The following is a 56,777-nucleotide window of genomic DNA, read 5'->3' as shown; positions in this document are numbered from 1 at the left end:
GAATTGGTATCTACTCTTCCAAGGCTTGAAGAAACTGTTCGGAAATAATCCGGCCTTGCGTCAAACATCTGCTGTGCCGAGTGACCGTCTCAAACCGGTTATCAGATTTCTTGGACTTTGGGATACCGTCGCGGCCTACGGCCTACCAATCGACGAAATGACGCGGGGTGTCAGCCAATGGATATGGCCGCTCGAACTTCCAAACCATACGCCTCACCCAGATGTCGTTCGAGCTTGTCACGCCCTGTCCTTGGATGACGAACGCACAACCTTTCACCCGGTTCTCTGGAACGAGAGGAACGAGCCGCCGCTTCCAACTGAAGCTCCGCATTATACGTCGCGCGAGAGGATCAGTCAGGTCTGGTTTTGTGGCGTGCATGCCAACGTCGGCGGCGGATATCCGGACGATTCGCTGGCCCACATCCCCCTTTACTGGATCATGGAAGAGGCGCGCGCTTGTGATTTGGCTTTTAAGACATCGGACCCCGCGGCCGTTGCCGAGATCAAGCAGGCGCAAGATAAAGACGGGCGTCTCTATAACTCCCGAAGTGGCACTGGCAGCTATTACAGATATGGCCCGCGCAGGGTGTCACGTCTCTGCCGCCAGTCCTTTTCCTGGACCACGGGAGACGAGGTATACGTCGATAGGCCGAAGGTTCACGAGACGGTCTTGCGACGAATTAAAAACAACGCGCACGTGTATGCGCCAATTGGAATCCCGCACGAGTACGACGTAGTCTCTCCACAGATCGACAGCAGCGGCAAAGTTTGCTTCCGGATTGACCATCTGCCGTCAACAGCAAATGCCACATCGCCTACGGTGCTTGAAACTTCCGACCAAGCCAAGGGCCGGGTCTACGGCGAGCGTCGTTGGATTTGGCCTCTCGTTTACACGAGAGCAGCGCTATATTTTCTTACGCTGGTCGCAACAATAGTGCTCCTAGCATTTCCCCTCACCGGCAGAAGCGATCCACTGGGAGAGCGGGTAAATGCGGTCAAATGGCTATCCGAAGTCATTCGAACAGTTGCCGGATTTTTGCCATCCTGGGCGTCTCACTGGCTGAATTCCTATGCGCAGTACCCTCTAACATTTCTTGCCTTGGGCGGTCTCGTTATCCTCCTAATCCTCGCGGGAAACCGCGTCGCTTCCGCGATCAACGATCGAATGACTTCTCTTTGGCGCAATTCGTTTACTGGAAAACTCTTTGTACCGACAACCCCACTAAGCTCAACGCCGGACGGCTACGAGTTGGTTCTCGTGGGATTGCGAACGGCATGGCGCTACTACATGGGGCCCGCCCTTTCGGCTATTCTTATTATCTATCTGGCGTTCACCGTCGGCAACCGGTTTGCATTTACGGCGTTAGACCAGGCGGGATTGGTCTGTAAGCCTACCGAGAAATTGAATCTCGTCCCGGAGGCTGGTGCCCTTATTTCCTTTGAACCGTCTGATCTTTGCTTTGCAAGTGGATACAAGATCGGCAGGCTTGAGAGGTATCTCGTTTGGACGAACCCGGATCCCGTTGTCCTTGCGAAAGAACATAAGGACTTCTCAACCAGTCGGCTAACGTGTCCGATTCCGACGGTAGAGCCTCTGAGGAATGGCGATGTTACAACCGATGCACGAGGCTATTCGACGTTTCGCAACCCCCCAGGCACCCCCCGGATCCCCGCAGGCACCCAACTGACTTGGGGCGAAACGATCTGGCATATTCTCAAGTCACCACTTCGACGTTACTATTTTCAACCCTGGTTTCAGCCGATAGCGCGATACGGCTCGCTAGGGAACGAGGTCGACTTCCTTGAGCCAGATCCAGATAGAAGCGTTAAGCGGATATCCGAGTACGTCACCCCGAAAGTGACCGGCGAATTATTCTTCTACCTGAATGATGCTGTTCTGGCTTTGCCGCGAAGATTCCAATGGTTTTACAATGACAATAAGGGGTGCATCGCATTCTTTATTAAGCAATCGAAGTAGTGTTCTTGAATCACGACACGACCTGGCAGGGCTCGCCCGCGATGATAGACGCATCTTACATCGGACTGCTGGTTTCGGGCGCGGCCACAGTCAGTTTCTATGCATGGAATTCCGGATTTAGAGCGGCTGTCGACCAAGCGGCGGCCCCCATAAAGGTGCCTGAGCGCAGTTTTGGCTATAGCGCCAATGATCTCGTGAGCTTCAGGGAAGTGGCATCCCGTCACCCCACCAAATTTGGAAGATCGGCACTCGACCTCTATCGCGACTCGGTTTTGTGCATCGACATCGGATTTGCCATTTCGCTGTCACTCTTCAGCTTCCTATGCTGGTACATCGCCGCGCAGAGAATTGACATACCCGTGCTTCAGTCTGTTGCTCTAATCGGCCAGATGGCCGCTTTCATTTATGGACTTTCAGACGTCGCGGAGGACGTGACGCTGAGACTTTTGCTCGCGCCTCATCGCCAAATTCGTGTCTCCGATGCAACGAGAGCTAGCACACTTACCTTACTCAAGATGCTTTCCCTCTGTGCTTCGCTGGTGGGCTTTCTTGTGTTTATTGTTCTTGTGCTCCTCTTCAGGAAGCGGTGATCGCATTTCTATCGTCACAGTTCGACCGACTTGCCGAGATCATGAATACAATCTGGTCTTCATTTATCGCCGCCTCGTACACCGGATCGCCCTTCAAACCCGAAGCGGGGCTTTCGCTCATTTCAAAGGTGCGGCATATAACGATCAACGATGATGTGGGTGAGCTGCTCCCCTCTCCTGGTCAAAAGTTCGAGATCCTTCGTTGACATTGGAGAAAAGTCCGTCGGGTAGCGATACACATCATCGCGAGCCACAAGGTCAGCGGGTCGATGGGGCAGACGATGGTCTTGCTGGCCCAAGTAGACCATCCCAAACCCGCTCAATTCTCCACTCTCCACGTGGCGGTGGAGACGGGCGTAAACGTGATCTTGGGACTTGCGATGTACGGCTTCAAAGGATTTAGCAACGCGGCCGCCCCACCAGAACGGTCGGTCGCTCCCTGTAAGCTGCCCCGGCCCCGCGTTGAGACTGATGATGTGAGTTACTGGATAGGTATCAGTAATCTCACCATCTCTCCCCGGCTCCAGAACGGCCACTCCGAGATTGTCAATTACGCCGCCGTCTGTCAGGGCGACAGTATGCGTTTGGGTGCCGCCTCCTTTCGCAAACTGGAAGGTTTCCACCAATGGCGGCAATAAGATTGGGAACGCGGCTGATGCCGCAACAGCTTTCGCAACGGTAGGAGCCATTCCGGCAATCTGTCCGTAACGCCAGCCCCCCGACCTTTGCGAGCCGAACCGAAACGCCGTCCCTGTTCTGAGGTCACATGCGTTTATAACAACATGTAATCCGTTTCGGGACACATCGCGCACTGTCTTGGAGCCGAAGAGCTTCGACAGGGACCGTTCAAATGCTGTGGTCAGGCTTCCCAAAATCGGTAGTGATTGGGAAAATGCTGCGAGCTTCCGTTCGGCGCGACGTGTCGGAAGGCGAGTGAGGATTCGAAGCAACGCCAACAAAGACGCGAAGCCCCATAGTACGGCCGTCGGAATACCGGTTACGACTAAAGTGAGGATGATCTTGCCCAACTCAAGGCTAAATACGGCTTCTTTGATGATCGACCGTTGAATTCCCTTTTTAAGCAGTGCGACGAGCTTCTTATCGAACGTGACGAAATCATCCGAACTGTACGCGTAGCATGCACCGACTAGACTTCCGCCTGAGACAGTGGAGAGAACCTTCACCTTCTCGAGTAGTCCTCGATCATGGAGAGCGCGCAAGCACCCCAAATGAAACGCCATTGCGCGAGCACCCCCACCGGAGAGGGCGAGCCCGATGAACGGCTGCTCTGGCAGCCGATTACTGGTAATCGGCCCGCTCAAAGACAGTCCCCGAAATAATGGGGCGAGATGAATCGGCCCCGATGATTACCATTAGAAATCGCTTTGCTTGGAATTCATCGCCGGAGAGGAGCTTTGCCATCGCGCCGTAGTCGGTGTCGCTAGGAAGCGGCATTCCCCCTGGATGCGTGTGCCACATCCCCACGAAGGCAACAGACTTCCTAGTTCTCTTTGTCTTCTCAGCGTTCATTTCGGAAACCCCCGCTGTGCCGCAAACAAACGCGGTAGCGGACTGAATACTGTCCGGGGGCGGCCCGCTGATTTCATCAATCCAAATGATCTTCAGAAATTCATCGGTATGGCCAAACAGAATTCCGCCTGTCTCAACGCGCCGCCCATTGACCCGTTCTGATCGGCGCATCCACGCGCGCATTCCCGAAAGCGCGGCTTGGCTGACACGGATCTGATAGCCATTTCGACCATCCGTCAGAGTGACGTCGTTTGGCCACTCAAACTCAAACTCGCGGACAGCACCTGTACGCCGCCCTGTCTGATCGAAGGATCGGGCACGCGAGACGGCGGACAATGGATTTGCGAGCCATCGGCTCGCGACATTTGTCATCTGCGCCGTCAGTGCCATGACATCAGCGGCAGAGCCGCGAAAGGTGGGGCTGGAACACCCAGGTTCGGGCTGAAATAGACGCGTCCGGTCGGGACTCACCGGCCAAAACTCATCAAGGACATGCCTTCCCTGCGCTAAATTGGACAAGGCGATTTTACTGCGACGATCAATGTCGAGCGTGATGCCGGGGGCAGCCTGCACGGCCATCGTCATCAATGCTTGGTCAGCCTTGTGTCCCAGTGCCATGGAGATAATTGGCGGATGGGTTTTTGGCCACGTTCTGAATTGCCTCTCCAGCGCAGTCGCGACCATCGTTGAAGCGGTGGCGTTGATGATCACATCTGCAGTCAGGACGTCCGCACGTCGTTCGGGGATTTCCAGTATCCTGACGACATCCGCGCCTGACCGAAGGGCCTCAACAGCGGGGTTCGCAAAACGGACGTTTTCGGCGGTTGCCTCCGCTTTGTTGGCGCCAATCTGATATCGGTCAAATACCTGCCTGACCAAGATGCCCGGCTTGACTGAGTCCTTGTCATATAGTTGCAGCTTGCCGACACCTGCCCGGGCAAGTAGCATGGCAACAGCGCTACCGATCGCTCCGCAACCGAAAATGACGACGTGGCGGCCTGCCCACCATGCTGATGCGCTTTCAGCGTCTCGTCTCGTAACAATCTCGGGTCGGTCCTCAAGGACGCTGCACCATTCGATTTTGGCCTTTTCGGCCCAAACATAGAAATCGGCTATATCAATCGGATTATCGTCCGTCGAAGCCATGATAGCCTCGCGCATTTCATCCACACGCTTCGCGTCGATCCGCCAGCAAGCTAGGTGCTGCAGGCGTTCGCCACCTGCAATGCCTCGCATGGCAGCACCTAGAATGAAGATGAGCGGCTTGCCGCTATCACTTCTGAGCACGCCGAGTTGTATCATCAGGCGAATGATCTCGACGGGTACGTCACGCGCTTTGAGCTCCTTCAGGAGCCCCGAGACTGTGTCCGGATATTCGTGCGGCATCCCCGTCGGCAAAAGCACAACGGCAGCCAACCGGCCGTCAGGGATGGGGCCCGACTGATCTATCCACTGGCCGAGTTCGATGCGGTTGTCGTTCTCGCGCGTGATCTTGGCATACCCGGCCCAGAAGGGCGCTTCCGGCACAGGCGTATTCTGAGTGGGAACGACCTTCACGCTGCTAACTGCATAGGTGACGGGCGGGTGTAGCGGCATTCCGGCCGGATCTAGCTCACTCGCGGCGGCCGCTCGAAACCAGTCATCGACGCGCTGCATGAAGCCGAAGAGCCCATCTTCCGGCTGCCATTCACTGTCGGTTGCTTGATAGAGGCAAATATAGCTGCCCCATTGCACGTGCGAGAAGTCGCGATAGCGCGTATGCGCGAAGTTCAAGCGCGGCAGTTCAAGAGGAAAATTGACCGGGATCTTGAGGAGCAGACGTTCTCGCGCTTTAAGCGGAATTCCACCCTGTTTACGCGGGTATCCCGAGCAATCCACGGATAGCGAAACGGATGCCGCTTCGCCTTCAGCAGTCGGCTCGACCAGTGCGATGATCTCGAGCGATCCAGAGGAGGCTTGAACAATATCGGCTAATTGCTCGAGCGCCCAAGCCTGCCCCTCGGATTTCATTCGCGGCCGAAACCAACTTTGGCAGTTGGAGGTGCCGCACGTCCACGAGCTGCCGCCACGGCGGCTGCCAACGTTTCCCGCGCGCTATCAGACACCGCGTAATCGTCATCGTCGAGGAACACGCCGTTTTCATTCACAGTGAAGATAATCGGCCGCAAATTATCGGACGTGCTGTATTCGCCGGTGCACAAGAAGGCTGTGTTGACGATCTCTTCGTAGCGGTTTCTTGCCTTAACGTGCGGTGGATTGTCGCCAGAGGAGTTCGACGCCGGGAATTCCGGCGAGCTAGCGACGATGTAACCAATGTCGAGCTGGGGCGCCCGGAGTTCGTCCATCGCGTCCTGCTGAAGCACATCGTCTTCGTACATAACCTTCTTCGAGCAGTGATGCGGGGCAAGCAGCACGTTCCAATTCAACATGGCATCGTTGTCGTGATAGTGCGTCTGCTGGAAGGTTTGCATTAGGGTCGGGTAGGAGACGTCTCCCAGGAAGAGCCCGTACATCGGCTTTTCTTGGGAGCCAACAATCACGCGCATTGTTACGCTGGTCTCGTTGCGCGCATCAGCTTCGCCCTCCTTGAAAGGCCCATGAATGAAGACATGGAATCGATCGCTGGCATCCGTTCCATCGAGTTTGGTAATCTCGGATCCGGGACGGGTGTGAAACTCCTCAGGGAGATTATGGTACTTCTCGCCAGGTTCGAACAGCGAGCTATAGCCGATAACTCTTACGCGATTTCCGGCACCAGGATCGCTGCCGATCTTAATGGTTTGTGCCGAACGACGATGAGCTTCCTTGCGGAATACTTCCGCATCGTCGCACAGGATCTCTTCGTCTTCATACTCTCGGAATATGTGGGGGCTATGCCATAGCTCTCCGATCACAACCCTCTTCAGAAGATCTGCGAAGCCACGGCAGTGGTCCTGGTCCGGGTGTGTGAGCACGAAGCAAGACAGGTAAGGCTTTCCGTCGCGCTGGGGGAGCTTTGCCACCAGTTCGTCAACTAAAGGAATGTGCTCATTGTCGTCCTCGTCAGCCATGACCTTGTCATTCAGGTCCACCTGGATCACCTCGGACTCGCTGATTACAATGGTTGTGCTGTCTCCGCAGCCGACAGGCCAAAAAATGAAGGAAGGTCCCTTTACGTCTGCGAACATCACGCCCCCTTGGCCGGTCAGGCACTACAAATAGGTTTTCAAGCAATTCAGCCGCGCAAGGAGGGGCGCTTCCCTCATGGGAAGGCCAGCGGCACTATCTAGTAAAAGGATACAACGATTCGCAGATGCAAGCTACGCGAGTGACGCAAAAAGCGGCAGATATCCAGCGTCGAGTTTGGTGCGACCGACCCGACTCGAACCCGCAGCCTTGCCGCCCCACGGTTTTCCGTACACTTCGGCTTTCCGCCATTCAGCGTTCGTATTCTGAACATCGTCAAAAACTCAAAGGAGTGCGTCGTAGGCGCCCCGCTTTCCGCCCTTTCAAATCAGTCTTGCGCGGAAAGCGGCAAAGACCAGTGCGAAGTCCCGAGACCGGTTAACAAGACACCCGTAGGAGCATCAGCATAGCGCCGCCGAAGGCGGGATGCGGGACCGAGTGCCTCCGGCGAGGGACTCCGTTTTGTTTGTCTAACAAAAAAAGCCTGCCAAGCAGTCCAAAAGCGAACCGCTTCCGGTTCGTAAAGAGTAAGGGCCCCTCGGCCCTTCAAGAAACGAGCCTCCATCGCCGATTTCGGCCTTTTTATGTTGGTTAGACGAAGTCCTGCGCCTCAGGATCCACCGGCGCCTGGTAGACCTCACTAAGCTTCTTGCGAGGCTTGGGTTTGGGACGGAGAACGTTGATGGCAGAAGCATCAAGCCGGTTCTTGATGTGCGCAGCATAGAACTTCTCGATCATCTCAACGGATGTCCGGCAATTCTTCGCAATCTGATAAATATCAGCGCCTTCCATCAACCGCATGCAGATGTAGGTATGCCGTAGGCTGTATGCAGTTCGCTTGTTGCCATCGCGATCCAACTTCAACTCGCCCCGCCCCATCAGGGCATTGAACATCTTGATGTGGTTGCCCGGAAACACATGGTCAGTCGGCTTGGGCAACTGCAGCGGCTCGGTCGAAGGTGGCAACTTCGCCCTCACCCGCGCCCTGCCCTGCTTCACGTACTTCGGACGCGCCAGCAGCCGTTCATAGGGTCGCACCGCGCTCGGCATGCTCTTGCAATACCCCACGCCGCGCTTGCCGCGTACCTCGATCTCCAGGATGCGGTCACCGCTGTGCTCATCCTCAACAATGGTCACGTCGCGGTGCTGGAGGTTCTTGGCCTCGTCCGGCCTCAACCCGGTATTGGCCAAGAACAGCACGTAATCATGCAACTGCTCGGCGCACCAGCGGTGATGGATATGGCTCGCCTTCGCGTGCGCCCGCGTGGTTTCATAAAGCTGCTTGTATTCTTCGGGACTGAACCACGGCCGATGCACCACCTTCCCCGAGGTCTTATAAGGTGGGGAGAAGTCGGGCAGGTGGGCCAGCCATTCGTGCCGGATGGCGGTCTTCATCACCTGCCGCAGGGCCACGATCTCATCGTGGATGGTGCTGCGCGCGGGAGGCTTGGGGGGAGTCGCATCAGGATCGTCGGTGGGAGCCTTGCGCGCCTTTGAGGTGGCGATCCGGTGCACCCGATATTCCTGGACCTTGCCCGGCGTGATGGTCGATAGGCCCATGGCGCCGAAGAACGGCAACAGGTGCAGGCGCAGCTTGATCTCGTAGCCTCGCTAGCACGAGTGAAGGTCTTCCAGTTCGCCATTTTGCGGGCCTCTCCATTGGGGCTCGTGGTGCCGATCATCGCGGCGCGCGTGTCTCGGGCGAACGACGGCGGAAATTCATGCGACCAATCGATTGCCCGCGCGAACAGGCGTCTCAGTTGCCTCGATGAACTTCAAATAGGCTCGACGGCTAGGATGCTGACGACGATCGGGATCGCTGGGCCTTTGCGGTCGACAGAGCGGTTCCGGGCTTGCGGAGGTCATCCAGGTAATCCGCGTACCACTGCATCATCGGGACGCGTTCTTCCCAATATTCGGCGCCATTATAGGCACCACGAACCTCGTCTTCCTCTTGGTGCGCTAGCTGACGCTCGATAGCATCGCTATCCCAACGGCGCCTGCCATCCGAGCGGCGACTTTCGTTCAGCAGTGTCGACGCAGTCGACCGGAAGCCGTGCGCGGTCACTTGCGCTTTCGTGTACCCAAGCCGGCGAAGCGCAGCGTTTAGCGTCCCATCGGAAATCGGCCGATGCCACGAGCGGATCTGCGGAAACAAGTAGGGCGACGTGCCTGTGACTTCGCGAAGGTCATTGATGATCGTAATCGCCTGTCGAGACAGCGGCACCTTGTGCGGCCGCGGCATCTTCATTTTTTCCTTCGGAATATTCCAGACGGCGTCCCGCAGATCGAATTCCTTCCATTCCGCGTGCCGCAGTTCGCCCGGCCGAACGAAGGTAAGGGCGATCAACTGCAACGCTGCCCGTGTTGTGATCTGACCGTCCATGTCGTCGATCGCGCGGAGAAGCGCGCCGACGGCCTTCGGCTCGGTGATGGCGGCCCGGTGACTGACCTTTGGCGCTATGAGGGCCCCCGTTAAGTCAGCCGATGGGTCGCGCTCGGCGCGATTGGTGCTGATCGCATATTTGAAGACACGACCGCTAATGCTGCGGGCGCGTCGGGCCGTATCATATCGCCCTCGCCTCTCGATCTTTCGAAGCACATCAAGCAATTCAGATGCCTTGATCTCGGCGATCGGTCGATCGCCCAAATCGGCGTTGATGAAGCCGAGAAGCCATTTTTTCTTTTCTATTGTCTTTGGGTCGTCGCCCTCGGCTTCGAACTTCGTGATGAGTTCGTCCGCGACGATCCGGAAGGTATTGCTGCGCGCGATGCGCGCCGCGCTGCGATCCAACTTGCGCTGCGCTGACGGATCGATGCCCTTGGCCAGAAGCGCCTTGTTCGCGTCCCGGCCGGCGCGGGCATCGGCGAGACCGACCGCCGGATAGGCGCCCAGCGCGATCAGCTTCTGCTTTCCGTCGAACCGATACGCCTGTCGCCAAAGCCGCGACCCGTTCTTTTCAACAAGCAAATGCAGCCCGCCTCCGTCGCTGATTTTGTAGGGCTTAGTGGCGGATTTGGCGGCACGGCAGACGGCATCCGAAAGCGGCATCGATTTGGTCCCCGCGGTCAATCTACCAACACACGATCGACGGAGTACCAACAGCGATACCAACAAAAACACCGGCTGCCGGCGGACGGTCGCGAATGTCAGCGAACTAGAAAGCGCTCTAATTCAAGCACTTATAGCACATCAGCGGACAGAGGAGGAAGCTGGGGGACATACAAATGGTGCCCAGGGGCGGGATCGAACCACCGACACTGCGATTTTCAGTCGCATGCTCTACCAACTGAGCTACCTGGGCGCCGCCCCGGATCAGGTCCAGGGAGCGCCGGTTTATAGTCAGGCAAATCGGCCCTGTCCACCCGCCCGATGGCATTTCTGTGAACGAAGATTTTCCCGTCAAAACAATGGGAAATGACCGCTTCGGACCGGCTTGGACAGCGCGAATGCCCGTCAAGCCTATTCGGCGTCCTCGTCATCCGTCGGTTTGCCGGGAATCGCATAGGAGCCCGACAGCCAGCGGTTGAGATCGACGTCGCGGCAGCGCTCGGAACAGAACGGCTTGGAGGCCTCCAGCACGGGCTTGCCGCAGATCGGGCACGGCTTTTCGCCGGATTTGGACACCTTAGCTTGCATTCAACCAGCCGAAACGGATCGGGAAGCCCTCACCGCCGAGGAGCGTAACGGTCTCGTAGAGCGGCAGGCCGACAATATTGGTGTAGGAGCCGACCATCTTGACCACGAAGGAACCGGCGATGCCCTGCACAGCGTAGCCACCGGCTTTGCCGCGCCATTCGCCGGAGCCGATATAGGTCGAGATGTCTTCTTCGTTAAGGCGTTTGAAGCGCACCTTGGTCTCGATTAGCCGCTGCCGGAAGCTTTCCTTGGGGGTGACGATGCAGATCGCCGTATAGACGCGGTGGTTGCGGCCCGACAGCAGCCGCAGGCACTGCGAGGCCTCATCAACCAGTTCCGCCTTGGGCAGGATGCGGCGGCCGACGGCGACCACGGTATCGGCCGCAAGAATGAACGAGCCGCGGAGCTCGTCGTCGAGCTGGACTGACTTGAGCGCCGCTTCCGCCTTGGCGCGGGCCAGACGATTGGCGCAGGCGCGCGGCAACTCGCCCCGCTTCGGGGTCTCGTCGACATCGGCGGGACGCAGCGCATCGGGCTCGATCCCGGCCTGGTTGAGCAGGCTAAGACGGCGGGGCGAACCGGAGGCGAGAACGAATTTGGGACGGCCGAGCATGCGGGGTCTGTGATCCTGGAAATGCGCGCGGAACCTATCGGAAGCCCCCTGCTTCGACAACCGCACACGCAGTATTTAGCCGCTGGCAGCACTTCCTTTGGCGAAACGTTTGCGGATCCGCAGCAATAGCCCATCGCAGACCTCGCGATAGGCGGCCAGTTTCTGGTCGCGGTTACCTTCGGTTCCCGTCGGGTCCACCGTCGGCCAGTATTCGACCTCGGCGGCATCGGTGCGCGTCAGGTCCAGCGCCTTGTGATGCGCCTCCGGCGACAGCGTGATGATGAGATCGAAATTGAGCCCTTCCCAATCCTCGAGTTCCTCGAAGGTCATGGGCTTGTGCCTGGAGATGTCCTGGCCGAGTTCGGCCATCACGGCCACCGCGAAGGGATCGAGCTCGCCCTTCTTCACCCCGGCAGATTTCACATACAGCGCCTGCGGAAACATCTGCTGCAACAGGCTGGCGGCCATCGGCGAGCGCACGCTATTCTGGCCGCAGGCAAACAACACCGCCTGCGGCGTACGCGCGCGTGGCGGCGCGGCCATCAGCGACTAGCCTTTCCAGTGAAGGACGGAGATCAACGTAAACAGCCGCCGCGACGTTTCGAAATCGACGCGCACCTTGCCGGCCAATCGTTCCTGCAGCGTCCGCGAGCCTTCGTCATGGATGCCACGGCGGCCCATGTCGATGGCCTCGATCTTGTCAGGCGTAGCGGTGCGGATCGCCTGATAGTAGCTGTCGCAGATCATGAAGTAGTCCTTCACAATGCGGCGGAATGGCCCCAGCGACAGAAGGTGCGCGACGACTGGCGTGCCGTCCTCGCGGCGGATGTCGAACATCAGCCGGCTGCCGGTGATGCCGATATGCAGCGTAAACGGGCCGACGTGTGCGCCTTCCGGCGCGAACAGGTTCTGCTCGATCAGGTCGTAGATCGCGATCGCGCGCTCATGCTCGATATCCGGCCCGGAACGGCCGATCGATTCCTCATCGAGCGTCACCGCGACGATGCGGTTGTTGCTGTCATCCTCTGGTGGAGGGGCATTACTCATCGCAAATTGAGGCGCAATCCGACTGAACGTGCGTGAGCATCGAGGCCTTCGGCCTTGCCCAGCGTCATCGCAGCCGGTCCCAGCGCCCGCAGCTGATCCGGCCCGCACTTCAGGATCGATGTTCGCTTCATGAAGTCAAGTACGCCGAGACCCGACGAGAACCGCGCCGAGCGTGCGGTCGGCAGCACGTGGTTCGAGCCGCCGACATAATCGCCGATCGCTTCCGGCGTATGGCCGCCGAGGAAGATGGCGCCGGCATTGCGAATCTTGAGCGAGAACGCCTCAGGATCGGCCGTCATGATTTCGAGATGCTCGGCGGCGATGGCGTTGGCGAGCAGCACGGCGTCATCGAGCTTATCGACCAGAATGACCGCGCCGAAACTCTCCCACGACGCACGCGCGATCTCGGCGCGCGGCAGTGTGGTGAGCTGGGCCTCGACGGCAAGTATAACATCGTCCGCAAGGCGCTCGCTGTCGGTGATCAGGATCGACTGCGCATTGGCGTCGTGCTCCGCCTGCGCCAGCAGATCGGCGGCAATCCAGTCGGCATTGGCGGTGTCGTCGGCGACAACAAGCACTTCCGACGGACCTGCGATCATGTCGATGCCGACCTTGCCGAACACCTGGCGCTTGGCAGCGGCCACATAGGCATTGCCGGGACCGACGATTTTGGCCACCGGCGCGATGGTCGCGGTGCCATAGGCCAAAGCGGCCACGGCCTGCGCGCCACCGACGCGATAGATCTCGGACACGCCGCCGAGCTTCGCCGCGGCCAGCACCAGCGGGTTGAGCTTGCCGTCCGGCGACGGCACCACCATCACCACGCGCTCAACGCCGGCGACCCTGGCCGGCACGGCATTCATCAGCACCGACGATGGATAGGCGGCGGTGCCGCCGGGCACATAGAGACCGACAGCTTCAATGGCGCTCCAGCGCCAGCCAAGCTCGACGCCCAGCGCATCGGTGAAGCGGTCGTCCTTGGGCAATTGGCGCTTGTGGAACAGCTCGATGCGATCGCGGGCGAATGTCAGGGCCTCGACGGTCTCTGCGTCGCAGGCGGCCACGGCGGCATCGATCTCGGCAGGGGTCACGCGCAGAGCCGAGGCCTTGAGGTCGAGTCGATCGAACTTGCGGGTGGCCTCCAGCAGCGCTGCGTCGCCGCGAGCGGCGACGTCGTCGACAATGGCGCGCGTGGCAGCTTCGATGTCAGCCGCGACTTCGCGCTTCATGGTCAGGAAGGCATTGAAGCGCTGGGTGAAATCGGCGCTGGCGGTATCGATACGAATTGGCATTCTGGTGTTCCGGCGGGGCCTTGCCGGCCAAGGCCCCCTGCTCAATGGCGCGGCGGCAAAGGGCCGTCAACCCTGTGCTGCCATGGAAAGGATGAATAGCGGATCAGGCGTCCAGACCGGAGGCCTCGGTGCCGGCATCGCTGGTCAGATCGTCCGGGCCGAGATCGGCCAGTTCGACCTCGAGACACTCGACATCCAGCCGGAGTGCGCCCCCACCGGCGAAGATCAGGACGACGCTACCGCCAGGAGGCTCGGCGGCATGGAATTCGATGCCGAACAGTTCCAGCGCGATGTCGGGCGTTTCGAGATCGATATCGCGGGACTTGCAGGCCAGCACGCGGTCGAAGCGCAGCGCCGAGACCAGCCGGCGCGGCGTGACTTCCCCTGAAATCGTCTGATCCCAGTCGAGCCGGCTCATGCCGACCACGAGCCGCTTCTCGCTCTGCCGCCAGATAATGTCGCCGACATTGACAGCCGCATCCTGAACATGCGCGGAAATCACCGCGAGGTCGTCGGCATCCAGTGCAATCAGCTTGCGTTGACCCGTCACGGCGACCCCTTTGAGAGAATCCTATCCGCTGATGCGCTCGATGGTAGCGCCGCAGGCGGACAGCTTTTCCTCGAGCCGCTCGAAGCCGCGATCGAGATGATAGATGCGGTTGACCATGGTCTCGCCTTCCGCGACGAGGCCGGCGATCACCAGAGAGACCGAGGCGCGCAGATCGGTCGCCATCACGGGCGCGCCGCGCAGCTTGGCCGTACCGTCGATGGTCGCGGTTTCACCGTCGAGGTGAATTCGCGCGCCGAAGCGGGCCAGCTCCTGCACATGCATGAAACGGTTTTCGAAGATCGTTTCGGTGATATGCGAGGAGCCCGTGGCTGTCGTCATCAGCGCCATGAGTTGCGCCTGAAGATCTGTCGGGAAGCCGGGGAATGGCGCTGTCGACACGTTCACCGGCTTGATACCCACGCCGTTGCGCGAGATACGGATGCCGTCGTTGTTCGGCGTCACCGTCGCGCCGGCCTCGACCAGTACGTCGAGCGCCGACTGTAGCAATTCAGGCCGTGCGCCTGAAAGTTGCACATCGCCGCCGGTCATGGCCACGGCCATGGCATAGGTGCCAGTCTCGATACGATCCGGCAGCACGGTGTGGCGCGTGCCATTCAGTTTGGCCACGCCCTCGATCGTGATCGTCGGGGTGCCGGCGCCGGAGATGCGCGCGCCCATCTTGTTCAGGCAGTCGGCGACGTCGACGATTTCCGGCTCGCACGCCGCATTGTTGATGACGGTCGTGCCCTTGGCCAGCGTCGCAGCCATCAACGCTACATGGGTGCCGGACACGGTGACCTTGGCGAAATCGATCTCGGCGCCCTTGAGGCCGCCGGGGGCCTTGGCGATGACATAACCGCCGTCGATGGTGAGTTCTGCGCCGAGCTTCTCCAGCGCCATGATCAAGAGATCCACCGGGCGGGTGCCGATGGCGCAGCCGCCGGGTAGCGACACCTTGGCTTCGTGCATGCGCGCCAACAGCGGCGCGATCACCCAGAAGGACGCGCGCATCTTCGAGACCAGCTCGTAGGGCGCTGTCGTATCGATGATGTTGGCGGCGGAGATATGCAGGGTCTGACCCTGATATTCATGGTCGCCCGGGCGCTTGCCGGCCGACATGATGTCCACGCCGTGATTGCCGAGAATGCGCTGCAACTGCGCGACGTCGGCCAGACGCGGCACGTTGTCGAGAATCAGCGTCTCGTCGGTCAGCAGACCGGCGATCATCAATGGCAGCGCCGCGTTTTTGGCGCCCGAAATCGGGATCGTGCCATTGAGTTTGCTGCCGCCGACGATGCGAATGCGATCCATACCGATTCCCGCTGATTGCTGTGCCCCGACTATAGGGCGGATGGCCTCTTTAAAGCAAAAGCGTCGAAATTTGCGGTTTTTCGATGAGGCCGGCAGCAAATCTAAGAAAGGGCCGAATCGGCCCGTTTACGCTCCGACCTGATTGATATCCGGGGTTTCGAGGATTGGCTTGGAGTAGCCGTTACGAACCACCCGGATCATGGCGCGGCCGACTTTCTCCGTCGTGGTGACGTATTTTGGCGCGACCCGGACCAGCAGCGTCCATAACGGCGCGGTCGCGGTGTAGATCGCCTGGACCCACGCAGTCTTCGAACGAACACCATGCAGCGGTTGGATGCCGCCGGGGCGGAACATATAAGCGGCCTTGAACGGCAGCTTGAGCAAATCGTTCTCGGTCTTGCCCTTGACCCGCGCCCACATGACGCTGCCCTGCTCGGTGCTGTCGGTGCTCTGGCCGGTCACGTAGACGAAGGTCATGCCGGGATTGAGCCGGACCAGCGTGTTCGCGACCGCGAGGGTGATGTCATAGGTGACCCGGCGATAGTCCGGCTCGCTCATGCCCAGTGAAGAGATGCCGAGGCAGAACAGGCAGGCGTCATAACCCGTCAGGTCAGGCGCGATGGCCGACAGATCGAAAAAATCCGTATGCGTGATCTCACGCAACTTGGCATCACGTTGCCCGGTAGGACTGCGGCTGACCACGAGCACGGCTTCGACATCGGGATCGAGCAGGCATTCGCGCAGCGCGCCTTGCCCGACCATGCCGGTCGCACCGAACAGAATGACTTTCATGAGACTTCCTTTGGATGACTGACAGTCGATCGCGCGACGCAATCAGGCGGCAATTGCGACCTGATCAAACGACATGCCGGTGAGCGCAGCTGAGACCTCCCACAGCCGCGCGCCGACGGCGGCATCCTGAGCTCGCGGCATGATCTTCGCGGGAGCCGGCGGCCCCTTCATTTCGTAGACGCCGTTCGGGCCGTAATAGCCAGCTGGCTTCGCATCGGGTGAGGTGGCTGCAAACAATGTCGGCAAGGCACCGGCGGCGGCTGAATGGCTCAGCGGACGCAGCAACCGGCTTCCGAGCCCCATCAAGCCACCGCTGCCGGGGCCGTTCGGAATGAGATCGGTGAGCGCGAAACCGGGATGCGCGGCATTGCTCATCAGACCCCAGCCTGCGGCATCGCTGCGCCGCTGCAACTCGATCGCGAAGATCAGCATCGCGAGCTTCGACTGCTGATAGGCTTTCCACGGCTTGTAGAATGTCGCGCCCTGAAGATCGTCGAAATCGATGAGGCCCGAACGATGCGCAAGACTGCTGAGATTGACCACACGCGGCGCCTTGTTGCGGCGAAGCACCGGGAGCAGACGCGCCGTGAGCGCATAGTGACCGAGATAATTGGTACCGAGCTGCATCTCGAAGCCGTCGGCGGTGGTCTGGCGCGTCGGCAGCGCCATCACGCCGGCATTATTAATCAGCAGATCAAGCGACGCATACATCGCATCGAAACGGCGTGCGAAAGTAGCGACCGAGTCCAGGCTGGCAAGATCGAGGTGCTCATAGCTGATGATCGCGTCGGGATGTCGCTCGCAAATGCGCTCGATCGCAGCGCTCCCCTTGGTGTCGCTACGGCCGGTCAGCACCACTTCGGCGCCGGCTCCCGCAAGCGCCATTGCCGTCTCGAAGCCGAGGCCACCTGTCGCCCCGGTCACCACGGCCAGTTTGCCGGTCATGGGCGGAATATGGTCGATGCTCCAGTCCGTCATGCTTATATCTCCCCGGGATCGAGAATCGTTGCGCGGCGCGGCCGCCGGACATAAATGTGCACTCAGTGCAAACTTGCAATAGGTGCAGATCGAGGATTGTTGTGACCGCCAGGATGCCGGCTAAGCCGAGGAAAACAGAAGCGGAAACGGTTGCGGCACCTGCTGCGCCGCCGACCGGCCTGCGCGAAAGGAAGCGCCAGCAGACGCGAGAGCGGCTCACCAAGGTCGCGATGGAGCTGTTTCTTAAGCGCGGTTTCGAGGAAACGACGCTGGACGACATTGCGGCCGCCGCAGAGATCTCGCGCCGCAGCTTCTTCCATTATTTCGCGTCCAAGGAAGACCTCGTTCTGGCGTGGCAGGATGCCAGCACGGATTTCCTTGTGGCCGCGATCACCACAAGGCCCGCGGACGAGCCGATGCTGCTAGCCGCGGAAAATGCTTTGCTCTCGATGGCACAGCAGCTTGAGAGCTCCGAGGCGATCGCCATTGCGCGATTGAAGCACGGCAATCCCGCTCTGCGCGCGCGCGACCACGTGAAATACGAAAAGATGGAGCGCGCCATCGCTGCCGCGCTCGGCAACCGCGCCAAAGACAAATCCGGGCAATTGCAGGCGCGGCTGGTCGCCATGATCACGACAGGCGCGATGCGGATCGGCGGCGAGATCTGGCTGGCGCAGGACGCAGGCGAAAGACCCGAGGCGCTTGTGAAGCGCACCTTCGGCGAGATACGGGCGATCCTCCAGGAATCGCCCGCCCGAAAAGGCAAAGCCTAGCGGCTATCGGCGGGAGATCGCCGCCCGGCGATCAGGCGAAGCCGCCGGGCATCGGGCGAAACTTCCTGATCGCAAGGAAGGTCGTGACGACGAAGAACACCAGCACGATGCCCTGAACGATCGCAAAAGGCGGCTCACTCGGCGGCACGCTCGGTGCCAGCGCATGAAGCGGCGGGACCTTCAGGAAGCTCTGGATCACCAGGACGAACACGTTGAGATAAAGCGAGATCATCGCAGTCAGCACATAAATCCAGCGCCAGCGCCCCGCCAGCTTCTGGCCATAGAGCGCCAGGCAGGCGATCGCCAGCAGCACCAGCGAAATGATGCCGATGACATGCGACGGCAGCAATTTCTCGACCGGGAAGAAGAAGCCGGTCACGCTGGTCAGGATCGTCGTCAGCAGAAACAGACCGGTCCAGCCGGGCAGCGACTTTGACTTCAGCAGGCCGACCATTGCGATCAGGCCCGCGACGATGCCGATCAGGCTGACCACCACATGAAGCAACGTGAACGTTGCCAAGCTCATTCCCAAAACCATGATGCACCCCTGCTTTAGAACCCCTCAAATCTTAGGGTGCGACACGGGAACTTGCCAATGATTTTTGGCTGACACTCATCATATACATTTGCGTGCAAGGCGTCGTTTCGTTCAAGACATTTGCGTTCGATCGATAGAGCCGCGAAATCTACTTGTTGAGAAACTCAACCAGTTTCGGGATCACCTGATCGGGGGCTTCTTCCATGAGCCAATGACCTGCCCCTTTGACGATAACGCCGTCCACATTGCTGGCGACGAGGCGCCCTTGCTCGATCAGGAAAGACCCACCGGCCTTCTCACCGGAGAGAACCAGCATCGGCATCGGCAGTTTGGTCTTGGCAAGTTCGGCAAACTCGGCGGCATCTTTCTCAAAAGCGCGGAAGACCTCGAAACCGGCTGCCATGTGGCCGGGCTTCGCATAGGCCTTGGCGTAAAACACGCGGTCCTTTTCCGGCACCGACTTCTTCGGGTCCGCAGCGAAATCATTCCAGAAGTGCTCAAGGTAAATGCGCTCGCGGCCCGCGACCAGCGCGAGCGGGGTCTTGCCGTAGAAATGGAAGTGCCAGAGGTCGCGCAACAGCCAGACATGCGTCCAGTCGCCAACACCAGGCAAAAAGGCATCCATCAGCGCGATGCGATCGACTTCGCTCGGATATTGCGCTGCATAGGCATAGGCGACCATCAGACCGATGTCGTGGCCGACAATTTTCACCTTGGGATATTTCAGGCCGGCCACCAGCGCATGGATATCGCGTGCCATCGCCGCTTTGGTGTAGCCATCAGCCGGCGCGTCGGAATCGCCGAAGCCACGCAGATCCGGTGCGATCACCGTATGACTGGCCGCAAGTTTCGCGATCAGCGGGCGCCACATATGGCTGGTCTCGGCATAGCCATGCAGCAGCACGATCGGATCGCCCTTGCCCGCAATGAGATAATGCAGCTTGACGCCGTTGATGGTGGCGAAGCGGCTTTGCGGAGCTTGCGCTGAAGCGGATACGGGGAGAAACGGCGCTGCCAGGACGGCCAGCAGCACACCCAACAAAGCCCGGCGTCCGATCGTAAAAATGTGCATGAAGTCACCACTGAAACGTCGCCCGCGTCGGGACGATTGTCTCAGTAGTAGCGCGGAATCGGCCCGTTGTGCGGAGTCTTTCGATCCGACAAATCGAACATGACTTCATCGACATAGCACCAGCCCCAGCCTTCGGGCGGATCGTAGCCTTCGATAATCGGATGCTTCGTGGCGTGGAAATGCTTGGTCGCGTGCTTGTTCGGGGACTCGTCGCAGCAGCCGACGTGACCGCAGGTCCGGCAGATCCGCAAGTGCACCCACATACTGCCCGTTTTCAGGCATTCCTCGCAACCGAGTGCGCTGGGTGTCACATCGCGAATGCCGGAAATATGCGTGCAGCCTTTCGGCATGATGATCTCCCGTTATGAGCTCAAAGGGTTGGCGTGGCCGTATCGCCGAGAAAACCATGCAGCGCCGCCACCACCTGGGCGCCCTCGCCGATCGCGCCGCCGACACGCTTCACCGAACCCGAGCGCACATCACCGACCGCAAAGACACCGGACACCGACGTCTCCAGCGCCTGCACGCTGCGGCCATTGGCGGGAATGCCGGTGATGATGAAGCCATGACGATCGAGGGTGACGCCGCAATCCGCCAGCCATTCGGTGGCGGGATCGGCGCCGACGAACAGGAACAGATTGCGGATGTCAGCGCAGGACTCCTCGCCGGACAGCCGACTACGGGTACAGATCCGTTCGAGCCCCACTTCCTGCGTCCCCTCCAGCGCCACGACTTCAGTGTTGAAGACCAGCTCGATATTCGGTGTCGCCTCGATGCGCTCGATCAGATAGCGCGACATGCTGGCGCCGAGGCCGCCGCCGCGGATCACCATATGCACCTTGTTGGCATGGCTCGCGAGAAACACCGCCGCCTGACCTGCCGAATTGCCACCGCCGACCAGGTAGATTTCCTGCTCCCTGCAGAGCCGCGCCTCGATCGGCGACGCCCAGTACCAGACGCCGCGACCTTCGAAATCGGCGAGCCGCTCGATATCCGGCCGGCGATAGCGTGCGCCCGATGCCACCACGATGGCCTTGGCACGCATGACATCGCCTTCGTCAAGTTCAAGAGCGAACAGTCCGTCCTTGCGTGAACAGTCCAGCGACTTCACGGCCGCCGGGATCATGATATCGGCGCCGAACTTCTGCGCCTGATTGAAAGCACGCGCCGTGAGTGCCATCCCGGAGATGCCGGTGGGGAAGCCGAGATAGTTCTCGATCCGCGCGCTGGCGCCGGCCTGTCCTCCGAATGATTTGGCATCGCACACCGCGATCGACAGGCCTTCGGACGCGCCATACACCGCGGTGGACAGGCCCGCAGGTCCGCTGCCGACGATGGCAACGTCATAGGTCTTGCCCTTGGCGATATGGCTGATCATGCCCATCGCGCGAGCGAGTTCGGAGAATGACGGATTGCGCAGCACCGTGCCGTCGGCCACCACCACCAGCGGCAGCTCCTCCGGCGACGGCGTGTAGCGCGCGATCAGATCGGCGGCGTCCTTGTCCGTTGCGGGGTCGAGCAGATGATGCGGATAACCGTTGCGGGAGAGGAAGCCCTGCAGGCGGATGACATGGCTGGAATTGGCTGCGCCGATGAAAGCCGGACCGCCAGCGCTGCCCTGCAGGAGGTTCACCCGACGCAGGATCAGCGCACGCATGATGCGCTCGCCCAGATCCGCTTCAGCGATCAGCAGCGCGCGCAGCCGTTCCGGCGGAATCAGCAGCGTCTCGACATCGCCTTCGGCATGACCGTCAACCAGCGCGACGCGGCCCGACAGTTGCGCGATCTCGGCGACGAACTGTCCAGTGCACTGATCGGCCACCGGCGTGATACGGCCGAAACCGTCGCGCTGGGTGATCGTCACATGTCCGGACAACACCACGAACATGCCGGGACCGGGCTTGCCGGTCTCGAACAGGCAATCGCCATCCTTGTAGTGCCGGATCTCACCGAAGCGGCGCATCCGCTCGATCTCCGCCGCCGTCAGCACGGGAAAAGTCTGATCGTGACGCGGCAGCGCCGCCCGCGGCGCGTAGGCCGGCAGCTCGGCGCTGGATGATGCCTGGGATTCTGATGACATTTAAACTCGCATGCTCACGCGGCGGACAGGTGCCATCAATCCCGATCGGGATCGACGGGTCTTGAACAGAAGTCCTGTATCTTATCGGCGTCCGATGACGCCTCGACTGCGACGGCATCGCCGGCCTGACTGGCGCGCCCACGCATTTGCACCTTCCGGCGCTTGAGATTTTCACGCAGCGCCTGGCGCAGCCTGTCCTGACGGGCAGTTGCACTTTCCTTGGCGGGTTTGCTCGGCTTATCGGTCATGGGCTGTCATGGTCGATCGAATGGCGTGCACAGATGCGCCAGATTGGATCCTGTGACCCCATACATAACCGCCTTCAACGCGTCAGGCGAGATGATCGACTTCGAGGTGATGATCCGCCCAATGAAGGCTCTGCCGGCGGTTATCGAGGCCATGGGGAACCGGATCGACTCGCCAATGGCGAAGCGCAAGGCGGCTGCAACCGCAACAGGCCGACCACACCCCTGTTATAATGATGCATTCTAAGTGCCACCCGCGCTTGCGCCGCCCGTGACCTTGTGGCAAGGATCGCCCCGCTTGGTAGGCGCCCTCGAGGCTGATTCCTGCACCCAGCATGCTGCCGTAGCTCAGTGGTAGAGCACTCCATTGGTAATGGAGAGGTCGACAGTTCAATCCTGTCTGGCAGCACCATTTTCTCCTGTTAAATCAATAAGTTCTCCCGACCGCAGCACCTGACAATCAGGCGGCTCGCGGGAGAACAGAACGCGAAATCGCGGTTCAATACGGGAATATCCGGGGCTCTGTTCCCTGCCCGTTCCAATCACCCGGCATAAGCAGTCGTATCACCGGACTCAAACGAACTTGAAACAGCCCCCTTCGCGGGGGCGGTATGCTTGTAGCTTTGAATGATGGACCAAAATCCAGATGACCGCTGAATCCCGCCTCAACCGGCGGGTTTTTCGTTTGGCGCACATAATGCCTCTGCCGACCCCTCAGACGCAGATGCGATCGGCCACGTACGCTCTAGCCGGAAATCGTGGAACGGTGCTGCCCGCAGCACACGAACGATTACACTCCATGCGGCAGCTTCGGAGCCGCGGCATCTCAATGCGACAGGGAATGCGCCGCCGACGAGATATCGCCCCGCCCCTGCTTCACCAAAGCATTCATGAGTGGCAATTCGGTCGTCGACTTGATCTGCTCCATCGTGAACATCGACGACACATCATGCAGATCAATCTTCGCGATCAGCCGCTGATAAAGATCGTCGTAAGCCCGGATATCCGAGACCACAGCCCGGATCAGATAGTCCACATCACCGCTCAGGCGATAGAAATCGACCACCTCGGGGAAGCTGACGACGATTTTCCGGAAACGCTGAACCCACTCCGCGTTATGCTGGTTCGTTCGCACGGCGATGAAAACGCTGACACCCAAATTCAGCTTGTCTGCATCGAGAAGTGCAACGCGTCGCTTGATGTAGCCAGAGCTTTCGAGCTTCTGGATGCGGCGCCAACACGGCGTGGAACTCAGGCCAACGCGATCAGCCAGGTCCTGCATTGAAAGGCTGCTGTCTACCTGGAGTGCCGCGAGAATTTTGCGGTCGAGCTCGTCGAGCATAGTTGCCTCCGATGAAAGGTATACGCAGAATATTTCTGCCGTTCATTGCCATCGCGACGCAATGCTATTGCGAGATTTGAAAGTTCGCGAGCATAAACAATTATCATCGCTGCGCATTCGAGCAGCAGGCTGGCGTCAAAAGCGACGCCTCCGCGAACGCAGCGCTAAGATGAATTCGCCACCGCGTATCGTGATATCGGCGCGTGATTGAATGCGTGGCCTCTTACAGCCGCTGGCCGCCACTAGCATCGATCTGCTGGCCCGTGACCCAGCCCGCTTCGTCCGACGCGAGAAAGGCGACGACCCTTGCGATATCGTCGGGTTGCCCGACCCGGCCGAGCGCGATGGTCTCAGCCACTGCGCGGCTCGCCACCGGATCGCGCGCGACGATGTTCATGTCCGTCGCGGTCGCACCGGGCATCACGGAATTCACCGTGATCTGTCGACCACCGAGATGAACGGCCAGCAAGCGGCTCAGCGCTTCCAGACCCGCTTTGGCGGGCGCATAGGCGGCCATGGTCGGATAGGCCGAACGCGTCCCCATCGACGAGATATTGATGATACGTCCGCCATTGCGAAGATGTGGCATCAGTGCCTTGATCAGAAAGAACGGCGATTTCAGATTGGTCTGCAGCAGAAGATCGAAGTCGTCCTCGGAAATATCCTCAATGACCGCGCGTTTTCCGACGCCGGCGTTGTTGACGAGAATATCGAATGCAGGGCTGCCATAACGCTTGGTCAGTTCGGCACCTAGACCAGCGGCCAGGGAAGTTGCGCCACTGCGTTCCGAGAGATCGGCCTTGATGGCAAAGGCATTGCCCCCAGCAGCGGCAATGGCCGCCACAGTCTCATTCGCCGCATCGACCGAGGCGTTGTAATGGATCGCGACGGTTGCGCCGTCCTTCGCCAGGCGAAGCGCGATAGCCTGACCGATCCCCCGGCTTGCACCGGTGACCAGCGCGATCTTCCCTGTTAGCCCGCTCATGCGGACCAGCCGTGACTGGCTTCCAGGCTTCGCGCCCGGTCGATCAGCGCCTTGCGGTCGATCTTGTTAGTGCCCGCCCAAGGCAATTCATGGACGAACTCAACGCGGCGCGGGTGCTGATATGCCGGACCATTGGCGATGGCGAACTGACGGATATCGTCGAAGCTCGGCGTAGGCTGCTCCCGCGTGACAATAAACGCAACCGGCACCTGGCTCCGTTCCTCGTCGGGCAACGGCACTACTGCCGCCTGCTGGATCTGCGGGTGACGCTCCAACAGCTTTTCGACTTCGCCCGGATAGATATTTTCGCCGGAGCAGACAAACATGTCGTCGGCACGGCCTACGAAGAAATAGAAGCCGTTGGCATCGCGGCGCATCACATCGCCACTGTAATACCAACCATCGGTCAGCACCTTGGCGGTCTGCTGCGGCAGATTGTGATAGTGATCCAGCACTGCTGGATTCCGCATCAACAGCACGCCTTCATTCTCGGTACCATTGACGAGCCGGACATCTTCCAGACGGATCGGATAACCTAGCCCCAAAGGCGGCGTCGGAATCTTGTCGGGATGCGGACCGAACACGGCCGGCCCTGCTTCAGTCGTACCATAGCCCATCGTCATTACGACGTTGGGCAGCGCCTGCTTGATCCTGTCCCACAGACCCATGGTCATCGGCGCCGACCCAAGCATCAGGCGACGAACCGAGGTGATATCATTCTTCGCTAGCAGTTCCGTTTCCTTGACGACACGGGCCCACATGGTGGGAACGGCCGTGGCGGCGGTCACCTTGTACTTGGCGATGGCCTCAATATAACTGCGGGTCTCGAACGACGGCAGCACCACCACAGACGCATTCTGAGCGAAGATCGTCTTGATGGCGAACAGGCCATTCATGTGAAACAGCGGCTGCGCGATGATGTAGCGATCATCCTGATTGAGCGCACCACTGGTCCGTGTCGAGATCGCCCAGAGTTGTCCGTAATGCGATAGCGGCACGCCTTTGGGCCGGCCGGTGGAGCCGGAGGTGTAGAGCATTTGCCCGACCTCTTCCCGCGTCGTCTCGACGGCGGTGAACGCTGCGGGCTTGATGGTCGCAGCAAAGCCGCTTGGGCCGCTGTCGTCAAAATTGATGACAGGGATGTCGTCGCGCACCATCGACCGATTGGCATTGTCGACGAATGCCAGCGCGATCTTCGCGTCATCCATCACAAAATCGACCGTATCGCGCGCAGCCTTGATATTGACCGGAACAGCGATGCATCCAGCCCGCATGATGCCGAAATAGCAGATGATGTACTCGGCGCGGTTAAACGACAGGATCGCGACATGCGTGCCGCGCTTGTAACCACTATCGACAAGATACTGGGCGACCCCGTTTGCCATCTCGTCGATCTGACGGTGCGTGTAGCGCCTGGGATGCGCGGGATCGATCAGATCGATGACCGCCTCCCGATCAAGGTCACCGCTGCGATCGATCAGGTCACCGAGATTATTCCACCGCATTGGCAATGCTCCACTTCTGAGAACTCAATTGGCCACCCGCGCGACACGCGGCAGCGCCGCGGGTTGTTCAAGCAGATCGTAGTGACAGGCCACCTTGCGGCCATCGGAGACATCGCGCAGCATCGGTCGCTCCTCGCGGCAAAGCGCCTGAGCGTAGGGGCAGCGCGTATTGAAGCTGCAGCCTGGCGGCGGATTGAGCGGGCTGGGCAACTCACCCTGCAGCACGCTGCGGGTGCGGCTGCGTGCGGTGCGCGGATCGGCGATCGGCGCGGCGGCAAGCAATGCCTCCGTATAAGGATGCGCCGGTCTATCCCAGACGTCCTCGCTGCGGCCTGTTTCGACGATCCGACCGAGATACATCACGATCAGCCGATCCGAAATATGCTCGACAACCGAGAGATCGTGCGAGATGAACAGATACGACACGCCCGTTGCCTGCTGCAGGTCCTCAAGCAGATTGATGACCTGCGCGCGCACCGAAACGTCTAGCGCAGATACCGGCTCGTCGCAGATGATGACCTTGGGCTTGAGCGAAAGTGCACGCGCAATGCCGAGACGCTGGCGCTGGCCGCCAGAGAACTCATGCGGATAGCGCCGCATCGCATCGGCCGGCAGGCCTACCTGTCCCATCAGCTCGATGACACGATCCTTGATATCACGGCGCGACCAGCCGGCGACGCTGAGCGGTTGCCCGACGATGGTGCCGACGTCGTGGCGCGGATTGAGCGATCCATAAGGATCCTGGAAGATCATCTGCATCGACTTCCGCGAGGCCTTCAACGCGCCGGCCTGCATCCGCGTGACATCGTCACCATCGAGGAAGACGCGTCCGTCGGACGTCGGCACCAGACGCATGATCGCCTTGCCGAGCGTGGACTTGCCGCAGCCGGATTCCCCGACCAGCCCCACAGTCTCGCCGGGCTCCAGGTCGAAACTCACATCGTCGACCGCCCGCACGACACCCTGCGCGCTCTGGTATTGGACACAGAGACTAAGCACCGATAGCAGCGGCATCGCGCGATAACTCCTTCTCGGCAGCAAAACAGGCGGCGGAACGGTGCGGTAGCAACGGCGCCAGCTGTGGTCGCTCGGCACGGCAGCGATCGAGTACATCGGGACAACGGTTCTGGAAGGCGCAGCCCTGCGGCAAATCGGACAGCGCCGGCACGTTGCCCGTAATTTCGACGAGACGACTGCCACGTCGGCGCTGTGCCGACGGCGTCGCCCCCAGCAGCCCACGCGTGTAGCGATGCAGCGGCCGCTCGAACAATGCCTCCACCGGCGCTTCCTCGACCTTGCGGCCGGCATACATCACGGCCACCCGGTCGGCGACTTCGGCAACCACGCCGAGATCATGGGTGATAATGATAAGGCCCATATCGGATGAGGACTGCAATTCCTTCATCAGCTCGATGATCTGCGCCTGGATGGTGACGTCGAGCGCCGTGGTCGGTTCGTCGGCGATCAGGAGCTTTGGCCCACAAGCAATCGCCATGGCGATCATGACACGCTGGCTCATGCCACCAGACATCTGGTGCGGATAATCATTGAAGCGGCGTTCCGCATCCGGGATACGCACCTGGCGCAGCAATTCGATTGCGCGGTCTCTCGCCTCGTGACGCGACACGTCATTGTGGCGCCTGATTGCCTCGATCAGCTGATCCCCAACCGCGACCACAGGGTTCAGCGATGTCATCGGATCCTGGAAGATCATCGAGATGTCCTTGCCGCGGACCCGCTGCATCTCGCGCTCGGACAAGGCAGCGAGATCACGCCCCATGAAGCGGACGGCGCCACCGACGATCTTTGCCGGCGGGTTCGGCAACAACCGCATGATCGCCAGCGCCGTCAACGACTTGCCACAGCCGGATTCACCGACGATGGCGAGAGTCTCGCCGGCCGAGACTGTCAGCGACAGACCATCGACCGCAGGCAACACGCCACGGCGCGTGAACAACGACACCTGCAGGTTCTCAATGGAGAGGATCGGCGCTGGACCGGCTTTGCTGCCCATGATCATCTCAGCGATCCCGCAGTTTGGGGTTGAGCGCATCGTTGAGGCCATCGCCCACAAGGTTGAGCGCCAGCACAGTGAGCATGATCGCGAGACCCGGCACCGCGCAGATGTACCAGGACGAGCGGATGAGCGTCCTGCCGTCCCCGATCAGCTGTCCCCAACTGGTGACATTGGGATCGCCGAGCCCGAGGAATGCCACAGCGGACTCGAACAGAACGGCCCCGGCAACGACCAGTGATGACAGCACGATCACCGGCGGCAGTGCATTCGGCAGTATCTCGCCGAACATGATCCGCAGACTGCCCATCCCCATGGCCCGGCAGGCCTGCACAAATTCGCGATCGCGCAGCGACATGAACTCAGCACGCGTCAGCCGTGCGATCGGCGTCCAGGTCACGACGCCCACGGCGATTGTCACATATTCGATCTTCTGCCCGAGGATCGACACGATGGTCAGCACGAAGATCAGGTTCGGGATGGTCTGGAACAATTCGGTCAGACGCATCAATAGCTCATCGACCCAGCCGCCGACATAGGCCGCGGTGGCGCCGACAGTGATGCCGATGATGGTGGCGGTCAGGCTGGCGCAGAGGCCGATCAGAAGAGTGGTGCGGGCGCCGTGGGCAATCATCGCTGCAATGTCACGGCCCAGAGAATCCGTGCCAAGCGGATAACGCGACGACATGAAGGGCCAGATCTCCGGCCGCCCGACAATACGAAGCGGGTTGCGCGGGAACCACCATGGCGCGGCAATAGCAACACCGACGACGACCAGAACGAGAAACAGACCGACCAGCGCCGCGCGGTTGCGGGCGAAGCGCCGGGCGAAGTCGAAGAACAATGTCGGCATGATCTACCTCGCCTTGATCCGGGGATCGAGCCGCAGATACAGTAGATCGACGGTCGCGTTACAGACCGCGACCAGCAGCGAACCGAGGACGAGCACACCGAGCACCATGGGAAAATTGCGGCTCATCACGCTGTCGAACAACAGACTGCCGATACCGGGCCAACTGAACACGGCTTCGATGACGACGCTGCCGCCGAGCATGGTGCCAAGCTGCAATCCGAGCAGCGTAACGATCGGCAACATCGCGTTGCGCATTACATGCGCCAGGACCACACGACCGCCCGACAGGCCCTTGGCACGCGCTGTTCGCACGAAATCCAGCCTGGCGACCTCCAACATTGAGGCTCGCATCACGCGCGCGAAGGTCGCGGCATAGAACAGCCCTAGTGCCGTTGCGGGAAGGACGAGATGATGCATCACATCCAGAACGGCACCGAAGGCACTTTCGTCGACGCCGATGGTGCGCATGCCGCCCACCGGAAACCAGCCGAGCTTCACCGCAAACATCACCGTCATCATGATGCCAAGCCAGAAGCTCGGTGCAGCGAAGAAGAATACCGCACCGAGCGAGATCAGATTATCCCAGATTGTGTTGACCTTGATCGACGCCAGCACGCCGGCCGTGACGCCAACGAGCAAAGCAATTCCGATTGCCGCCAGCATCAGGATCAAGGTCGCTGGAAGCTGTTGCATGATCACATCAAACACCGGCGCGTTCTGCCGGTACGAATAGCCGAGATCGAGCCGCATCACCGACCAGATATATTTGGCAAGCTGCACCGACACCGGCTGATCGACGCCGTAGGTGTGACGCAGCTGATCCAGCATCTTCGGGTCGGTGATCTGCTGTTCGGACGTCATCACGTCGAACAGACTCCCCGGCGCCAGATGGATCAGAACAAAATTCATCACAATGACCGCGAAGATCAGCGGAATGATTTGCACGAGCCTGCGGATGATGATGCGACGCACGTTTGCCTCCGCTCTCAGCGGTCCAGCCAGACCTCGGCCCAGCTTTCGCCCATGAAGTCCGCTGTCAGCGAATGATCGCGGACATCAGAACGAGCGATCGTCACGGGTTCAAGGTCGACCATCGGAAGGACCGGCGCGTCGCTCGCTGCGAGCTTGTCGAACTCGTGCACCAGCGATACGCGCTTCTTCTCATCGGTCTCGATCGCCATCTTGCTGACGGTTTCGTCCATCTTCGGATTGGAATAGCCCGTGGCGTTGCGGAAGGCCGCCCCCTTCACGATACCGTCGGTGGTGTAGTATTGCGTTGTCTGCGGGATCGGCTCGATGCTGGCTGAATTGTTCGACACCGCGACGTCATAGTCATAGTCGGTGTAGATGCGTTTCAGCGAGGTCGCGCGATCGGGGATCGCCAGATCGACGGTGATGTCGACGTCCTCGAAGGCCTGCTTCAGATACTGACCGATCTTGACGTTTTCCTCGAACCACCCGGCCGATACAAGGCTCATCTTGAAGCGCGAACCGGCCTTCACCGGATAGCCGGCAGCATCGAGCAACGCGGCCGCCTTTTTAACGTCGAACGGATAATCCTGAACGTCCTTGGTGAAGAAGATTGAATTCGAGAAGTGGAGAGCACCAAGCGAGGGACGCGCGCGACCGAAGAAAACCGTATCCGCGATGAAGCTGCGGTCGATCGCATGAAGCAGGGCCTGACGCACCTCGCGCTTCTTGAAGATCTCGCGACGCTGGTTGAACTCGACACTCGTAATCCACGCCGAATTCGAATAGCCCTTGGTCTCGGCAACGAACTTTTTGGTTGCCGTCAGGCGCGCGATGTCCGGCGCAGGGATCGGATTGAACGTGCCTATATCAAGCTGGCCGGCCTCGAAAGCAGCCGACCGCGACGCCGGATCTCGCCACCAGCGGATCACCAGCTTGTCGAGATAGGGCAAGCCCGAATTCCAGTAATTGTCATTGCGGGCATATTCGACATGGCTGCCGCGCACCCACTCCTTAACCTTGAACGGACCGGTGCCGATCGGCGTGTTATTGATTGGGTTCGTAATGATGTTCGACCCGTCATAGATATGCTTGGGAATGACGAGGCCGGCCTTGCCGGCCAGCACGGACTTGAGAAAGAACTCTGGCACCGGCACTTTGAATTTCAGCACCACGGTCAGCGGATCCACGGCCTCCGCGGTCAGCAGAGCATCGAGCGTGACGCCAGCGGAGATCGGCTTCCAGTATTGGATCGCATTGAAGACCAGATCGTCCGAGGTCAGTGGCTTGCCGTCATGCCAGGTGACGTTCGGACGTAGCTTGATCGTGTAGCTGCGGAAATCCTCTGCCGGTTCGATCCCGAGAGCCAGCACCGGCTCGAATTTGAGATCGGCGGTCAGGCGGATCAGCCGCTCGAACACCTTGGTCGACGTGAAATACGGACTGGAGCCGCCCCCCGCTGGAACGAACAGCGATTGCGGCTCAAATCCGCCCCATGTGCCGACCAGCGTGCCGCCGCGCTTCGGGGCCCCGGTTGCCGCCTTGGAAGAACCGGCAAAGCCGGAGGCTAAAGCAGCACCGGCTGTCGTCATCAAAAAATCACGTCTGCTAAAACCGCTCATTGTTCTTCCTCTTTGCAAACAGGAACCGGTCCGCCATCGTGCGCCGCCCGGTCCTGCTATTATTTTGCTTCAAGCGTCGAATAGGTGCCGCGGCCGATGGCGAGCAGCGCCCCCTTTTCGTCAAACACATCGACATCAGCGACACCGACGCTCTTGCCGGCACGGCGCACCCGCGACACTGCGACCAACGCGGTATCGACAGCGGGCTTCAGGTAATCGACGCGGAAATTCACGGTCGGAAGGCCGCGCCCGACCATCATGCCGACGGCGAAATCGCCAACTGTGTCGATGACCGAGGCAATGACGCCGCCATGCCATTGCTTGGAGCCCGGTCGGCGCTCGAATTCCGGCCGCATCGGCGACCGCATCGTCACTTCCTGCGTTACCGGATCAGCCTTGATCACCTCAAGGCCGAGGAACAGGTTGAACGGCGACACATCCAGCATTTGCTGAATCTCGGGGGCGGTCAGCGTCTTGACGTCGGGCTTGCTCACGGCGTCACCACGACTTTGCCGAATACCGCACGATCTTCAATGATGCGCACAGCCTCCTTCGCTTCCTCCAGCGGATAGGTCTTGTCGATCAGTACCTGCAGCTTCTTGGCGGCGACGAGATCGAACAGTTTTGTGATATCGTCACGTTCCCAGCCGTTGGAGCCCTTGATCTCCAGTTCGAAGGTCCAGATGAAGCGAAGATCTTCAGTAGGCGAGTAGCCGGCAGTCGCACCGCAAGTCAGAATGCGGCCTCCGAGCTTCAGACAGCGCAGCGATTTGACCCAGGTATCACCGCCGGTGAAATTGACGACGACATCGACACCGCCGCCTTCGACGAAGCGACGGCGATGCGGCTTGCCGTGGCGCTCATAGATCGTCTTCATGAAGTCGGACTGGGTGTAGAGGATGATCTCGTCCGCGCCGAGCTCCGTGAGCCTCTTGCCCTTCTCCTCGCTACCGGCGCAGGCGATCACATAAGCACCTGCTAGCTTGGCGAGCTGGACACAGCACACGCCGACGCCACCACTGGCGCCCAGGATCAGAACCTTCTCGCCAGATTTGATCTGACCAATGGTGTTCATCATACGGATCGCGGTGCCATAGGCGACCGGCAGTGCGGCCGCCTGCTCGAAGCTGACGCCGTCCGGAATCTTGACGAGCTGATGCGCCTTGGCGCGGCAGAATTCGGCGAGGCCGCCGTCCTGGGTCTCACCCATCAGGCCGCCTTCGACGCGGTTGACCGGATCGATCAGCACGCGATCACCGATGTTCCAGCCGGTGACGCCGGCGCCGAGTTCCGTGATTTCACCGACCACGTCGAGGCCAATGATGACAGGCAGCGGCACCTTGATGCCGGGCATACCGCGGCGGGTGAAAACGTCGTGATAGTTGATCGACGATGCCCGCACGCGGATGACAACGTCGCCCTCGCCGGCCTTCGGCGTCGGATAATCCGCCGTGAATTGCAGCTTATCGTTATCGCCGTGTTCGTAAAGGACAACTGCTCGCATGATCTATCTCGCTCCGTTGATTCAGGCTGCGACGGAGAGGGACCAGCTTGCCAGCCCCTCCACCGCCTGTTGAGTGATGGAAATGGCTTGTTCGGTGGTTTCTTCGCGCCAGTGCGACGACACCGGGACAAAGCAATCGTGCAGGTCTGCGCGCAGCATGCGAACGCGCTCGCTATCTTTCTCGGCCTTGAACTTCAGCCAGAGATCGAGCTGCAAGGCGCGACGAACCTTGGTACCACGCGTACCAAATTCGATCACTGCGCCGACCATCGGTCGCTCGCCAAGGAACCTGGTCATGCCGTGAAATACGAGTCCCTGATAATTGGGCCGCGCAAAATTGTTCGGCTTCTGGCCGACGATGCGTTCACGCCCCCACCAGCGCACGGCTTCCGCATGAAGCGCGCCGCCTTCAGGGTTGAAGCACAGGAAGAAGGACTCGCCGAAATCACCGATGCCGGTATGCCAATCGATGAAGCCGATGCGCTCGGCCGCGCCGAGATGATCGGCGATGATGGTCTCCAGAGTCAGATTGGACCACTCGCGCCCGGAGCCGCCATAATTGGAGCCATCCGGGAAGTCGTACTGCCCGCGCGCCAGCGTGTCGAACAGACCGTCATCGCCATGCGCGTCCTTGAAGGCTTCCACGGCGTCGGCGTAGATTTGCAGGGCTGCCGGCGTCCAGTCCTCCGGAAGGAGATGCGGATAAAGCTTCGCATAACCCGGATTGCCCGGACGGGGCGTGGAAAAATCGATGAAATTGCGATTGAGATCAACATTGTTTTCGGTGGTCCGCGTGCCCCAGGCAAAGCCGTAGGGATTGATCGCGTGAACGAAGAGAATCGACACGCCGCGCGGAAGGGCGCGTGCAAAATTGCTCTGCATCCAGCCGATCTGCGCCGCCGAACCGCTGAGGCCTTCGAGGCCGTGCGTACCGCTGAGGATCACCAGTTGCGAAGCTGCGCGCGGATCACCGAGCCGCGCCACGTCGATGCACAGATCCTGGCCATTCGGGCCCTTGAGCGCCGGATGGGTGTAGGTGGTCAACGCAGCGCCGACGTCATTCGCAGCGTTGCGAAACTTCACGCGCGCGCCGTCATAGTCGAGCGCAAAACTCCGGGTGAAATCATTGGGGAGCGCTACCATCACGCCGTGAACCCCAGAGCGACATTGGCTGCGTCGGCATGCGACACGATGATGCCGTCCGCATAGGGCTTGAAGGAAACGCCGGCCGCATCGAATACGGCGCGCGGCGTGTCGACCGACGCGACCTTGAACACCAGCGCGACCATGCGATCAGTGCCATCCTCGCTGGCAAGCGCCGCACCGGCATAGCGATCCGCGACCGCTGCAGGATCGAGCACGACAATCGTTGCGGCACCGGCATTGAACGAAAAGCCGCCATCCGTCGGCGTCAGAAGCGGTGCGCCGAACATGCGTTCATAGAGCGCTGCAGTTCGCGCCGGCTGCTGCGAGGCGATGACAAATTCGACGATTTCAGTGGCACCATTGGCATGCGTCTGCCATTCGGGGCGCCACACCAGTTCCGGCGTATCATGATGGCAGAAGAACGTGCGGCCGTTTTGCACTTCGTCGCCCGCCACGCGGATGACCTTGAAACGCGCGTCTTGGGCGCCGCCCGGCAATTCGACCGGCCGCGCGAAGCTCATTGGCTCCATGACGGGAACGGCGTTGTCCTTCAGTGTCGCATAAACCAGATCGGCATCGATAGACTTGAAAACCAGACCGCTCAATCCTGGTGGATGCGCCCAGAGATCAGCACGCATCGTTTCGCGCCCCGGCAGATAGCCAAGCAATTCGAGATAGTTCGTGCCGAAGATCGCCAGGTTATTACTGGAGCCGAGCGTATGGTGACCGCGCTCCGTCAACTGAAAGCCGAGGCGAGTATATTGCGCAGCAGCCTCATCAAGCTGGCCCATCACGTTAATGACAACGTGATCGAGGACCGGCGAGATCTTCCGTTGCACGGTACGCATATCACTCATACGAAAGCCTCATTGCCTTCCAGGTTAGGGAGACCAGCAAGATCGATGCCAATCCAAAGATCAATCACGCCGATGTCATGCAGCACGTGGTCGCGGTTCTTCCTTCGCCATGGAAAAGGCGAGCGCCGCATCCGCGTGAAGAAGCGTTGAATCAAAGACGGGAAGATCGATGTGCTCGGGGCCGATCAGCAGACAGATCTCGGTGCAACCAAGAATTACGCCGTCAGCGCCACGCTCTTTTCCTCGTGAAATCGCATCGAGATAGAGTCGACGCGACTCCTCGCGAACAACACCTTGGCATAGTTCATCGAAGATGATGTCGTGAATGAACACACGATCGTCCTCAGCGGGAATAACGGGATCTAGCCCGAACCCCTCGCGCAATCGCGTCACATAGAAGTCCTGCTCCATGGTGTAGCGCGTTGCCAGAAGTAGCGGCCGCTGTAGCCCTGCAGCCTTCACGGCAGCGCCGGTAACGTCGGCAATGTGAAGAAGCGGGATCGACACTGCTTGCTGCACTTCGTCGGCAAGCTTGTGCATCGTATTGGTGCAGATCAGAATGCAACCAGCACCGCCTCCTTCCAGATCCCGGGCGATGTCAGCAAGAACCTGACAGGCCTCGTCCCAACGCCCTTGTTTCTGCAAGCTGACAATCGCGTCGAAGTTGATCGAGCGCATCAGAATATCCGCGGAGTGGAGCCCACCAAGTTCGGCGCGGACCTGCTCATTCAGCCGGCGATAGTAAACAGCAGTACTTTCCCAGCTCATTCCACCAATCAAACCAATCGTCCGCATTACTATTGCTCGCTCTGTCCAGTCGATGTGCTTGACGGAACGATAGCATCGGCACCGCGCAATCCGATTGCGGATCGCGGTCATCATACTCAGTTTGCCTGAGAAGAAACTTCATAGTTCGAGCGATCGGCGGAATAGGATTTCAAATTTTCCGATCCGTCGCATCAACGGTTCTTCGTTGGGTCCTGACAGACCAGAATGATGCAGCGACGTGCAGCGCCGGGAGTTGCCGCGTGTGTCGCGTGAAATCTCACTGTGTGAGAAGAATGCCGGAGTTCGGTCTGCACCGGGAGTAGAACTCAGTGCCACTTAACACACATGCGGATCAGACACGTTCCGCGAACACTCCGCATGAGCCGTTTCATCGAAAACAAACGAGGTCGCCTCCTGGAGGGAAAGGCGACCTCGTGGAGCGCGCGAATGCCCTCGCGCCGGTCCATGTGCTCTGGGGAAGAGCGCCATATTTGACCACGGCGGCCGCGCTGGGGTGTGACGACGGCATGACACCGCATGTGACAGTTGATCGCATCGGCAGAGTCTTGCGTGTTGCCGCTCGACCTGATGCCTTCCATCAACGCAATATTTTTAATCCCGAAGCATCGTTCGGATTCTGAACGTCCTAGGCATGACGGGCGTATTGCTCGACACTCTTGCAGATTATCAGGCGACCCGAGACCCCTCTGTTCAGATCTTCGACGTCGACTGCACGGCGCGCAAGAACGGCGCGCTGGTTGACGTAGCCCTTGTCAGTAATCTCGCCGCCATCGACAGATAGCGGCTCCGCCAGCAAAAGCGCGCAAGTTGCATGGGTGGAAGACCCTCCGCCTGCCGCCTTCAATTTTGCGAGCCCTTCCGCTATGGACGAACGCACATTTTCGCAGCCAAGCACGGCATCGATGCTCGCGGACTCCGGCAGGCCGGACACCACGCGGCAGGCAGCCAGATTGGGAACAAGAAGGAAACGCACATCCGCACCGCCATGGCCGGCCACGACAATGTCCTGAACCAGCGGCGCAAATGCGGAGATTCCTGCTACGCGCAGCGTTCCGACGTTGACCCATGTACCTGATGTCAGCTTGAAATCCTCGGCGATGCGCCCGTCGAACAGCAAGCCCTGCTCCGGATGAGCCGGATCTGCAAATGCAACGGCATCGCCGATCAGATAGAAGCCGTCCGCATCAAAAGCTTTCGCGGTGAGGTCCGGCGCCTTCCAGTAGCCCGGCGTCACATTGGGCCCGCGCACCCGCACCTCGAACTTGCCGTCAGATGGTACGAGCTTTAGCTCCGTACCAGGAATAGGCACGCCTATATTGCCTGATCTTGGCGCCTGAAAATGACAATCGGTCGCAAGCGGCGATGTTTCCGTCGATCCCCAGGCGGAGACCATCGGCAACGGATGCCCGATTGTCTCGATGGAAAGTGTCTCCAGCGCCGACCATGTGCTCTGCGGCAGAGCCGCACCGGCATAGAAGACGAACTTCACCTCGCTGAAGAATCGCTCTCGCAACCCATCGTCCTTCCGCAGGGCTGCAATAAGCATGTCGAAGCCACGCGGCACGTTGAAATAGACCGTCGGCATGACGCTGCGCAGATTGGCGAGGGACGTCGCGAACAATCCGGGCGCGGGTTTGCCGCTATCGATGTAAAGCGTTCCGCCGTTGCGCAGCACCATATTGAAATTGTGATTTCCCCCGAACGTATGACTCCATGGCAACCAATCCAGAAGAACGAGTTCGCTCTGCTGAGTTTCGAGAAACGGCCAAGTCTGCGCCTTGGCCTGCTGGCTCGAGGTCAGCATGCGCTGGGTATTGATGACCGCCTTCGGCGCGCCGGTCGATCCCGACGTGAACAGGAATTTGGCGATCGTGTCGGCATCGACCGCTGCGAAGGCATGATAGATCGCTGCGCTCACCGGCGTCGTGATCACATCGGCGTATGAGTATCCCGCTCCGGCAGCCGCGCCACCGCCGATGATGGCGGCGGTGTGAAACGGGCCTATCGCAGCGAGGGCCGGACCGAACTGATGCAAGTTCGAGACGTAGATGGCACCGGGATCTAGAAGTTGAATCGTGCCACGCAGCTTTTCGAAATCCTTCGACATCAGCGAATAGGCCGGGGAAATCGCAGCGACCGGCACACCGACATGCATCGCTGCTAGGGCCAGAACGGCATGCTCGATGCCGTTGTCCGATAGCACTGCGAGGGGCCGTTGCGCACTCATCTCTTGTGCAAGAATCCAGCTAGCCGCGCTGCGCACGCGCCGAAGCGTCTCGGCATAGCTCAGCGTCACCCAAGGCACATCCGGACTGGACCGCTCTGCCAGAAAGATCCGCTCCGGCACCTGTTGTGCCCAATGTTCAAGCCAGTCCCCGACACAACGCGCATAGGGGCGCAGTGCAGTATCGGATCGAAGAAGGATCGTACCGTCGGATCGCGGTTCTGCGTCAACCGACGGCGTCAGAAAAAATGGACTGCCTGAGCCAGCCGCATTGTCGCGGTCCAGAACCATCGCTTCTCTCCCCCATAACGTACCGTCTTTGTTCTTATGCGGGCTGTTCAATCGAACCGGTTGTTGCCGGCTCGGATCGGATGCAACATCGATCAGTAAGTCTCGACGTGATATCTCCCACCGCTGCGCATCGCCGCTTTCAGATCCGACCAATCCATCGACGCGGCGCGGCAAATATCGGCGAAGGCCTCTTCAACGCCGCTTTCCATGCCTTTCAACCCGCAGATATAGACGTGGGTCTGCACGTCGCGCAGCAGCGATGTGATCGCTGCAGCTTCGCTGCGGATACGATCCTGCACATAGATCCGTGGCTCGCCCGGCACGCGCGAGTAGCAGAAGTGCTTGCCCAGCAACTCCTCCGGAACCTTTTGCAGCGGACCGAAATAGGGCAGTTCCTCAGGACGGCGCGCACCGAAGAACAGGAGCAGCCGCCCGGGCGCGCCGGGCATCGCGCGCCGGCGGCGCTCCGTGAAGCCACGGAATGGCGCAGAGCCTGTGCCGGTACAGACCATGAGAACATTCGCCGACGGATCGTTCGGCAGCAGGAAGGTGGCACCGAATGGCCCGGTGACTTCGACCTTTGCGCCACGCGGCAGATCACAGAGATAGTTCGAGCAAAGCCCACCGACTTCACGCTTCACGGTCAGCGCCAGATTGTTGGTATTCGGCTTCTCGCCATCGCGCGAACTAGCGATCGAATAGAGCCGCACCTGATGCGGCTTGCCGTCCGCGCCCAGGCCCGGCACGACGATACCGATGCTCTGGCCTTCGAGGATGGGAAACGGCTGCTCGCCGAAATCCAGGATGATATGGCGCACGTCGGAGTCGGCCGTCGCGTGGGTGAGCCGGAAATTGCCGGTCACCGTGGCCAGTGCGGGCTTGCCGCGGTTATAAAGATTGACCGACGCCTTGCTCGATGACAGCGGCGCCACCGGCTTGCCGCCCAGCCCTTTGCGTGCTTCTTCGAGCAATGCGCCGATCTCATCCTCGAGCGCCTCGATGGCGCCCGCGCTCGGGCTATTGTCCGCGATCTCCTCCTGCGCCGGCAGATCACTCCAGGAGAACTGCTCGTCGAGCGAATACGGCGCCGCGACGACGCGCCAGTTGTCGATCGCGCCGGTCGGGCATGGCGAAATGCAATCCATGCAGTAATTGCAGATCTCTGCGTTGACGACATAGTTGTTGTCGTCATGCGTCACCGCATCGACCGGGCAGCTCTCCTCGCAGGTGTTACACCTGATGCAGATTTCCGGATCGATCAGATGCTGTTTGAAAGGAGCGTTCATGGCAAATCCCGCACGTGCCATCGAGGACTGACAGCGACGGGGGGAGCTGGAAATCCCTCCGCCGCGTCCGCTCGTTTCAGGCCGCAATCTTTACGTATTCGAAGTCGCCCGGCTTGTTATCGATGCCGACCTTCGGCGCCGATATCCAGCTGGCGAACTTGCCGGGCTCGCTGACCGGCGTCATCAGCGATGCGATGAAATCACCGTCGTCAACGGACGGCAGATAGTCGTTCCTGGCTTTCGCCCAGGCGGCATCGCTCATGATGATGCCCTTCGGCGAGGCGTTCACATCGCGGAATTCACCGATCTGGCGATGGAACGCAGTGTGAGGCAGATCGAAGCGGAAATTGACGCCGGCTTTCTCGATGATCTTGTTCCAGCGCTCGACGCCCTTGGCACAATCCGCGGTGTAATCGTCGCGCAGGCGCATGTTGAGCGCGGTCAGCGCCGGCTCGTCGACCAGCTTGATTTCGCCATCGACGAATTTCAGGACCTGATAGATGTCGTTGGTGAGCTGGTGATCATCTTCGATCTTGGTCTCCTGGAAGCGGCCCTTCAGTCCGGAATTGTAGAAATTCGCGGCATTGGTCGAAACTTCCGAACCGAACAGGTCGAGCGACAGCGAATAGTGCAGGTTGATCTTCTTCTGCATGGTCGGCAAGTCGATCACGCCGAGCGGACGGATTTTCTCGATGGCGTTGGGATCCTCGATCCCCGCCGCCTTCATCGCTTCGCAGGTTCGCTGCAGCACGCGGCCGACGCCGGTCTCGCCGACGAACATATGATGCGCCTCCTCCGTCAGCATGAAGCGGCAGGTCCGCGACAGCGGGTCGAAGCCGGATTGCGCCAGACTCTCCAACTGCATCTTGCCATCGCGATCGGTGAAGAAGGTGAACATGAAGAAGGACAGCCAGTCCGGCGTGGCTTCATTGAATGCACCGAGCATGCGCGGCGCATCGGCATCCCCCGAGCGGCGACGGAGAAGATCGTCGGCCTCCTCGCGGCCGTCGCGGCCGAAATATTTCTGCAGCAGATAGACCATCGCCCAGAGATGGCGTCCCTCCTCCACATTGACCTGGAACAGGTTGCGCAAGTCGTAGAGCGACGGCGCGGTCTGACCGAGATGACGCTGCTGCTCGACCGATGCCGGTTCGGTGTCGCCCTGGATCACCACAAGGCGGCGGAGCATCGCGCGATATTCGCCGGGCACTTCCTGCCAGGCGGGTTCGCCCATGTGTCGTCCGAAGTTCACCTTGCGCTCAGTATCCTGCGGCGCCAGCAACACGCCCCAGCGATATTCAGGCATCTTCACATAGTCGAACTTGGCCCAGCCTTTGGGATCGACGGATATCGCGGTGCGCAAATAGACCAGGGATTCCTGAAAACCTTCAGGCCCCATGTCGTTCCACCAATCGAGATAGCCGGGATGCCATCCCTCCAGCGCCTTGAGCACCTGGCGATCCTCGGCCAGATTCACGTTGTTCGGAATCTTGGTGCTGTAGTCGACATTCATGATGTTCATGACTGGGATCTCCCGCTGTATTTCTGATCGTTCGAATTGGGCAAGCCACCGACTTGCATTTATCCAAAGAGTGACACATGGCCGCGCTGTTCCAGTTGCGGACGCTACACGCGTGTCATGTCGAACTGCGCCTTCTGGCCGGTGCCGTAACGTCCAAGCGCGCCGTTCTCACCGACCGCATTGGGCCGCTGGAAGATCCAGTTCTGCCAGGCGGTCAGCCGCGAGAAGATTTTCGATTCCATCGTCTCCGGCCCGACAAATCGCAGATTGGCTTCCATGCCCGTGAGGCTGTCGGGTGAGAAGCTGCAGCGTTCTTCGAAGAACACACGCACCTCGTCATCCCAGTCGATGTCATCGAGCGCGAAGGTGACGAGCCCGAGCTGCTCGGCGGTTTCCGCATCCAGCGGCTCACCAATCCTCGCTTCCGCGCGGGTGACATCTTCCGGATCGGCCTGGAAGCGCGACTGCAGCCGCGTCAACCCGTGGCTCATCGGGTAAGGTCCGAAATTCATCGCGCTCAATACGATGGCCGGCGGCGCGCGGTTGTCGCCCTGCTTTTGGCCGACCAGCATGTAGGAGCGGTCCGCAGCGAAGACGAGTTCGGCCAAGGTGCCGACAAAGCACGAGCCCGGCTCGACCAGCGTCACCAGCGTGCGCGAGGTCACATCGATGCGCTTCAACACCCGCTTCCAGTATTGCCGGATCTCGTTGACCAGCCAATGCGCCTTGTGCGTTTCGAGGAAGGCGTCATGAGCCAGCACATTGGCGCCTTCGCCATGCGACTTGAACACCAGCATGGCTGTCTCGAGTTCATTGATCCGCAGATGCAGAATGGCGTCGTCCAGCTCGCGCGCCACCTGCAGCGGCCAGAAGGAAGCGCCCTGCGCCATCATGCCCTCGACATCCGACGGCGCCGCAGCGTCAGGCGCTTTAATCGAGATGGTAGCAATTCGCTCTGCGCGATTGATATCGACATTGACCAGACCGTAACGAATACCGCTGTCATCGAAGCGGCGATTCAGCGGTGCCAGCTTGAGACCATCGCCGGCGCCACTACGTTTCGACGTCGCCAGAAACTCTTTGGCCCGCTCCGCGACCTTGGCTTCAAGCTTGCTGTTCGGAATGATGTCATCGACCAGCCGCCACGCCACTGCGCGCTTGCCTTTGATGCCTTCCTCGATCGTGCAGAAGTAATCTGCGTGATCGCGGCGCACCTTGCGCTTGTCGACCACGCGCGTCAGACCGCCAGTGCCCGGCAGCACCGCCAGCAACGGCACTTCCGGCAGCGCCACCGCCGCCGAACCATCGTCCGCCATGATAATGTGATCGGTGGCCAGCGCCAGTTCATAGCCACCACCCGCAGCGGTGCCGTTGATTACCGAAATGAAGCGCTGGCCGGAATTTTCGCTCGAGTCTTCAAAGCCGTTGCGAGTCTCGTTGGTGAATTTGCAAAAGTTGACCTTGTGAGCATGGGTAGCGCCGGCCAGCATGCGGATATTGGCGCCAGCGCAGAACACACGGTTCTTGCCAGAGCGCAGCAGCACGACCTTGACCTCGGGATATTCGAAGCGAAGCCGCTGCACGGCATCCGCCAGTTCGATATCGACGCCAAGATCGTAGGAGTTCAGTTTGAGCTGATAGCCCTCGAACAGACCGCCATTCTCATCGACATCCATGGTGAGCGTCGCCACGTCGTTATCAACACTGAGCTTCCAGTGGCGGTAGCGCGACGGATCGGTTTGGAAGTCGATAAATTTGGCGCCGTTCGAGAGAACGCGTTGCTCTGCGGCCATGCTCCACCCTTTGACAGTCTTGATTTATGCGCCGTGCGCCTTGGTTATATGCACAATAATTCATGATACTGAGGGCGTCTAGGGAAATCCGATAGAATTATGCATTTTCTTTCATGTTCCGGTGATCTTGACCGGACCCCGCTCGGCCTCGTCGATCGCCAGTTGATGCGCGAGCGCAGACGCCAGCATCGCGACCGGGAGGTGCTCGGAAAAGCTTCCGGCAATACCCGCCGGCGGGCGCATGGCGAGTTCATCGAGTTCGGACAGCGCGTCCTGCAGCAATCGATATGCCGCGCGCGGCCGCTGCAGACTGAGTTTCAGATTGGCATTGGCAACCTGAATACAGGCGCGAAGCAGAATCCGGTCGCGCCCTCCTTGCGGCGCCACCTTCCAGACGGCCTCGAGAATTTCGTGAGCCTCCCAGAAGAAGCCGGCATCGTTGAGCGCGAGCCCGTAGCGCAACGCCGGATCATCCGCCGGGACGAACCGGGCATAGCGCAGCGGGACCAGCGCCTTGGCCTGCGTCAGCGTGTCGTGATCAGCCTTCGTCTGCTTGCCGAGCCGATAGGGCCAGCGCGGCATCGCGAGAGAAGGAGTGACAGTCACGATCGTGCCCGCTTACGCAGCGCGTAATTCGCCCTCGCCGTGAAAATGCAGCAGGCGATTGGCAAAATCCGCCACGGCCCGCAAGGTTGCCTCGGGGGCCTCGCGATGGGGCGAATGCGCAGCGCCGGGAATGATCTCGACATCCACCGGGCAATAGCATTCGACCTCGGCGATCTCGATCTGCTTCATGGTGCCGTACTGATCGTCGGCTCCCTGCAAAATCTGCACGGGCACGCGCACATAAGCGAGATAGTCGGAAATATCCCAGTCGCGGAACTGCGGATCGAGCCATGCGCCGTTCCAGCCATAAAACGCGTTGTCGACGTCATCATGCCAGTGCGCGAGCTTGGCTTTCAGGTCGTCCTGTTCGTACGCCCTCTTGATATCGGCGATGGACGCTACGGAAATATCCTCGACGACGAAATGCGGCGCGATCATCGAGACGCCGCGGATGCGATGGTCCTGAATACCGCCGGCATAGATTGTCGCGATGGATCCGCCATCGGAATGACCGACCAGCAAGCCGCGGCGAAAGCCGATGAGATCGAGCAGTCGCGGCAACACCTCCAGCGCTTCCACATGCATGTAATCGAGTGGCCGCGGCAACGTCACCGATGTCGAAGACCCGTAGCCGGCGCGGGAATAGACGAAGACGCCTGCGCCGGTCGCCGCCTGAAGCTTGTCCGGGAAGTCGCCCCACAGCGCGACCGAGCCCAGCCCTTCATGCAGCAGCACGATGGTCGGCGCCGCGTCGGGTTGCGGACCGATCATGCGATATTCGAGTTCGGACGCACCGATGGTCAGCCGTCCCGCAGATTGCAATGCGCTCATCTTGTCATCCATCTCTCGGTTTCAGACCGCCGCTCCATCGCGCAATTTGTAGCGCTGGATTTTTCCGGTGGCTGTTTTGGGAAGGGAATCGACAACCTCGATCCAGCGTGGATATTTCCACGGACCGATCCGTTGCTTGACGTGATCCTTCAAGGATTCGCGTAGGCCCTCGACCACGGCATTCGGCTTCAGCACCACGAAGGCCTTCGGCTTCAACAGCCCCTCGGCGTCGGCCTCCGGTACGACCGCCGCTTCGGATACGGCGGGATGCGCGATCAGCGCGCTCTCGACCTCGAACGGTGACACCCAGATGCCGGACACCTTGAACATGTCATCGGCACGTCCGCAGAACGTATAGCGCCCGTCGGCGTCGCGCACATATTTGTCGCCGGTGCGTGTCCAATGACCTTCGAAGGTGCGACGACTCTTGCTGCGCTGATTCCAGTATCCCTCGCCGGCAGACGGCGCATCGACGAGCAACTCGCCGATTTCTCCATCAGCTATATCGAGGCCAGCATCATCGACGAGCCGCACACGATATCCTGGCACCGGCCGGCCGGACGTACCGTATTTGATATCGCCGGGAGCGTTCGACAGAAAGATATGCAGCAGTTCAGTCGAGCCGACCCCATCGAGAATATCGACGCCGAAGCGGCTCTTCCAGCCATTCCCCACCGGCTCCGGAAGCGCTTCGCCGGCCGAGGTGCAAATGCGCAGGCGCGGGAGGCGAGCTTCCGTTTTGAAACCCTCATCGTTCAGCATCGCCGCGAACAATGTCGGCACCCCGAAAAAGATGCTCGGCTGATATCGCCGCATCAGGCCGAACATGGTGGCCGGCGTGGGTCGCTCCGGATTGAGCACCGTCGTGGCACCAACCGACATGGGAAATGTCATGGCGTTGCCGAGGCCGTAGGCGAAGAACAATTTGGCCGCAGACAGTCCGACATCGTCCTCGCGGATGCCGAGAACCTGCTTGCCATAGGTGGTCGCCGTTGCCTCCAGACTGGCGTGCAGATGGCGAACGCCTTTCGGCATGCCCGTGGATCCGGACGAATACAACCAAAAGGCAGGTTCGTCCGCATGGGTCGCGACCGTGGTGAAGCTTGTGCTCTCATTCCTGACTTCGTCAGCCAGACTCTTGCGGCCATTGCCAGCGCCACCGACCACAATCACGTGCTCAAGATCCGGCAAACGACCGAGCATCTCGTCGACCGCCGGCAACAACGCCGCGGAAATGAACAACACGCGCGCCCGGCAATCGGCCAGCACATAGGCATATTGGTCCGAGGTCAGCAGCGTGTTGAGCGGCACCGGGACGATGCCGGCCCGGATCGCGCCGAGGAACACCACCGGAAAGTCGACGGTGTCGAGCATGATCATCGCGACGCGTTCTTCGCGCCGGACACCGAGCCGCTTCAGTAAATTGGCCAGTTGGCAGCTTTTTACCTGCAGGTCGCCATAGGTCAGTTCGGTCACGGTATCGGTGAAGGCGAGCTTGCTGCCACGGCCCTCATCGATGTTGCGGTCGAGAAGCCAGGTCACCGCGTTGTAAGAACTGGACGGCCCACTCATGATGCGTCTGCACCTTGGGCGATTCCACAACCGTTGTTCACGGTGCTCTCCCTATCGTCTTTTTTGAATTATAATTCATATAAAGTCACCAACTCCGGTTGCTGTCAATCGCATCCGGAATTATCTTTCCTGAAATCCTCTGCGAGCACGCACGCCACATGACCGACCAGGCCGATCCCGAAACCGCCTTTCTTGAACAGCTCGGCCAGCGTGTCCGCACCATGCGCGGCCTGCGCGGCATGTCGCGAAAGGTACTGGCGAAAGTGTCTGGGATTTCGGAGCGCTACATCGCGCAACTGGAAAGCGGCAAGGGCAACGTGTCTATCGTGCTGCTGCGCCGGGTGTCCGGCGCCATGGGTGCCCATCTCGAAGATCTGATTCCGGCGGACGAACCGACAACGGAGTGGCCGGTCATTCGCGACCTCGTTCGCAACGCGACACCGAACCAGATCGCCCAGGCCAAGGACGTTCTCGCCGGACGCGGGAACGGTCAGTTCCAGAATTATATGTCATTCAGCGGCATCGCCCTGATCGGGCTGCGCGGCGCCGGAAAATCGACGCTTGGCAAATTGTTGGCGGACAAGATCGGCTGGAGCTTCGTCGAACTCAATAAGGAGATCGAGCAGCACAACGGACTATCGGTCGCCGAGATCATCGCGCTCTATGGACAGGAGGGCTTTCGTCGCATGGAACAGGCCGCGCTGAACGGCCTGCTGGGACGCAAGGAGCCCATCGTCCTTGCGACCGGCGGCGGCATCGTCTCGGAACCCGTAACCTTCGATCGGGTATTGTCGTCGTTCTACACGATCTGGCTCAAGGCCAAGCCCGAGGAGCATATGGCGCGCGTCCGCCGCCAGGGTGACTTGCGCCCGATGGCCGACGACCGCTCCGCCATGCAGGAATTGCGCACGATCCTGCTAAGCCGCGAACCGCTCTATTCTCGCGCATCCGCCATTGTCGATACGGCCGGCCTCAGCAAGGACAAGGCTGCCGCACAACTAGTCGGCGCGGTGTCGCGCGTGTTGAACAACAATGCCCAGGCTTTCGGGCTGAGAAGCGCTGCGTCGTGACATTGGGCGAGCTTCTGCAAGCACGCGGCTTCGATCCCGTCGGCGTCATGGCGATCCGCAATACCCTGCATGTCGAAGACGTCTCAAACGATTTCCGCGATCTCGCCGATGTCATCAGCGCCAATGCGCTGCCGATGTATGATCGGATGCAGGATGGCCCGCGCATTGCGCATCAGACAGCCGTACTCTCCTTTGCCGCAACCGACGGCGGGCAGGCACGCCTGACAAGCCTGCGAACATTCCTGCTGCGCAAGCCGGGAAGCGTTCCCGGCGATATCGTCTACGACTACGACGCCGCGCACCTGCTGCACAGCTTCATTGCGCGCGCCGCGACGCCCTGTTTTTACGACGCCATTGAGCGGGAAGAGCTCAACGATCTGTTCGGCCGCCTCGTCGTGCAATGGCCGGAGCCGCTTTCCGACAATATTCTTACGGCGAACAATGATGCGTTGACCGTCGTCGTGCGCTGAACCGTCAAACGCCGAGATGGCGCTCCAGCACATCCGGCTGCGCGGCCAATGCCGTCGGCGTTCCGTCAAATACCACGCATCCCTTCGACAGGATCACCATTCGGTCGGCGACTTTCGCCAGACTCCGAAAATCCTTGTCAACGACGATGGTCGCGATGCCCTCGCCCCGAACGATCGCCAGCGTCTGCCAGATCGACTGTGCCACCAGCGGTGCCAAACCTTCCGTGGCCTCATCGATCATGATCATATCGGGATTGGTCATCAGCGCGCGACCGATGGTCAGCATCTGCTGCTCGCCCCCCGACAATTGGTGCCCTCCATTATTGCGGCGTTCATGCAGTCGCGGAAACAGTTCGAAGATTTTTGGTAGCGTCCAGGACTGATGCCCGTGATTACCTGGTCGCGCAGCCATCACCAGATTTTCGATCACCGATAGCGAGCCGAAAATGCCCCTGCCCTCCGGCACCAGCGCCATGCCGCATCGCGCGATCGTTTCGGGTGCTGCATTGCGGATATCACGGCCGTGGAAACGCAAACTGCCACGGCAAAGGGGCATCAATCCCATCAGCGAGCGCAGCAGTGTGGTCTTGCCCATACCGTTGCGACCGATTAGCGCCACCTGCTCGCCCGGCGCAAAGGTCAGATCGACGCCGTGCAGAATCTGGCTGGCGCCGTAAAACGCATCGAGCTTTTCCACCTCGAGCAAGGCCATTACGCGATGCCTCCATCAGCCCCGAGATAGGCGGCGCGTACGCCAGGATCCACGCGCACGTCCTGCGGCAAACCTGTGGCAATGACACGACCGTCCTGCATCACTGTCAACCGGTCTGCGAGTTCGAACACCGCATCCATGTCGTGCTCCACCACCAGCAGCGCACGGTCGGCCTTCAGCGACGCAATCAATCCGATGATGCCTCGCGCTTCCGATGGCCCCATGCCCGCCAGCGGCTCGTCGAGCAGGATGACCTGCGGATTGGTCGCCAGCACCATCGCGATCTCGAGCTGGCGCTGTTCGCCGTGACTTAGCTTATCGGCAACGATCTGCGAGCGTGCGGATAACCCGACCCGGTCGATCGCATCGGTGACCAACTGGAGGTATGGCCGGTCGGACCGCGTGCCGCCAAACATCCGGAGCGGCGCGGTTGAACGGGCCTGCGCCGCAAGACGCACATTCTCATGCACGCTGAACTGCGCAAACAACGTCGTCTTCTGATAGGCGCGGCCGAGGCCGGCGCGCGCGCGTCGGTCCGGCGATAACGACGTAATATCCGCGCCATTCAACAGGACCTCACCCGATGTTGGCAGAAGCTCACCGGCCAGCAGATTGATCAGTGTGGATTTTCCGGCACCGTTCGGGCCGATCACCGCATGGATCTCGCCGGCGCGAATGTCGATCGACACATCGGAAACGGCCAGCAGGCCTCCGAAGCGCTTCTGCAATCCAGCGGCACGCAGCGCAATGTCATGCATGACGAGCTTCCGCAGCTGCAGGCTTGATTTCGGCCACGCGTTGCGGCGACCCGCCAAATACCATCGACCAGATCTGCCGGACACCGTTGGGCAGCAGTATGACGATGCCGATGATGATCAGGCCTTCGACAAGCTTCCAGTTGTCGAGATGCGCCTTCAGCACTTCTTCCATGCCGATCAGAACCAGCGCACCGACGAGCGGCCCGGTGACCGAGCGCAGGCCACCGATCAGCACCATGACCAGGATTGTCGCCGACTGATGCCATCCCAGCATCTGCGGCGCGACGAAGCCGAACTGGGCCGCGGCCAGATAGCCGGCAACGCCCGCCAGCGCGCCAGACAGGGTGAACGCCGTCAGGCGGAGGCGGAAGATCGGAAAGCCGAGCGACCGTGCCCGGCGCTCATTGTCCCTAGCTGCCGCCAGCGCCCGCCCGAAAGGTGAGCGGACCACCATCGTGAGCAAAGCGATCACGCCCACCAGGAAACCCAGCACGACAAAGTAGAAAGTCATGGGCTTGTCGAGATCTAGCAATTGACGGCCGGCAATGGCGATCTCGGGCCGGATATTGATGGAGATGCCATCCGATCCGCCCGCGAATTTGGTATCGTGGAAGAAGAAGAACAGCATCTCGCCAAAGGCGAGCGTCACCATGATGAAATAGACGCCGCGGGTGCGCAGCACCAGGGCACCAATCAGCAGGGCCGCCGCGCCGGAGCACAGGATCGCAATCGGAAGCGTCGTTAACAGCGACGCCGCATCATAACGAGGCGACAATAGCGCAAGCACGTATCCGGCGAGGCCAAAAAAGGCGGCATGACAGAGGCTCACCAGGCCGCCATGGCCGACCACGAGATTCAGTGACATGGCCAGCATGCCCATGATGAGCGCCTTGGCAAAGAATTGCGTGTAATAGGTCGATACACAGAATGGCAGCGCAATCGCCATGGCCAGACAGGCGATGCCGAACAACCGGGCCCGCAGATTGGGCATGCCCATATCAAGCATCCTGGCGTCCGAGAATTCCGCTGGGCCGCCACAGCAACACGGCTGCCATCACCACATAGATTAGGATGCTGGAGACGCTGGGAAAGAACACCTTTCCGAACGTATCCGTGAGGCCGATCAGCAATGCGCCGACGGCTGCGCCAGCGACCGAACCGATGCCGCCGAGCACGACTACGACAAAGGACAGGATCAGCATGCCATCCCCCATGCCGGGAAACACTGTCGAGATCGGCGCGATCAGGATGCCGCCGAGCGCCGCCAGTGCTATGCCGGCGGCGAAGACGTAGCGATTGACCCGGTCGAACTTGATGCCGAGCACGCGCGCCATCTCACGATTTTCCGAGCCAGCCCGCACGATCATGCCGATTTTGGTGCGCGTGATCACGAAGAAGATGACGAGTGCCACCATCAGGCAGAACACACAGATCGCCAGCCGGTAAACCGGATAGGACAGATTGTCGGTCAGCTGGATCGACCCCGACAACCACGCGGGCGGAGCAACCGCGTGCACGTCCTTGCCGAACAGCAACTGCCTGATTTCATCGATGACCAGGATGAGGCCGAAGCTGAGCAGCACCTGCGCCAGATGATCCCGGCCGTAGAGAAGACGAACGAAGACGGTCTCAAGCAGAATGCCGGCGATGAAGGCAACCAGCACGCCGCCAAGCAGGGCGACGGTAAAACTGCCGGTCATCAACGTGATCCAGTAAGCCAGATAGGCACCGAGCATATAAAACGCGCCATGGGCGAGATTGATGACCCCCAGGATGCCGAACACCAGTGTCAGGCCGCTCGCGACCAGGAACAGGACTGCGCCATACTGAACCGCATTCAGCAACTGAACGCCTAGTGTGATGAGGTCCATCAGATCAATCCAGTCACGGCGGGCCACCTTCAGTCGCCGGCGCAATCAAGCATGAGGCCGTACCAAGCTGCGCAGCGACACCTCCATCACGGACGGCATTGCGTGCAACAGGCTTCGACGATTCGATCTTCATCGACAGACCGCGTAACGATGCTTCAGGTCATCTTGCAGCCTCGCGCGGGATCGTCGACATCGGCCTGGGCGATCGAGATCATCTCGTTACGCCCGTTGCGGACCTCGCGCAGATAGATGTTCTGGATCGGGTTATGCGCCTTGTTGAAGGACAGCGGCCCGCGCGGACTGTCGATCTTCGCAGCCCCCATCGCCGCGATCATCTTGTCGCGCGCATTGAAGTCGCCGCCGACAGCAGTCAGCCCGATATCCAGCAGCGCCGCGCCATCGTAGCCCTGTACGGCGTAGATATCGCCATCCTTGCCTGTCTTGGCCTTGAAGGCTTTGAGGAAGGCGAGATTGGCGGGATTATCGAGATTGTCCGCGTAATGCAGCGTCGTCCTGATGCCCTTGGCGGCTTCACCCTGCGCTTCGATGGTACCGTCGGTCAGAAAGCCCGCGCCATAAAGCGGAATGGTCTTGTTCAGGCCGGCCGCCGCATAGTCCTTGACGAATTTCACCGCGCCACCGCCTGCAAAGAAGCTGAACACGGCATCGGGCTTCAACTGTGCTATCTGCGTGATCAGTGCCTGAAATTCCACCTCCGGAAATGGCACCGTCAGGTCAGCTACGATCTTGCCGCCGTTCTTGGTGAAGTTTTCAGCGAAGGCGCCGATCATCTCAGCACCGGCCGTGTAGCGCCATGTGATCGTGACCACGTTCTTGATACCGGCATCGGCCATCACCTTGCCCATCGGGTAGGTGCTCTGCCAGTTCGAGAACGACGTACGGAAGATGTTCGGCGCGCAGGCCGGACCAGTCGCATCATTAGCGCCAGCATTCGGAATGATCAGAAGTGTCTTGGTGTCGCGCGCGACCTTGACCATCGCCATGGCCACGCCGGAATGAACGGTGCCGACAACGACGTCAGCCTTCTCGCGGCCGACCAGCCGGTTCATGTTGTCGGTGGCTGATTCCGGCTTCGATTCATCGTCCACCTGCACGAACGCAATGTCGCGCCCACCGAGCTTGCCGCCCTTCTGTTCGACATAAAGGCGGAAGCCGTCATCGATGAACTGGCCAAGCTTCGCATAGGTCCCGGTGTAGGGAAGCATCATCCCCACCTTCAATGGCGCGTTCTGCGCCATGGCCGGGCTATGAAGCGGCGACGTCGCAATGAATGTTGCTGCACCGGCAGTCCCGGACAGCATGGCGCGCCGCGTCAACGGACGCAGAAACCCCTTGGTGGTCATCGGCTCGTCTCCCCTCGGAATAATTGATGACCGGTTGATCCGGCCTACCAATGCAGGTTGACGCTAGGTGGGAGCATTGCCCTCCACCCGCGCTCGCATCTCTGCAGCATAATGCACGAAATTGGAAAAGATCAAGAATTATAATTCATGATCTGCGACAGCGGGTAAGACACGCTCATTCAAATCAATCGCTGTTGACCATCATGGCAGCTGCTGGCGTTGCCGGCGCATAGTTGCGCAGAGCAGCAAGAATGGAGCGGGCGCCGCGCCGCGCGCCTTCGGTCTGTACCCAGACCAGCGACAGGATAAGTTCAAGCCCGGGATCAACCGGCAGCGCCACGAGGCGTGCATCGAACGAGACGAGTGCGCTTTCGGGGAGTACTGACACGAAGCCGAAATCCAGCATCAGGTTGGCAATGATCGGGATCGAGTCGATTTCCGTGATTGTCAGCGCATCGATCTCTGCCTGAGGCAGCAATTGCGCCAGCAGTTTGTGCGCGGCTTGGCCGAGCCCGGTGCGTCGGCTGGGTAGCGCTAGCGGCTGTTGCCGAAGCACCTGCATGACATCGGGCTGGTCACCCAGCACCTCGCGCGCGCCAACGACCACAAGTTTCGATCGCACCAGCGCGCGGGACGAGACATCCGCGGGGATCGTGTCGCTGTCGATCAACGCGACGTCGCACCGTTTGTCTTTCAGGCCGGTCAGCAGATCCTCGGCCGTACCATTGGTGACAAACAGCGGCTGCGTCGGCCGATCCCTCTGCCAGGCTGCGACGAGGAAGGCCAGCAGCCGCGCGACATTGCTTTCATGGCCGAGCGGCATCACCGCCCCGAGCCTGATGGTGGCATTGGTCGAACGAAAACGCTCACGCGCACGCCGTGACAGTCGTTGCATGGTTTTTTCAAGTTCAGCCAGCGACGTGACCAGCAACTGGCCTGCCGGCGTCGGGGTGACACCGATACGGGAGCGATGAAACAACACGCTGCCAAGTTCATCTTCAACGCGTGCAATCTGTCGCGCGAGTTGCGGCTGACCGAGACGAATGATGCGTGCGGCACGACGAACGCTGCCAGTTTCCGCAACCAATGCGACACGCTGCAAGGCCGTGAGACTGACATCACACTCGGCGCAGAAAGCCCGTGCTGCATCGCCTGCCCTATCGGGCGCGATCATCCCCATCGCGATATCCGCTGCGGCTTCAATCTCATCCAGCATTCGCCGTGCCTCAAGCGTGAGAAAGCTCGCGGCACCTACGCGATTCAACAACGGCGCTGCGATAGAGCGCTCGAACCGTTTCACCGCTGCCGAGAGCGTACTGGGTGCGCGCCCAAGTTGGCGCGCGGCTTCGCGCACATTGCCGCAACGAAGCACCACGGCTGTCATCACCAAGGTCGCAATGTCCATTCCATTGTCATCCGGGTTTGTAGTCGATTTTTCCGCGCTGCAGCGAGAGCGTATAGGATGTCCATCAAATGGGATATCCCCCCGATGCGCAATTGCGTTAGCCTTCATAACAGGGACCGCGGAGCCAGATGCCGGCTTGGCCTGGCCGCACCAATGGAGGTGTTCGATGAAAGCAATGATCCTTGCCGCCGGGCTTCTGGCTTTGGCCAGCCCCGCATTCGCTCAGACTCAGGAACCGCTGAAGTCCGCGATCGACTCGACCTTCGCGCCGCATGCCATGCCCAAACTGTCAGGCGGGCTTGAAGGCTTCAATATCGACGTCGTTGATGAAATGTCGAAGCGCATCAAACGCCCGATCACGGTGGAAGGCGCGCAGTTCGCAGGCCTCCTTCCGGCACTTCAGGCCGGCACCTACGACTTCCTCGCCGCTGTGGTGACCGTCACGCCCGAGCGCGCGCAGCAGTTGCTGTTCATGGAAGGCTTCGTCGACGCCGACTATCGTTTCATGACGCTGGCTTCGGCACCTCCCATCACCAAGCTCGAAGATCTCTCCGGCAAGACCATCGCCGTGCAGAAAGGCGCGATCTACGAGAAATGGGTCAACGACAACGCCGCCAAATATGGCTGGAAGTCGGAATCCTTTGCCACCAGCACCGACGCGGCGCAGGCCGTGCTCGCCGGCCGTGCCGACGCCAACATCTCGGCCGCAACCGTCGTCGCCTGGATCGTGAAGAACAATCCGCGGCTGAAGAATGCCTTTCTCTACAAGACGGGCCTCGTCTGGAGCATGCCGCTGCGCAACGGCAATACCGAATTGCGCAACAAGCTCGAAGACGCACTCGTCTGCATGAAGCAGGACGGCACGCTGAAGAAGCTTTACGTGAAGTGGTTCGGTGTCGAGCCCGAGGCCGGATCGGCGACCACCACCATCTATCCCGGTTATGGCGCACCAGGCGTTGCCGGCTATGACGCGACCGAGCAGAAGCCGACCTGTTCATGAGTTCGGCAGCAGCAGCGCCTGTACCCCACTATCTGCTCGAAGCACGCGGCGTCCGGAAGAGCTTCGGCACCACCGAAGTCCTGAAGGGCGTCGATCTTCTGGTTGAGCCGGGCAAGCTGGTCTTTCTGATCGGCCCATCCGGTTCGGGCAAGAGCACCTTGCTGCGCTGCTGCAATCGTCTGGAGGAGCCGGATGGCGGCTCCATCATCATGGACAATGTCGACCTTTTGTCGCCGCGCACCGATATCAATGCCGCACGGCGACAGATCGGCATGGTATTCCAGAGCTTCAACCTTTATCCGCACCTCACCGTGCAGAAGAACATCACGCTGGCCCTGCGCAAGGTCGCCGGCATGAGCACAGCCGACGCCAATGCCCGTGCCGCGGAGATGCTGGCGCTGGTGGGCCTGCCCGACAAGGCAGCGTCCTATCCTGCACAACTCTCCGGCGGCCAGCAGCAACGCATCGGCATTGCACGTTCGCTCGCGCTCAATCCCAAGATCATCCTGATGGACGAGCCGACCTCGGCGCTCGACCCGGAACTCGTCGGCAGCGTGCTCGCTGTCGTCAAGGATCTGCGTGCCCGCGGCATCACCATGGTGATCGCCAGCCACGAGATGAATTTCGCCCGCGAGGCCGCCGACAAGGTCGTGTTCCTCGATGGCGGTCTCGTCATCGAGGAAGGCAGTGCCGAAGACATCTTCTTGCGTCCGCAGGAAGACCGCACCAAACGTTTCCTCGCGCAGATCAGGCACTAGGTCATGACCGCTGCCGACGCGATGAGCAACTGGGACCGCTTCGTCTTCACCTTCTTCAATGCGGATATCGCGATGAAGTACGGCTGGGAGATTTTGCAGGGCGCCGGCGTTACCATTCTTGCCGGTCTCGCAGTGGTCATCACCGGTATCGGCGCCGGCTTCGGCCTCGCGGCGCTCCGGGCGATCGGCTGGAAGCCGGTCAATTTCCTCATCATCGTGTTCGTCGACATTTTCCGCTCCCTGCCGCCGCTCGCAATCATCCTGGTATTATTCTTCGGCTTCCCAAATATCGGCATCGTCCTGCCCAGCCTCATCGTGCTGTGGATGTCCCTCGGTGCGGTGCTTGCGGCCTTTGCCGAAGAGATCTTCTGGGCCGGCATTACCTCAGTGCCAAAAGGCCAGTGGCTGGCCGCGCGCTCGACAGGGCTCACCTTCGCTCAGACGCTGCGCTATGTGATCCTGCCGCAGGCGGTCCGCCTCGGCATTCCGCCGCTCACCAACCGCGCGATCTCCATCACCAAGAACCTCGCGCTTGGCAGCGCCATCGGTGTCAACGAGATTCTTGGCCGCGCCAATTCCGCGCTGTCGATGTCCGCCAATGCGACGCCGCTGACCATGGGCGCGCTACTTTACGTGCTGGTCTTCATTCCACTGGTGATCGCCTCCCGTACGCTCGAACGCAACTATCGGTGGGGTGAGCACTGATGGAGCAGTTCACCCAGGAATTCTTCAATCTCGACGTCATGGCGAAGGTCGCACCGTTCCTGCTGCAGGGCTTGCTGCAGACGCTTCTGCTATGCTCGTTCCTGATCCCGATCGGCCTCGTCAGCGGTATCCTCGTGATGTTGCTGACCACCAGCCCCTATCGCCTGCTGCGCTGGCCGGCGATCGCCGCCGTCGATTTCTTCCGCGCCTTTCCGCCGCTCGTGCTGCTGGTCTTCGTCTATGCGGGCCTGCCCTTTATCGGGCTGCGCGTACCCGCGCTGGTGGCTGTGGCCGTCGCCTTCCTGATCAATTCGGCAAGTTACTACGGCGAGATCTATCGCGCCGGCATGGTTAGCGTGCCGAAGGGCCAGCGCGAGGCCGCGCGGTCGACCGGACTCTCCGCCACACAGACATTGCTTTACGTGACGCTGCCGCAGGCGATCCGCAACGTGCTGCCCGATCTGCTCTCGAACACGGTCGAACTGGTGAAGCTCACGACGCTGGCCAGCGTCATCTCGGTGCCGGAGCTGCTGCATTCCGCCAATCTGGCGCGCTCGCTCACCTACAACTCATCGCCGCTGATCCTCGCGGCCATCATCTATCTGCTCCTGCTGTTGCCGGTCGTGCGGCTGATCGCGCGGCTGGAGCACAGGCTCTAGGACACACGGTCCCGCGGGACCATCACGACAAGCCGGCTCGCCGGCGGCGAATGTGGAGTTACACATGGATTTCGATCTGGTTCTCACCGGCAAGGTGATC

At 60.3% G+C, this 56,777-nt stretch carries 56 protein-coding genes and 2 tRNA genes (2 of these 58 only partly in view); 12 read left to right on the top strand and 46 right to left on the bottom strand.

Going from position 1 to position 56,777, the window contains the following annotated elements; translation table 11 throughout:
• Nucleotides 1-1,978, top strand: partial view of a T6SS phospholipase effector Tle1-like catalytic domain-containing protein gene (locus CHC01_RS20775; RefSeq protein ID WP_089266111.1) — the 3' portion only. It extends 419 nt beyond the left edge of the window; 1,978 of the gene's 2,397 nt are visible here — the last part of the coding sequence; the start codon falls outside the window, past its left edge; it ends in the stop codon at nucleotides 1,976-1,978.
• A gap of 5 nt (nucleotides 1,979-1,983) precedes the next feature.
• On the top strand, nucleotides 1,984-2,568 hold the full coding sequence (locus tag CHC01_RS20770) for a hypothetical protein (RefSeq protein ID WP_141137137.1): 585 nt from the start codon (nucleotides 1,984-1,986) through the stop codon (nucleotides 2,566-2,568).
• A gap of 122 nt (nucleotides 2,569-2,690) precedes the next feature.
• Here the strand turns inward: CHC01_RS20770 and CHC01_RS20765 are convergent, their stop codons facing one another.
• From CHC01_RS20765 to CHC01_RS20695, 15 genes are all read right to left on the bottom strand, one after another.
• The gene (locus CHC01_RS20765) at nucleotides 2,691-3,890 is read right to left on the bottom strand and encodes a patatin-like phospholipase family protein (protein WP_283805459.1); all 1,200 of its coding nucleotides are present in this window, start codon (nucleotides 3,888-3,890) and stop codon (nucleotides 2,691-2,693) included.
• Nucleotides 3,868-6,108, bottom strand: coding sequence for an anti-phage 6A-MBL system cap2_3 protein (cap2-3, locus tag CHC01_RS20760; protein ID WP_089266108.1), 2,241 nt, complete (start codon nucleotides 6,106-6,108; stop codon nucleotides 3,868-3,870). Before cap2-3 ends, CHC01_RS20765 begins: the two co-directional genes overlap by 23 nt.
• Nucleotides 6,105-7,265 carry an anti-phage 6A-MBL system MBL-fold protein gene (gene mblB / locus CHC01_RS20755; protein WP_089266107.1) on the bottom strand — a complete coding sequence of 387 codons (1,161 nt, stop codon included), beginning with the start codon at nucleotides 7,263-7,265 and terminating at the stop codon, nucleotides 6,105-6,107. The genes cap2-3 and mblB overlap by 4 nt, the downstream gene beginning before the upstream one ends.
• 589 nt (nucleotides 7,266-7,854) lie before the next feature.
• On the bottom strand, nucleotides 7,855-8,841 hold the full coding sequence (locus CHC01_RS20750) for a site-specific integrase (RefSeq protein ID WP_244558448.1): 987 nt from the start codon (nucleotides 8,839-8,841) through the stop codon (nucleotides 7,855-7,857).
• Nucleotides 8,842-9,055: 214 nt separating this feature from the next.
• A complete protein-coding gene (locus CHC01_RS20745; RefSeq protein ID WP_089266106.1) occupies nucleotides 9,056-10,315 on the bottom strand; it encodes a tyrosine-type recombinase/integrase in 1,260 nt (419 codons plus the stop codon).
• Nucleotides 10,316-10,492: 177 nt separating this feature from the next.
• A tRNA-Phe gene (locus CHC01_RS20740) sits at nucleotides 10,493-10,568 on the bottom strand.
• Nucleotides 10,569-10,726: 158 nt separating this feature from the next.
• Nucleotides 10,727-10,891: a DNA gyrase inhibitor YacG gene (gene yacG, locus CHC01_RS20735; protein WP_502695675.1), complete on the bottom strand. Its 165-nt coding sequence runs from the start codon at nucleotides 10,889-10,891 to the stop codon at nucleotides 10,727-10,729.
• Nucleotide 10,892: 1 nt separating this feature from the next.
• The gene (locus CHC01_RS20730; protein ID WP_089266104.1) at nucleotides 10,893-11,516 is read right to left on the bottom strand and encodes a Maf-like protein; all 624 of its coding nucleotides are present in this window, start codon (nucleotides 11,514-11,516) and stop codon (nucleotides 10,893-10,895) included.
• Nucleotides 11,517-11,591: 75 nt separating this feature from the next.
• Nucleotides 11,592-12,059, bottom strand: coding sequence for an arsenate-mycothiol transferase ArsC (locus CHC01_RS20725; RefSeq protein ID WP_089266103.1), 468 nt, complete (start codon nucleotides 12,057-12,059; stop codon nucleotides 11,592-11,594).
• Between the two features lie 6 nt (nucleotides 12,060-12,065).
• Entirely contained in the window at nucleotides 12,066-12,563 is a 498-nt protein-coding gene (locus CHC01_RS20720; RefSeq protein WP_089266102.1) for a UPF0262 family protein, read from the bottom strand.
• Complete coding sequence (gene hisD / locus CHC01_RS20715; protein ID WP_089266101.1) at nucleotides 12,560-13,855, bottom strand: histidinol dehydrogenase; 1,296 nt, start codon at nucleotides 13,853-13,855, stop codon at nucleotides 12,560-12,562. Before hisD ends, CHC01_RS20720 begins: the two co-directional genes overlap by 4 nt.
• A gap of 103 nt (nucleotides 13,856-13,958) precedes the next feature.
• Nucleotides 13,959-14,405 (bottom strand): DUF2948 family protein, encoded by a 447-nt coding sequence (locus CHC01_RS20710; RefSeq protein ID WP_089266100.1) that lies wholly within the window; start codon nucleotides 14,403-14,405, stop codon nucleotides 13,959-13,961.
• 21 nt (nucleotides 14,406-14,426) lie between these two features.
• Nucleotides 14,427-15,716 carry a UDP-N-acetylglucosamine 1-carboxyvinyltransferase gene (gene murA / locus CHC01_RS20705; protein ID WP_089266099.1) on the bottom strand — a complete coding sequence of 430 codons (1,290 nt, stop codon included), beginning with the start codon at nucleotides 15,714-15,716 and terminating at the stop codon, nucleotides 14,427-14,429.
• A gap of 126 nt (nucleotides 15,717-15,842) precedes the next feature.
• Nucleotides 15,843-16,508: a Rossmann-fold NAD(P)-binding domain-containing protein gene (locus CHC01_RS20700; protein WP_089266098.1), complete on the bottom strand. Its 666-nt coding sequence runs from the start codon at nucleotides 16,506-16,508 to the stop codon at nucleotides 15,843-15,845.
• A 42-nt stretch (nucleotides 16,509-16,550) separates the two neighbouring features.
• Complete coding sequence (locus tag CHC01_RS20695; protein ID WP_089266097.1) at nucleotides 16,551-17,486, bottom strand: SDR family oxidoreductase; 936 nt, start codon at nucleotides 17,484-17,486, stop codon at nucleotides 16,551-16,553.
• A gap of 101 nt (nucleotides 17,487-17,587) precedes the next feature.
• On the opposite strand from CHC01_RS20695, the gene CHC01_RS20690 reads away from it, so the two are divergent.
• The gene (locus CHC01_RS20690; protein WP_244558447.1) at nucleotides 17,588-18,259 is read left to right on the top strand and encodes a TetR/AcrR family transcriptional regulator; all 672 of its coding nucleotides are present in this window, start codon (nucleotides 17,588-17,590) and stop codon (nucleotides 18,257-18,259) included.
• 31 nt (nucleotides 18,260-18,290) lie between these two features.
• Here CHC01_RS20690 and CHC01_RS20685 read toward each other — a convergent pair whose 3' ends face one another.
• The 5 genes from CHC01_RS20685 to CHC01_RS20665 form a co-directional block, all read right to left on the bottom strand.
• Nucleotides 18,291-18,797 (bottom strand): hypothetical protein, encoded by a 507-nt coding sequence (locus tag CHC01_RS20685; protein ID WP_089266095.1) that lies wholly within the window; start codon nucleotides 18,795-18,797, stop codon nucleotides 18,291-18,293.
• Nucleotides 18,798-18,945: 148 nt separating this feature from the next.
• A complete protein-coding gene (locus tag CHC01_RS20680) occupies nucleotides 18,946-19,869 on the bottom strand; it encodes an alpha/beta fold hydrolase (RefSeq protein WP_089266094.1) in 924 nt (307 codons plus the stop codon).
• 41 nt (nucleotides 19,870-19,910) lie between these two features.
• Nucleotides 19,911-20,219, bottom strand: coding sequence for a UBP-type zinc finger domain-containing protein (locus CHC01_RS20675; protein ID WP_089266093.1), 309 nt, complete (start codon nucleotides 20,217-20,219; stop codon nucleotides 19,911-19,913).
• Between the two features lie 20 nt (nucleotides 20,220-20,239).
• Complete coding sequence (locus tag CHC01_RS20670; protein ID WP_089266092.1) at nucleotides 20,240-21,949, bottom strand: FAD-dependent oxidoreductase; 1,710 nt, start codon at nucleotides 21,947-21,949, stop codon at nucleotides 20,240-20,242.
• Between the two features lie 35 nt (nucleotides 21,950-21,984).
• Nucleotides 21,985-22,197, bottom strand: a complete 213-nt coding sequence (locus CHC01_RS20665) for a hypothetical protein (protein ID WP_089266091.1) — start codon at nucleotides 22,195-22,197, stop codon at nucleotides 21,985-21,987.
• 334 nt (nucleotides 22,198-22,531) lie between these two features.
• Between CHC01_RS20665 and CHC01_RS20655 the strand changes: the two genes are divergently transcribed.
• Nucleotides 22,532-22,606: transfer RNA gene (locus CHC01_RS20655), tRNA-Thr, on the top strand.
• A gap of 414 nt (nucleotides 22,607-23,020) precedes the next feature.
• Here the strand turns inward: CHC01_RS20655 and CHC01_RS20650 are convergent.
• The 13 genes from CHC01_RS20650 to CHC01_RS20590 form a co-directional block, all read right to left on the bottom strand.
• Complete coding sequence (locus CHC01_RS20650; protein ID WP_089266090.1) at nucleotides 23,021-23,536, bottom strand: Lrp/AsnC family transcriptional regulator; 516 nt, start codon at nucleotides 23,534-23,536, stop codon at nucleotides 23,021-23,023.
• A 223-nt stretch (nucleotides 23,537-23,759) separates the two neighbouring features.
• Nucleotides 23,760-24,521, bottom strand: a complete 762-nt coding sequence (locus CHC01_RS20645; RefSeq protein ID WP_089266089.1) for an SDR family NAD(P)-dependent oxidoreductase — start codon at nucleotides 24,519-24,521, stop codon at nucleotides 23,760-23,762.
• Nucleotides 24,518-26,026, bottom strand: a complete 1,509-nt coding sequence (locus tag CHC01_RS20640; RefSeq protein ID WP_089266088.1) for a class I adenylate-forming enzyme family protein — start codon at nucleotides 26,024-26,026, stop codon at nucleotides 24,518-24,520. The genes CHC01_RS20645 and CHC01_RS20640 overlap by 4 nt, the downstream gene beginning before the upstream one ends.
• 24 nt (nucleotides 26,027-26,050) lie before the next feature.
• Nucleotides 26,051-27,040: an ABC transporter ATP-binding protein gene (locus CHC01_RS20635; protein WP_089266087.1), complete on the bottom strand. Its 990-nt coding sequence runs from the start codon at nucleotides 27,038-27,040 to the stop codon at nucleotides 26,051-26,053.
• The gene (locus CHC01_RS20630) at nucleotides 27,018-28,040 is read right to left on the bottom strand and encodes an ABC transporter ATP-binding protein (protein WP_502695678.1); all 1,023 of its coding nucleotides are present in this window, start codon (nucleotides 28,038-28,040) and stop codon (nucleotides 27,018-27,020) included. The genes CHC01_RS20635 and CHC01_RS20630 overlap by 23 nt, the downstream gene beginning before the upstream one ends.
• Before the next feature lie 7 nt (nucleotides 28,041-28,047).
• Nucleotides 28,048-28,893, bottom strand: coding sequence for an ABC transporter permease (locus tag CHC01_RS20625; RefSeq protein WP_089266085.1), 846 nt, complete (start codon nucleotides 28,891-28,893; stop codon nucleotides 28,048-28,050).
• Between the two features lie 3 nt (nucleotides 28,894-28,896).
• The gene (locus tag CHC01_RS20620) at nucleotides 28,897-29,865 is read right to left on the bottom strand and encodes an ABC transporter permease (protein WP_089266084.1); all 969 of its coding nucleotides are present in this window, start codon (nucleotides 29,863-29,865) and stop codon (nucleotides 28,897-28,899) included.
• A gap of 14 nt (nucleotides 29,866-29,879) precedes the next feature.
• Nucleotides 29,880-31,454, bottom strand: coding sequence for an ABC transporter substrate-binding protein (locus CHC01_RS20615; protein ID WP_244558446.1), 1,575 nt, complete (start codon nucleotides 31,452-31,454; stop codon nucleotides 29,880-29,882).
• 89 nt (nucleotides 31,455-31,543) lie between these two features.
• Complete coding sequence (locus tag CHC01_RS20610) at nucleotides 31,544-31,978, bottom strand: PaaI family thioesterase (RefSeq protein ID WP_210421690.1); 435 nt, start codon at nucleotides 31,976-31,978, stop codon at nucleotides 31,544-31,546.
• Nucleotides 31,975-32,988: a quinone oxidoreductase family protein gene (locus CHC01_RS20605; RefSeq protein WP_089266082.1), complete on the bottom strand. Its 1,014-nt coding sequence runs from the start codon at nucleotides 32,986-32,988 to the stop codon at nucleotides 31,975-31,977. Before CHC01_RS20605 ends, CHC01_RS20610 begins: the two co-directional genes overlap by 4 nt.
• Nucleotides 32,989-33,009: 21 nt before the next feature.
• Nucleotides 33,010-34,131 carry a M14 family metallopeptidase gene (locus CHC01_RS20600; RefSeq protein WP_089266081.1) on the bottom strand — a complete coding sequence of 374 codons (1,122 nt, stop codon included), beginning with the start codon at nucleotides 34,129-34,131 and terminating at the stop codon, nucleotides 33,010-33,012.
• Nucleotides 34,131-34,991, bottom strand: coding sequence for a VOC family protein (locus CHC01_RS20595; RefSeq protein ID WP_089266080.1), 861 nt, complete (start codon nucleotides 34,989-34,991; stop codon nucleotides 34,131-34,133). The genes CHC01_RS20600 and CHC01_RS20595 overlap by 1 nt, the downstream gene beginning before the upstream one ends.
• Before the next feature lie 75 nt (nucleotides 34,992-35,066).
• The gene (locus CHC01_RS20590; protein WP_089266079.1) at nucleotides 35,067-35,786 is read right to left on the bottom strand and encodes an aspartate/glutamate racemase family protein; all 720 of its coding nucleotides are present in this window, start codon (nucleotides 35,784-35,786) and stop codon (nucleotides 35,067-35,069) included.
• A gap of 464 nt (nucleotides 35,787-36,250) precedes the next feature.
• On the opposite strand from CHC01_RS20590, the gene CHC01_RS32675 reads away from it, so the two are divergent.
• Nucleotides 36,251-36,400, top strand: coding sequence for a hypothetical protein (locus CHC01_RS32675; RefSeq protein ID WP_176454653.1), 150 nt, complete (start codon nucleotides 36,251-36,253; stop codon nucleotides 36,398-36,400).
• Nucleotides 36,401-36,405: 5 nt separating this feature from the next.
• Here the strand turns inward: CHC01_RS32675 and CHC01_RS20585 are convergent, their stop codons facing one another.
• The 7 genes from CHC01_RS20585 to CHC01_RS20555 all read right to left on the bottom strand — a co-directional run bounded on the left by CHC01_RS20585 (nucleotide 36,406) and on the right by CHC01_RS20555 (nucleotide 45,905).
• Nucleotides 36,406-38,295 carry a feruloyl-CoA synthase gene (locus CHC01_RS20585; protein WP_089266078.1) on the bottom strand — a complete coding sequence of 630 codons (1,890 nt, stop codon included), beginning with the start codon at nucleotides 38,293-38,295 and terminating at the stop codon, nucleotides 36,406-36,408.
• Between the two features lie 92 nt (nucleotides 38,296-38,387).
• On the bottom strand, nucleotides 38,388-39,581 hold the full coding sequence (gene boxA, locus CHC01_RS20580) for a benzoyl-CoA 2,3-epoxidase subunit BoxA (RefSeq protein WP_089266278.1): 1,194 nt from the start codon (nucleotides 39,579-39,581) through the stop codon (nucleotides 38,388-38,390).
• Nucleotides 39,582-39,657: 76 nt separating this feature from the next.
• Complete coding sequence (gene boxB / locus CHC01_RS20575) at nucleotides 39,658-41,103, bottom strand: benzoyl-CoA 2,3-epoxidase subunit BoxB (protein ID WP_089266077.1); 1,446 nt, start codon at nucleotides 41,101-41,103, stop codon at nucleotides 39,658-39,660.
• 104 nt (nucleotides 41,104-41,207) lie between these two features.
• Nucleotides 41,208-42,896: a 2,3-epoxybenzoyl-CoA dihydrolase gene (gene boxC, locus CHC01_RS20570; RefSeq protein ID WP_089266076.1), complete on the bottom strand. Its 1,689-nt coding sequence runs from the start codon at nucleotides 42,894-42,896 to the stop codon at nucleotides 41,208-41,210.
• A 111-nt stretch (nucleotides 42,897-43,007) separates the two neighbouring features.
• Nucleotides 43,008-43,502, bottom strand: coding sequence for a DUF309 domain-containing protein (locus CHC01_RS20565; protein WP_244558445.1), 495 nt, complete (start codon nucleotides 43,500-43,502; stop codon nucleotides 43,008-43,010).
• A 12-nt stretch (nucleotides 43,503-43,514) separates the two neighbouring features.
• A complete protein-coding gene (locus CHC01_RS20560) occupies nucleotides 43,515-44,333 on the bottom strand; it encodes an alpha/beta fold hydrolase (RefSeq protein WP_089266277.1) in 819 nt (272 codons plus the stop codon).
• 21 nt (nucleotides 44,334-44,354) lie between these two features.
• Nucleotides 44,355-45,905, bottom strand: a complete 1,551-nt coding sequence (locus tag CHC01_RS20555) for a benzoate-CoA ligase family protein (RefSeq protein ID WP_089266074.1) — start codon at nucleotides 45,903-45,905, stop codon at nucleotides 44,355-44,357.
• 158 nt (nucleotides 45,906-46,063) lie between these two features.
• On the opposite strand from CHC01_RS20555, the gene CHC01_RS20550 reads away from it, so the two are divergent.
• Complete coding sequence (locus tag CHC01_RS20550; protein ID WP_089266073.1) at nucleotides 46,064-46,975, top strand: helix-turn-helix transcriptional regulator; 912 nt, start codon at nucleotides 46,064-46,066, stop codon at nucleotides 46,973-46,975.
• Nucleotides 46,972-47,445: a hypothetical protein gene (locus CHC01_RS20545; RefSeq protein WP_089266072.1), complete on the top strand. Its 474-nt coding sequence runs from the start codon at nucleotides 46,972-46,974 to the stop codon at nucleotides 47,443-47,445. The genes CHC01_RS20550 and CHC01_RS20545 overlap by 4 nt, the downstream gene beginning before the upstream one ends.
• A gap of 4 nt (nucleotides 47,446-47,449) precedes the next feature.
• On the opposite strand, the gene CHC01_RS20540 is transcribed toward CHC01_RS20545, so the two are convergent.
• The 6 genes from CHC01_RS20540 to CHC01_RS20515 all read right to left on the bottom strand — a co-directional run bounded on the left by CHC01_RS20540 (nucleotide 47,450) and on the right by CHC01_RS20515 (nucleotide 53,555).
• Nucleotides 47,450-48,157 carry an ABC transporter ATP-binding protein gene (locus CHC01_RS20540; protein ID WP_089266071.1) on the bottom strand — a complete coding sequence of 236 codons (708 nt, stop codon included), beginning with the start codon at nucleotides 48,155-48,157 and terminating at the stop codon, nucleotides 47,450-47,452.
• Complete coding sequence (locus tag CHC01_RS20535) at nucleotides 48,157-48,915, bottom strand: ABC transporter ATP-binding protein (protein ID WP_089266070.1); 759 nt, start codon at nucleotides 48,913-48,915, stop codon at nucleotides 48,157-48,159. The genes CHC01_RS20540 and CHC01_RS20535 overlap by 1 nt, the downstream gene beginning before the upstream one ends.
• Nucleotides 48,908-49,912 carry a branched-chain amino acid ABC transporter permease gene (locus CHC01_RS20530; protein WP_089266069.1) on the bottom strand — a complete coding sequence of 335 codons (1,005 nt, stop codon included), beginning with the start codon at nucleotides 49,910-49,912 and terminating at the stop codon, nucleotides 48,908-48,910. The genes CHC01_RS20535 and CHC01_RS20530 overlap by 8 nt, the downstream gene beginning before the upstream one ends.
• A 1-nt stretch (nucleotide 49,913) precedes the next feature.
• Nucleotides 49,914-50,786 (bottom strand): branched-chain amino acid ABC transporter permease, encoded by an 873-nt coding sequence (locus CHC01_RS20525; RefSeq protein ID WP_089266276.1) that lies wholly within the window; start codon nucleotides 50,784-50,786, stop codon nucleotides 49,914-49,916.
• A 155-nt stretch (nucleotides 50,787-50,941) separates the two neighbouring features.
• The gene (locus CHC01_RS20520) at nucleotides 50,942-52,150 is read right to left on the bottom strand and encodes an ABC transporter substrate-binding protein (RefSeq protein ID WP_089266068.1); all 1,209 of its coding nucleotides are present in this window, start codon (nucleotides 52,148-52,150) and stop codon (nucleotides 50,942-50,944) included.
• 184 nt (nucleotides 52,151-52,334) lie between these two features.
• Complete coding sequence (locus tag CHC01_RS20515; RefSeq protein ID WP_176454652.1) at nucleotides 52,335-53,555, bottom strand: LysR family transcriptional regulator; 1,221 nt, start codon at nucleotides 53,553-53,555, stop codon at nucleotides 52,335-52,337.
• A gap of 166 nt (nucleotides 53,556-53,721) precedes the next feature.
• Between CHC01_RS20515 and CHC01_RS20510 the strand changes: the two genes are divergently transcribed.
• The 5 genes from CHC01_RS20510 to ertD all read left to right on the top strand — a co-directional run.
• Nucleotides 53,722-54,555, top strand: a complete 834-nt coding sequence (locus CHC01_RS20510; protein WP_089266066.1) for a transporter substrate-binding domain-containing protein — start codon at nucleotides 53,722-53,724, stop codon at nucleotides 54,553-54,555.
• A complete protein-coding gene (locus CHC01_RS20505) occupies nucleotides 54,552-55,313 on the top strand; it encodes an amino acid ABC transporter ATP-binding protein (protein WP_089266065.1) in 762 nt (253 codons plus the stop codon). The genes CHC01_RS20510 and CHC01_RS20505 overlap by 4 nt, the downstream gene beginning before the upstream one ends.
• 3 nt (nucleotides 55,314-55,316) lie before the next feature.
• Nucleotides 55,317-56,018: an amino acid ABC transporter permease gene (locus CHC01_RS20500; protein WP_199711958.1), complete on the top strand. Its 702-nt coding sequence runs from the start codon at nucleotides 55,317-55,319 to the stop codon at nucleotides 56,016-56,018.
• The gene (locus CHC01_RS20495; RefSeq protein ID WP_089266064.1) at nucleotides 56,018-56,677 is read left to right on the top strand and encodes an amino acid ABC transporter permease; all 660 of its coding nucleotides are present in this window, start codon (nucleotides 56,018-56,020) and stop codon (nucleotides 56,675-56,677) included. The genes CHC01_RS20500 and CHC01_RS20495 overlap by 1 nt, the downstream gene beginning before the upstream one ends.
• Nucleotides 56,678-56,741: 64 nt before the next feature.
• A protein-coding gene (gene ertD, locus CHC01_RS20490) for a hydantoin-5-propionate amidohydrolase (RefSeq protein WP_089266063.1) crosses the window boundary here: on the top strand, nucleotides 56,742-56,777 show its 5' portion. It continues 1,344 nt past the right edge of the window; the window shows 36 of its 1,380 coding nt (coding positions 1-36); it begins with the start codon at nucleotides 56,742-56,744; its stop codon lies beyond the right edge, outside the window.

Source organism: Tardiphaga sp. OK246, assembly GCF_900188215.1.
GTDB lineage: Bacteria > Pseudomonadota > Alphaproteobacteria > Rhizobiales > Xanthobacteraceae > Tardiphaga > Tardiphaga robiniae.
Note: the sequence above shows the minus strand (reverse complement) of the source record. Positions and strands in the feature narration are given on the sequence as shown.

Excerpts from the sequence above, each read along its gene's own strand:
- CHC01_RS20640 (WP_089266088.1), bottom strand. The coding sequence starts at position 26,026 with ATGCGGTGGAATAATCTCGGTGACCTGATCGATCGCAGCGGTGACCTT.
- murA (WP_089266099.1), bottom strand. The coding sequence starts at position 15,716 with ATGGATCGCATTCGCATCGTCGGCGGCAGCAAACTCAATGGCACGATC.
- CHC01_RS20510 (WP_089266066.1), top strand. The coding sequence starts at position 53,722 with ATGAAAGCAATGATCCTTGCCGCCGGGCTTCTGGCTTTGGCCAGCCCC.
- CHC01_RS20670 (WP_089266092.1), bottom strand. The coding sequence starts at position 21,949 with ATGTCATCAGAATCCCAGGCATCATCCAGCGCCGAGCTGCCGGCCTAC.
- CHC01_RS20695 (WP_089266097.1), bottom strand. The coding sequence starts at position 17,486 with ATGACGGACTGGAGCATCGACCATATTCCGCCCATGACCGGCAAACTG.
- CHC01_RS20745 (WP_089266106.1), bottom strand. The coding sequence starts at position 10,315 with ATGCCGCTTTCGGATGCCGTCTGCCGTGCCGCCAAATCCGCCACTAAG.
- CHC01_RS20700 (WP_089266098.1), bottom strand. The coding sequence starts at position 16,508 with ATGAAAGTCATTCTGTTCGGTGCGACCGGCATGGTCGGGCAAGGCGCG.
- CHC01_RS20595 (WP_089266080.1), bottom strand. The coding sequence starts at position 34,991 with ATGAGTGATATGCGTACCGTGCAACGGAAGATCTCGCCGGTCCTCGAT.
- CHC01_RS20495 (WP_089266064.1), top strand. The coding sequence starts at position 56,018 with ATGGAGCAGTTCACCCAGGAATTCTTCAATCTCGACGTCATGGCGAAG.
- CHC01_RS20535 (WP_089266070.1), bottom strand. The coding sequence starts at position 48,915 with ATGCATGACATTGCGCTGCGTGCCGCTGGATTGCAGAAGCGCTTCGGA.
- mblB (WP_089266107.1), bottom strand. The coding sequence starts at position 7,265 with ATGTTCGCAGACGTAAAGGGACCTTCCTTCATTTTTTGGCCTGTCGGC.
- CHC01_RS20720 (WP_089266102.1), bottom strand. The coding sequence starts at position 12,563 with ATGAGTAATGCCCCTCCACCAGAGGATGACAGCAACAACCGCATCGTC.
- CHC01_RS20555 (WP_089266074.1), bottom strand. The coding sequence starts at position 45,905 with ATGAGTGGGCCGTCCAGTTCTTACAACGCGGTGACCTGGCTTCTCGAC.
- CHC01_RS20515 (WP_176454652.1), bottom strand. The coding sequence starts at position 53,555 with ATGGACATTGCGACCTTGGTGATGACAGCCGTGGTGCTTCGTTGCGGC.
- CHC01_RS20500 (WP_199711958.1), top strand. The coding sequence starts at position 55,317 with ATGACCGCTGCCGACGCGATGAGCAACTGGGACCGCTTCGTCTTCACC.
- CHC01_RS20730 (WP_089266104.1), bottom strand. The coding sequence starts at position 11,516 with ATGCTCGGCCGTCCCAAATTCGTTCTCGCCTCCGGTTCGCCCCGCCGT.
- CHC01_RS20605 (WP_089266082.1), bottom strand. The coding sequence starts at position 32,988 with ATGCGAGCAGTTGTCCTTTACGAACACGGCGATAACGATAAGCTGCAA.
- CHC01_RS20630 (WP_502695678.1), bottom strand. The coding sequence starts at position 28,040 with ATGGGCAGCAAAGCCGGTCCAGCGCCGATCCTCTCCATTGAGAACCTG.
- boxA (WP_089266278.1), bottom strand. The coding sequence starts at position 39,581 with ATGAACGCTCCTTTCAAACAGCATCTGATCGATCCGGAAATCTGCATC.
- CHC01_RS20600 (WP_089266081.1), bottom strand. The coding sequence starts at position 34,131 with ATGGTAGCGCTCCCCAATGATTTCACCCGGAGTTTTGCGCTCGACTAT.
- CHC01_RS20550 (WP_089266073.1), top strand. The coding sequence starts at position 46,064 with ATGACCGACCAGGCCGATCCCGAAACCGCCTTTCTTGAACAGCTCGGC.
- CHC01_RS20625 (WP_089266085.1), bottom strand. The coding sequence starts at position 28,893 with ATGCCGACATTGTTCTTCGACTTCGCCCGGCGCTTCGCCCGCAACCGC.
- CHC01_RS20680 (WP_089266094.1), bottom strand. The coding sequence starts at position 19,869 with ATGCACATTTTTACGATCGGACGCCGGGCTTTGTTGGGTGTGCTGCTG.
- CHC01_RS20650 (WP_089266090.1), bottom strand. The coding sequence starts at position 23,536 with ATGCTCGACGAGCTCGACCGCAAAATTCTCGCGGCACTCCAGGTAGAC.
- CHC01_RS20725 (WP_089266103.1), bottom strand. The coding sequence starts at position 12,059 with ATGGCCGCGCCGCCACGCGCGCGTACGCCGCAGGCGGTGTTGTTTGCC.
- boxC (WP_089266076.1), bottom strand. The coding sequence starts at position 42,896 with ATGGCCGCAGAGCAACGCGTTCTCTCGAACGGCGCCAAATTTATCGAC.
- CHC01_RS20525 (WP_089266276.1), bottom strand. The coding sequence starts at position 50,786 with ATGGACCTCATCACACTAGGCGTTCAGTTGCTGAATGCGGTTCAGTAT.
- CHC01_RS20685 (WP_089266095.1), bottom strand. The coding sequence starts at position 18,797 with ATGGTTTTGGGAATGAGCTTGGCAACGTTCACGTTGCTTCATGTGGTG.
- CHC01_RS20540 (WP_089266071.1), bottom strand. The coding sequence starts at position 48,157 with ATGGCCTTGCTCGAGGTGGAAAAGCTCGATGCGTTTTACGGCGCCAGC.
- boxB (WP_089266077.1), bottom strand. The coding sequence starts at position 41,103 with ATGAACATCATGAATGTCGACTACAGCACCAAGATTCCGAACAACGTG.
- CHC01_RS20590 (WP_089266079.1), bottom strand. The coding sequence starts at position 35,786 with ATGCGGACGATTGGTTTGATTGGTGGAATGAGCTGGGAAAGTACTGCT.
- CHC01_RS20675 (WP_089266093.1), bottom strand. The coding sequence starts at position 20,219 with ATGCCGAAAGGCTGCACGCATATTTCCGGCATTCGCGATGTGACACCC.
- CHC01_RS20530 (WP_089266069.1), bottom strand. The coding sequence starts at position 49,912 with ATGGGCATGCCCAATCTGCGGGCCCGGTTGTTCGGCATCGCCTGTCTG.
- hisD (WP_089266101.1), bottom strand. The coding sequence starts at position 13,855 with ATGCCAATTCGTATCGATACCGCCAGCGCCGATTTCACCCAGCGCTTC.
- CHC01_RS20615 (WP_244558446.1), bottom strand. The coding sequence starts at position 31,454 with ATGACGACAGCCGGTGCTGCTTTAGCCTCCGGCTTTGCCGGTTCTTCC.
- CHC01_RS20520 (WP_089266068.1), bottom strand. The coding sequence starts at position 52,150 with ATGACCACCAAGGGGTTTCTGCGTCCGTTGACGCGGCGCGCCATGCTG.
- CHC01_RS20645 (WP_089266089.1), bottom strand. The coding sequence starts at position 24,521 with ATGAGCGGGCTAACAGGGAAGATCGCGCTGGTCACCGGTGCAAGCCGG.
- CHC01_RS20635 (WP_089266087.1), bottom strand. The coding sequence starts at position 27,040 with ATGCCGCTGCTATCGGTGCTTAGTCTCTGTGTCCAATACCAGAGCGCG.
- CHC01_RS20665 (WP_089266091.1), bottom strand. The coding sequence starts at position 22,197 with ATGACCGATAAGCCGAGCAAACCCGCCAAGGAAAGTGCAACTGCCCGT.
- CHC01_RS20560 (WP_089266277.1), bottom strand. The coding sequence starts at position 44,333 with ATGAGCGCATTGCAATCTGCGGGACGGCTGACCATCGGTGCGTCCGAA.
- cap2-3 (WP_089266108.1), bottom strand. The coding sequence starts at position 6,108 with ATGAAATCCGAGGGGCAGGCTTGGGCGCTCGAGCAATTAGCCGATATT.
- CHC01_RS20505 (WP_089266065.1), top strand. The coding sequence starts at position 54,552 with ATGAGTTCGGCAGCAGCAGCGCCTGTACCCCACTATCTGCTCGAAGCA.
- CHC01_RS20585 (WP_089266078.1), bottom strand. The coding sequence starts at position 38,295 with ATGGTTCTGGACCGCGACAATGCGGCTGGCTCAGGCAGTCCATTTTTT.